Genomic DNA, 57,671 nt, shown 5'->3' on the forward strand with positions numbered 1-57,671 from the left:
CACACTCTCATCGGAATGGCCGTAGAATTTCTTGAGGATTAGAAGCTTAACCATCATTTCAGGTTCTTTCGAAGGCCTTCCATAATAAAGAGAATAAGAATTTTTAAGGAGATTATTGATAAAGGAGAAGTCCAAATGATCTTGTATAATTCGGAGGGTGTTATCTTCCGGGATTCTGGTGTATAATTCTGTGTAGAAGCTTACTTGACTATGTTGAGTGAGCATCATAAAAACCTCCAATTTGGTGTTTGTTTCTAGTCAATTCAATTCTACCAAAGTTGGAGGTTTTTTTATGCTTTTATTTCATTTTCCTTATTTTAGGAGGCGTTTTTCAGTGGCCTCAGTCATTCCCCGCCGCACCTAACCACTCATAAAATGTCTCGAAACTAGGTGTTCAAGAATAGGGAGCTTATACGAAATAATTAATAAAGAGATTTAATGGAGACATTATAAATAAGGAATTTCAACTCGGGATTCTTCTTTCCTTGCGAAAATCGAATTGGTATTATATATTACTATTAGTACCTAGTCATAAACTGAAATTTATGATTAAATGAACGGTGGAATCTGTGTGAAAAAGTCTAAACAAGAACGTCAAGAAGAATTGAAAATGAAAATAGACCAGACCCCCTTCATCACAGACGAACAATTGGCGAAATCTTTTGGGGTCAGCATTCAAACGATCAGGCTTGACCGGATGGAATTAGGAATACCTGAATTGCGTGAACGAATTAAGTCGGTCGCAACACAAGAATGGAATGATACGGTGAAGGCTCTGCCGGTAGAGGAAATTATCGGTGAAGTCGTCGATCTTGAATTGGATGATCGCGCTATTTCCATTTTAGACATTCGGCCTGAACATGTTTTCTCAAGAAACCATATAGCAAGAGGGCATCACTTATTTGCACAAGCCAATTCACTTGCTGTGGCTCTAATTAATGACGATGTAGCATTAACTGCACGCTCAACGATTCATTTTTCCAGACCCGTTAAACTAGGCGAGCGTGTCATCGCGAAAGCAACGGTCAAAGGGGAAGATGAAAAAGGACGAACTCTCGTCAATGTGCATAGTTATGTTGATAATGAAGAAGTTTTTGCCGGTTCATTTGAAATGTATCGCTCGAACCAATAGAAGGAGATGGAATGACAATGAAGTTAGCCATTGATGCAATGGGTGGGGACAACGCTCCTGAAGCGATTGTGAAAGGGGCTGTGGAAGCTGCTGACACAATCAAGGGTTTGGAGATTACTTTAGTGGGGGACGAAGCCCAAATAAAACCTCATTTAAAAAATCAGACGAACGTATCCATCTTACATACTACAGAAACGATAACGGCCGATGACGAACCAGTCCATGCTGTTAGGAGAAAAAAACAGTCCTCCCTGGTGTTGACAGCCAATGAAGTTAAAGAAGGACGGGCCGATGGCTGTATTTCTGCGGGAAATACCGGCGCATTGATGAGTGCCGGATTGTTTGTCGTGGGACGCATGCAAGGAGTAGATCGTCCTGCTCTCAGCCCAACCCTGCCGACCTCTGATGGCAAAGGGTTTCTTATGTTGGATGTCGGTGCCAATGTGGATGCGAAACCCGATCATTTATTGCAATACGCAGTCATCGGAAGTATATATGCTGAAAACGTCCGCAATATCGAAAAACCCAGGGTTGGATTATTGAATGTGGGTACAGAGGACGGTAAAGGGAGTGAACTTACAAAGAAAGCATTTGAATTGATGCAAACGGCTCCTATCAATTTTGTTGGTAACGTAGAAGCACGCGATCTGTTAGAGGGTGTTGCTGATGTGGTCGTAACGGATGGCTTCACAGGAAATGTAGCACTTAAAACGATCGAAGGTACAGCGATGACTATGTTTTCCATGATAAAGCAAACGTTCATGAGTAATTTTAAAACAAAAATAGCTGCAGGTCTTGCGAAGAATGACTTGCGAAAGTTGAAAGACCAACTCGATTACAGTGAATACGGAGGAGCAGGACTTTTTGGATTATCTGCGCCGGTCATCAAAGCACATGGTTCGTCTAATGAACGAGCGGTGCTGAATGCTATCCGTCAAGCTTGTCAGATGATAGAACTTGATGTCACAAACACCATATCATCGACTTTAAATGAGATGAATAAAGAGGAGGAAGAATCATGAAGCGAATCGCTTGGGTGTTTCCTGGGCAAGGTTCTCAGGAAGTAGGAATGGGGCAGGCTATGTATGAAGCCTATCCTTCCGTGAAACAAATGTTTGATGAAGCAGATGAGGCTCTTGGGTATTCGTTGACTACACTAATGTTTGAAGGCCCTTCTGAGGAATTGACAAGAACAGAAAATGCACAACCGGCACTGCTTTTAAACAGTGTAGCTATACAACAAGTGCTTCAACAAGAAGGAATTGCTCCGGCAATGACTGCTGGACATAGTTTAGGGGAATACACCGCCCTTGTAGCTGCTGGTGCTCTCACTCCTATGGAAGCCGTCCAACTCGTCCATGTTCGTGGAAAGTTGATGGAAGAGGCTTACCCTACTGGGAAAGGGACAATGGCTGCAGTCCTAGGTCTATCGGAAGAAGAAATTGAAGAAGTGTTGCGATTCTTTGACGGAGATACTGCTGTGGATCTTGCTAACATCAATTGTCCTGGCCAAATTGTTATTTCAGGTACAAAGGAAGGCGTTGAACAAGCCTCTGAAAAACTTTCAGAAGCAGGAGCGAAACGAGTTCTTCCTTTGAATGTAAGTGGCCCGTTCCATTCACGGTTGATGAAGTCCGCGAGTGATGATTTTGCTAACCACTTAGAAGAGACTCGCATCCATGATGCAGAAATTCCTGTGTTTGCAAATGTAACCGCAGCTCCGGTGACAGAAGCCGAAGAAATCGAAAAACTGCTGGTTGAACAGCTTTATTCTCCTGTTCGCTTTCAACAAATCCTGGAGGCATTTGTCGAAGAGGATGTCGATGCAATTGTAGAAGTCGGCCAGGGTAAAGTTTTAACAGGCCTTGTTAGAAAAGTAAAACGTCGAATGAAAACATTCAATGTCCAGGACCCAGATTCATTACAAGCATTCATTGATTGGTACAAGGAGGAGTCTTAATGCTACAAGATCAAGTCGCTCTAGTAACAGGAGCATCACGCGGAATAGGCCGCGCCATCGCTTTAGAACTTGCGGCACAAGGCGCGAAAGTCGCGGTCAATTACGCTGGCAGCGAAGATAAAGCAGAAGCGGTCGTACAGGAAATTAAAGACCAGGGCGGCATAGCAATTAAAATCCAGGCGAATGTTGCTGTCGAGGCCGATGTAAAACAGATGGTTAAAACCGTTGTGGATGAGTTCGGCCGTCTGGATATCCTTGTGAACAACGCTGGGATTACAAAAGATAACTTATTGATGAGAATGAAAGAAGAAGAATTCGATTCTGTTATCGATACGAACCTGAAAGGCGTTTTCCTATGTACTAAAGGGGTTACACGCCAAATGATGAAACAGAAATACGGGAGAATTATCAATGTTGCTTCCATCGTAGGAGTATCAGGAAACCCTGGTCAGGCAAACTATGTAGCAGCAAAAGCGGGCGTGATTGGAATGACCAAGTCCAATGCCAAAGAATTAGCAGCGAAGAATATTCATGTGAATGCTGTAGCGCCAGGTTATATCGCTACAGATATGACGGATGCCCTCACAGATGAGCAAAGAGAACAGATGATGGCTCTCATTCCGTTAAAACGCCTTGGAGAGGGGCAGGATGTAGCGCGGGTGGCGCGTTTTCTTGCTTCCGAGGATGCAGCTTACATGACAGGCCAGACACTTCATGTTGATGGCGGAATGGTAATGTAAAATCACTATGGTTTTTCTCTAAGAAATTTACTATAATTACTGAAGGGAGGTGAGGTTACAATGGCAGAAACATTTGATCGAGTTAAACAGATCATCGTCGATCGTCTTGACGTTGATGAGTCTAAAGTAACTATGGAAGCTTCCTTCAAAGAAGATCTAGAAGCAGACTCTCTTGATGTAGTAGAGCTTGTAATGGAGCTTGAAGATGAGTTTGATATGGAAATTTCTGATGAAGAAGCTGAAAAAATCAATACAGTAGGCGACGCTGTGAATTACATAAGCAGTCAGTCGTAAAAAAGGAATTGCTGTCCGTATGAATACGGGCAGCGTTTCCTATATTAAAAAAGAAATTCATAGCAAAGGACACGGTGATTTATGGATGATTTTTCCAGTTTCCAGAAGAAAATAAATGTACAATTCAATAATATCTCGTTACTGGAACAGGCTTTCACCCATTCATCTTATGTGAATGAGCATCGGAAAACCGATCGGGAAGATAATGAGCGTCTGGAATTCCTTGGGGACGCTGTGCTTGAACTGGGAGTCTCTCAATATTTATATCGTGAGTTTCCAAATATGGCAGAAGGAGAGCTTACCAAGTTCAGGGCATCGATCGTTTGTGAAGTATCTTTGGTGGAATTTGCCAATGAGCTGAATTTCCAAGACCTGATTTTACTAGGAAAAGGCGAAGAGCTGACAGGAGGGCGTAATCGTCCAGCATTATTAGCGGACGTTTTTGAAGCGTTCATCGGAGCACTTTATCTTGACCAGGGTTACGATGCAGTCATACAGTTTTTAAAAACGTATGTGTATCCAAAAGTGAAAAAAGGTGCTTTTTCTCATGCGATGGATTTTAAGAGCCAGCTGCAAGAGTTCATCCAGCGGGATAAGAACAGTAAAATCGAATATGAAATAGTGGAAGAAAGAGGGCCGGCCCATAGCCGTGAATTCATAGCCCATGTCCATATACAAAATGAACTTGGGGGCATAGGTGTAGGACGGACAAAAAAGGAAGCTGAACAGAAGGCGGCCCAACAAGCCTTGAAAAATCAGGGTGCACCATTATAATACTTAGGTTTTCAATGATTAAAATGCTGTTTGAAGGAAAAGCTCAGAGTTTTCTCTGGGCTTTTTTTGACGGTTTACTTCTACTCCGCGCCGAGGGTATTGAGTTAGGATGGGAAGTAGATGAAGTAGAATAGAGAATTAAAAAACCGTTCCAGCCAGTTTTGATGCCAGAACGGTTTTTTAGGGTAGTAGCTTTGGTTGTTTTATTTTCTGTATTGTCCAAGTTCTTGAACGAAAGCCTGGATTTCGGAAACGCTCAATTGCCCCTTCATCTCGATAATATCATGGAGGGATTTAATTTCTTCATACTTATTAAGATCATAATCATCCGGGTCCATGAGGGAACGGTTGACGACTTGTAGTTTTTCCGCCATATCGTTAATGATGACTTCAAGGTTTTCTTGCTTCGGTTCTTGTAAACTCAAAATAGATCCTCCTCTAGAGATCATGGTATAGGCTATTACATATGATAAAGGACTTTGGCGAATTATGAAACCCTGTGTGGATAGAAAAGAAGCTTGACAAACTACCGTAGCATAGATGTTTATGATAAAATATATAAGTTGAGTGAATGAAAGATTTGTGAAAAAACAGGAGGATGACTATGTTCCTCAAACAGTTAGATACGATAGGTTTTAAATCATTTGCCGAACGGGTGACGGTTGATTTTGTATCGGGTGTTACATCTGTCGTCGGTCCGAACGGTAGCGGAAAAAGTAATATAACAGATGCCATTCGCTGGGTGTTGGGAGAACAGTCGGCACGATCACTGCGTGGCAGTAAAATGGAAGATATAATTTTTGCAGGAAGTGAAAGTCGCGCCCCGTTGAATAGGGCTGAAGTAACGCTGACCCTTGATAATACCGACAGGAAGTTGCCGCTGGACTATCAAGAAGTGAGTGTCACGAGAAGAGTCTACCGTTCTGGTGAGAGTGAGTTTTATATTAACAATCAGACATGCCGTTTGAAAGATATCGTCGATTTGTTTATGGACTCAGGGCTTGGAAGAGAAGCTTTTTCTATCATCAGCCAGGGAAAAGTCGAAGAAATATTAAGTTCAAAAGCAGAAGAACGGCGCTCCATTTTTGAAGAAGCAGCAGGCGTTCTTAAATATAAACAGCGGAAGAAAAAAGCAGAATATAAGTTATCCGAAACCCAGGAAAACTTGAACCGTGTAGAGGATATCATTTATGAAATCGACGGTCAGCTTGAGCCACTGAAAGAGCAGGCGGCTGTTGCGAAAGATTACTTAGAGAAAAAAGAAGAACTGAAAAATATCGAAATTTCTTTGTTGATTACGCAAATAGAACAAGTGCATGGAGATTGGCAAAGGATCCTAAAAGAACTCGATCATATAAAAAAACAAGAAAGTGAATTGGTTTTAAAAATTGATGAGAAAGAATCCTTACTAACGAAACAACGTAAGGAAGTGAAAGCCCTTGACGAATCATTAGAAAACCTCCAGGGGAAATTGCTCGACTTAACGAGAGAACTGGAAAGCCTGGAAGGTAAGAAACAATTGATGCAAGAGAGGCATAAGCACTTTGAAGAAAATAAATCAAAGTTAGAAGAAGCTTATGAAGACCTCTCTGAAAAACTTTTAAGTATAAAATCCATAGCAGGGGAAGAGTCGAAGAAATTACAAGAAACGAAACAACAAAAACAAGAAACTAAGCGTGAACTCAATCAGACGACCAAGGCGTTAAACCAGGATATACATCTGATTGAGGAACAAATTGAGGATTTGAAGAGTGAGTATATCGAGCTTTTGAACAAGCAAGCTGCCAAGCGGAATGAAAGGCAGTTACTTGAAAAACAATTGAGTCAGATTCACTCTAAAAAAGGTGTGCAGGTTGATAAATTTAAAGATTTAAGAAGTGAGCGTGAACAGTTAGAAGAAACACTGCGTGTGACTACCACAGAATTGGATCAAATTACACGTGAACGTAAGGAACTGGAAGAACAAGTAAGAGAACTGAATGCCAAACTGGAAAACAATAAAAAAACATATCAGGAATGGCAGGAAAAGCTTTACAAAGGCTATCAATATTTAGAGAAGATGCGCTCAAAGAAAGAAATGCTGGAAGATATGAAAGAAGATTTTTCTGGATATTTCCACGGTGTCCGTGAAGTACTGAAAGCCGCCCAAAAAGGGGAGGTCAAAGGAATCAACGGTGCTGTGCTCGAGTTGATTGACATACCATCCAATCTAATAACTGCGATTGAAACTGCTCTGGGGGCGCAAGCTCAGCATATCGTTGTGGAAGATGAACGGACCGGGAGACAAGCCATTCATTGGTTGAAGAGCAACAATAAAGGCCGGGCCACTTTCCTCCCCTTGACTTCCATCCAGCCTCGCAGTGTACATGGTGCTTCTTCCTTAGCCCAACAAAATGGGTTTGTCGGTGTTGCTGCAGATTTGATTGGCTATGACCAGGCTTATAAACGGGCGATCGAACATTTACTTGGACATATTGTTATTGCAAAAGATTTGGAAAGCGCGAATAGTCTGGCCAACTTTTTAAATCGGAAATACCGGATTGTTACGCTTGAAGGAGATGTGGTAAATCCAGGAGGATCCATGTCCGGGGGGGCGAAGAAACAATCCAAGCAATCGTTGTTTACTAGAGAAAAGGAACTTCAGGAGTTAAGTGAAAAGATTGTGGAGTTCGATACGAAAGCATTAGATGTTGAAAATAAAGTGAAACAACTCAAAGAGACGCTGGCAGAGCAGGAAAAAGAAAAAGAACAGTGGAGTTTGAAACTTTCCAAGATGAAACAGGATGAGTATGAAAAACAGTCCGATCAGCGGGAATTACAAGTGAAACTTGATCACCTTAATGATCAACTGCAATTGTTCGACCAGGACCAGGAACAATACAATCAAGATACCCATCAAGCAGATAAGCAATTGAAAGAATTGGATGAAACGTTAACCACTGTAGAAAGTGAACTCGAAGTCATTCAACAGAAAATTGAAGAACTGACAGTGACAAAAGAACAGCAAAAAGAAGATGAAGCCAAATTGCTAGACCGCAAACAAAAGCTTCAAATTCAACTGGCAGAACAAGAATCAGCCGTTAACAATCAACAGGAAAAAGTAGATCGTTATCAACAGGAGAAGGATCTCATCGAGCAGGAGCTAAGGGGTAACCGTGCTTCCTACGAACAGTTGATGGAAGTGGCAGACTCGAACCAAACAGAAGAAGAGGTTTCTGTTCAAATTGAAGAAACAAGAGACGAAAAAGAGAAGATCTCCATTAAGATTAAAGAGGTGAGAGAAGAGCGTCATCAAAAAGGAGAAGAAATTCAGCAAGTTGAGCAGTCACTGAAAGAAGTGCAGCGCAGTCACCAAAATTATGTTCAGGACATTCAGCAAAAAGAAGTGAAAGCCAATCGTTTAGATGTGGAACTCGAAAATATGCTCACTTACTTACAGGAGGAGTATGTCATCACATTTGAAAAGGCTAAACGCGACTATGTGGAAGTGGAGGATGTAGAGGCTGCGTCGACAAGAGTCAAACTCATAAAACGCTCCATTGAAGAGCTTGGGACTGTCAATTTAGGAGCCATCGAGGAATTCGACCGCATCAAGGAAAGATATGAATTCCTCAAAGGGCAACAGGAAGACTTATTAGAAGCGAAGCAAACGCTGCATTCTGTGATTGATGAAATGGACGGAGAAATGAAACGGAAGTTCGAGGATACGTTTACAAAAATCCGTTCAGAATTCAGTGAAGTTTTCCGGACGTTATTTGGAGGGGGAAGTGCAGATCTGCAACTAACGGATCCAACCGATATGCTGGAAACCGGTGTGGATATAGTCGCACAGCCACCAGGAAAAAAACTTCAAAACATGAGCTTGTTATCAGGAGGAGAAAGAGCCTTAACGGCTATTGCCTTATTGTTTTCCATCTTGCGCGTCCGTCCTGTACCGTTTTGCGTCTTGGATGAAGTGGAGGCGGCGCTGGATGAAGCGAACGTTGATCGTTTTGCTAAGTTCTTAAAAGAATTCAGTGAAAGAACACAATTTATCGTTATTACCCATAGGAAAGGCACGATGGAAGAGTCCGATGTCTTATACGGAGTCACGATGCAGGAGTCAGGCGTGTCTAAACTTGTGTCTGTTCGATTGGAAGAAACGCCGGAATTACTGGAAGCCTAGAAAGGATGGTAGGATGAGTTTTTTTAAGAAATTAAAAGATAAGTTCGTAAAAGGTCCGGATGCTGAAGAAGAAAAGAATGACCAGCATCAGGAAGAAGCATCAGAAGATGTTGTAGAGGAAGATGTTACAGAGGAAGATGGTTCACTCGACGGAGAAACAGAAGTTGATGAAGAAGAAAAAGTTTCAGAAGTTATAGACGACTTTGATGATGAGGAACAAACTTCAGAAGAAGCTTCCGAGGAAGAAATAGAAGAGGATACGACGGAAGACGAAGAAGAAAGTGTAAAAGCGGAGGAGGAAGAGGATCGTACCTCTATCGCTGCCAAGTTTAAAATGGGCCTCGCTAAAACTCGTAACTCTTTTTCTAGTAAAATTAATGACCTTGTCGCTCGCTACCGCACCGTTGATGAGGACTTTTTTGAAGAACTTGAAGAAGTTCTGATTTCCGCTGATGTGGGTGTCACAACAGTTATGGAAATGATCGAAGAGTTAGAAATGGAAGTCAAACGCAGAAATGTTCAGGACACTCAAAAAGTAAAAGAAATCATTTCAGAAAAGCTCGTTGAAATTTACTATGGTGACGATGAGGCTGAGGAGATTGAAGGGTTGAATGAAAACCCTGATGGCTTGACGATTTATTTGTTTGTCGGAGTGAATGGTGTCGGTAAGACAACAACGATCGGAAAGCTTGCTCATAGGCTGAAATCTGAAGGGAAGAACGTGACCTTAGCAGCGGGTGATACGTTTAGAGCCGGGGCTATTGAACAACTGGAAGAGTGGGGCAACCGAGTCGGGGTCAACGTCACGAAACATAATGAAGGAAGTGATCCTGCTGCTGTCATCTATGATGGAATCCAATCCGCTAAATCTAAAAAAGCGGATGTGCTTATCTGTGACACTGCCGGCCGCTTGCAAAACAAAGTGAACTTGATGAATGAGCTTACAAAAGTCAAGCGTGTCATTGAGCGTGAAGTGCCAGGAGCCCCCCATGAAGTACTCCTTGTATTGGACGCCACTACTGGGCAAAATGCGATGAGTCAGGCGAAGACATTCTCTGAAGCGACCGATGTTTCAGGAATCGTTCTATCTAAACTGGACGGGACAGCAAAAGGTGGTATTGTCCTTGCGATCCGAAATGAGCTGGATATTCCTGTGAAACTTGTCGGACTTGGTGAAAAAGTGACAGATTTAGAAACTTTTGATGCTCATGCCTTTGTTTATGGTTTATTTGCAGACATGATAGATGAGTATGAGGAAGAAGAAACGGTTTAAGTCTTGACATGTTAGGACATGTTCCGTTAGTATTTATGTGTAAAGGTATTTCACTTAACAAGGAGTGCTTCAAGCGTGCTTGAAAAAACGACACGAATCAATTACCTATTCGATTTCTATCAATCGTTGTTGACTCCCAAGCAGAGAAATTACATGGAGTTATATTATCTTGAAGATTATTCTCTTGGTGAAATATCAGAAACCTTTGATGTCTCACGTCAAGCGGTTTACGATAACATTCGCCGAACAGAGACGATGCTTGAAGAATATGAAAAAAAGCTTCATTTATATGAGAAGTTCAAAAAGCGCCAACAGGTGATAAAAGAGATGGAAGCAGAGTATGATAAAGGTCGACTTCCGGAACTGTTCCAAGATTGGCTGCATCAATTACAAGAATTAGAATAGGAGGGTTTCTTCGATGGCATTTGAAGGTTTATCCGACCGTTTGCAGGAAACGATCAAGAAAATCAAGGGCAAAGGGAAGGTAACCGAACAAGACGTAAAAGAGATGACCCGTGAAGTCCGTCTCGCCCTCCTCGAGGCCGATGTAAACTTTAAAGTGGTCAAAGATTTTGTCAAGCGTGTCCGGGAACGCGCCGTCGGACAAGAGGTTATGGAGAGCTTGACTCCAGGACAACAAGTCATTAAAGTCGTCAAAGAAGAATTGACTGATTTGATGGGCGGAGACGAAAGTAAAATAGCTGTCGCAAAACGTCCGCCGACTGTGATCATGATGGTCGGTCTCCAGGGTGCTGGTAAAACGACTACTACTGGTAAACTTGCCAACTTGTTACGCAAAAGCTACAACAGAAAACCTTTGCTGGCTGCAGCTGACATCTACCGGCCTGCTGCCATCCAACAACTTCAGACGCTGGGAAAACAACTGGATATGCCTGTCCATGAAGAAGGTACGGACGTCGATCCTGTTGATATCGCAACGAATGCAGTTGCTAAAGCAAAAGAAGAGCATCATGACTATGTGCTGATTGATACGGCCGGACGTTTACATGTCGATGGAGAGTTGATGGGAGAGCTGCAACGAATTAAAGAAGCCGTAAACCCTGATGAGATTTTCCTCGTCGTTGATGCCATGACTGGTCAGGATGCCGTCACTGTTGCTGAAAGTTTTGACGAGCAGCTCGACGTTTCTGGTGTGTTATTAACGAAGCTGGATGGCGATACTCGTGGAGGTGCCGCTTTATCCATTAAAGCTGTTACAGGGAAGCCGATTAAATTCGCCGGTATGGGTGAAAAACTCGACCAGCTCGAGACCTTCCACCCTGAGCGAATGGCTTCCAGAATTCTCGGCATGGGGGACATGCTTACACTGATTGAGAAAGCACAAACCCAAGTGGATGAAAAGCAAGCCAAAGAGCTTGAATCGAAGATGCGGAATGCTTCGTTCACCTTCGAGGATTTCCTCGAGCAGATGGAACAAGTGAAAAACATGGGACCCCTTGATGAGATCCTTAATATGATCCCTGGCGCCAACAAGATGAAAGGTCTTCAGAATGTTTCTTTTGATGACAAGCAAATTGTCCATGTGGAAGCGATCATCCAGTCGATGACTAAAAACGAACGACAGGACCCTTCCCTCATGAATGCGAGTCGTAAGAAACGTATAGCCAAAGGTTCGGGCACCTCTGTTTCAGAAGTTAACCGACTGTTGAAACAGTTTGAAGAAATGAAGAAAATGATGAAACAAATGAGCAACACGAAGGGGAAAAAAGGAAAAGGAATGAAATTTCCTTTTATGTAATGGAAAAATCCTTTACACACCCTTGAAGTTCTGCTAAAATCTAAATCTGTGTGAAACATTAAAGAAATTTGGAGGTTGTTAAAAATGGCAGTAAAAATTCGCCTAAAACGTATGGGATCTAAACGTAACCCATTTTACCGTGTAGTAGTTGCTGATTCTCGTTCTCCTCGTGATGGACGTATCATCGAGCAAATTGGAACATATAACCCAGTTGCTAACCCTGTTGAGGTTAAGCTTGACGCTGACAAAGCGATCGACTGGATGTCTAACGGCGCTAAGCCAAGCGACACGGTTCGTAACCTTTTCTCAAAAGAAGGCATCATGAAGCAGTTCCACGAAAAGAAAAACCAATAATAAAGTAGTGGTGATTCCATGAAAGCCTTAATCGAAACGATCGTCACTCCGCTTGTCGATCATCCAGATGACATCCAAGTGGACGTGAATGAAGAAGATCACAAAGTGGTTTATCATCTTTCTGTCCACCCGGATGATGTCGGGAAAGTGATTGGAAAGAACGGGCGGATTGCGAAAGCGATTCGAACTGTCGTCTATGCGGCAGGCTCTGATGCAGAGAAGAGAATTTACTTGGATATTATGTAACAGAGCAAATTTTATTGGTGAGAAAGGGAGAGGGGCAACCTTTTCCCTTTTTTTACTATATGCCTCTAATAAACAGGATTAGCAAATAAGGCTGCCCTGTGTACAGGCATCCATTAAACCGATAGCGCGAAACGAACGTATGGTTATAGAGGAGCGGACGAAGATGCAGATCATCAGAAAGGTACCAGTCAAAGAAATTTTGACAGAGTCCAGCCGTGCGCGTTTAAGAGAAAAGTTCGAGCAGCGAAGTCAGCAGCTCGATCAGGAATGTAGACAACTCGCTTTTGAACAAAAGAAACTGGAGCGTAAACCTGGTGTTTCCAAGCAAGAAGTCGAGCGCCGTTTTTCCAAGGAAATCGGACGTCGGAAAGATCAGTTGCGATGGCTGGAATATCAACGCAAACAGTTGGACATCCTGCCTGATGAAAGCGAAATTGAAACAGACGAAGTAGAAGCATTGATTAACGTCGAAGAGGGCGATTATTGGAATGATGTTATTCAGGAACGTCAAATCGTCATTAAAGATGGAAAAGTCATACGAGCGAGGTAATAATATTCATGGATAAACAGTTATATAATGTCGGGAAAATTATCAATACACATGGGATTAAAGGGGAAGTGAAAGTTCACCGGATTACAGACTTTGATGAACGTTTCCAACCTGGACAGCTTTTGTATTGGGTAAATGATAAGGAAGATCCGAAACCTTTGATCATCCGTAGTCACCGGGTTCATAAAGGATTCGATCTCATAAGCTTTGAAGAGCATGATTCGATTAATGATGTGGAGCGATATAAGAATGGAAAACTAATGGTCTCAGAAGAAGCTCAGGAAACGCTGGATGATCATGAATTTTATTTCCATGAAATCATTGGTTGTACGGTATATCTCGAATCTGGGGAAGAGTTAGGCAAAGTAAAGGAAATTCTGACCCCTGGAGCGAATGATGTATGGGTTGTGAAACAAAAAGGTAAGTCAAATCTCCTCATTCCTTATATTGAGCCTGTTGTCAAAAAAGTGGATCCTGCTGAGCAAACGATCATCATCGATCCAATAGAGGGGCTGCTGGACTAATGCATATTGATATTTTGACACTTTTTCCGGAAATGTTTGATGGGGTATTACAAAATTCAATCATGAAACGTGCACAGGAGCAAAATGCATTTTCTTATCAGTACGTGAACTTTCGTGATTATACAATAAACAAACATAATAAAGTCGATGACTATCCATATGGTGGCGGGGCAGGTCTTGTGCTTTCGCCGCAGCCAATATTTGATAGTATTCATGATATTAAAGAAAAAGCGGACAAACCGCCTCGTGTCGTGCTCCTATGTCCGCAGGGGGAACCCTATTCTCAACAAAAAGCAGAAGAATTATCCAAGGAAGATCATCTTGTATTCATTTGCGGCCATTACGAAGGGTATGACGAACGTATTCGTCAGGAGTTGGTGACAGATGAAATTTCTATCGGTGACTATGTGTTGACTGGTGGAGAGCTTGGAGCGATGGTAGTGATAGATTCAGTTGTTCGTTTGCTTCCTGGTGTCCTCGGAAATGCTCAGTCAGCTCCTATGGATTCTTTCTCCAATGGTTTACTGGAGCATCCTCACTATACGAGGCCTGCAGATTTCCGCGGACACCAGGTGCCGGATGTTCTTTTGTCGGGAAACCATGCTAAAATTGAGGAGTGGAGGCATTATCAATCTCTTAAGCGAACCTTTGAAAGAAGGCCGGATCTCTTGAAAGATAGAGAGTTGTCTGCTAAAGAGGAATCTTGGCTGGAAGAGTGGAAAAATAGCTGAGGGTTGTTGATGTTTTTTTGTCATTATGGTATATTTAATCTTGTGCTTAAACGTACGGTTTAAGTGGAAAACGATGTTCCGCTGCCTCTTAGAAGACAAGAGCATTAGTTAAAAAGGAGTGAAAATCATGCAACAATTGATTCATGACATTACAAAAGAACAGCTTCGTTCTGACCATCCAGACTTCCGTCCTGGTGATACTGTCAAGGTACACGTGAAGGTTGTCGAGGGTACACGCGAGCGTATCCAGGTATTCGAAGGTGTTGTCATCAAGCGCCAGAACGGTGGAATCAGCGAAACATTTACTGTTCGTAAGATCTCTTACGGTGTAGGTGTAGAGCGTACATTCCCAGTTCATTCACCACGTATCGCTAAGATCGAACGTTCTCGTCGTGGTAGAGTACGTCGCGCGAAACTTTACTACTTGCGTAACCTACGCGGTAAAGCTGCACGTATTAAAGAAGTTAGGTAATTTCAGTGAAAAGGAGCTTGCTATGTCAAGCTCCTTTTTTCTACTCAATTTAGATAGAGGAATAAAGGATTTTCAGGCAGCAAACCGTTTGTACGAGGGATGGTTAGGCCTTGTACTTGACTCGTCTTGTTCGGTTTTGCCGCTCCAAAACTCCTTTACGCAAGGAAGTGGGGATACGAATGAAACAACAATGGCTCGATTGGATCAAAGCATTTCTCATAGCTGGTGCCTTAGCAGTTATTGTAAGAGTCTTCTTGTTCGCCCCTGTAGTTGTGGAAGGACCTTCGATGTTACCTACGCTTCAGAGTGGCGACCATTTAATCGTGAGTAAACTGAATTATTCTGTTGGTTCGCCTGATCGTTTCGATGTTGTTGTATTTCATGCTACCGAACGGAAAGACTACATAAAAAGAGTGATCGGACTGCCGGGCGATCATATTGCCTATGAAGATGACCAGCTTTATGTGAATGGAGAACCGGTAGACGAACCGTTTCTCGAAGAGCGTAAACAACAGTTGAACAGTGACCAGACACTGACCGACGATTTTAAGATGGAAGAAGATATCCCGGGTGAATTTGAAGAAGTTCCAGAAGGGTATTTATTCGTACTAGGTGACAACCGTAACAACTCTACAGATAGCCGGATGCTAGGCATGATTCCACAAGAACAGATGGTAGGAGAAGCTGTGGTTTCCTATTGGCCATTAGACCGGATACAACTCGTCAACTAGGAGGAAAAGCATGACTATACAATGGTTTCCTGGCCATATGGCCAAAGCGAAAAGAGAGGTCGCAGAGAAGCTTAAACTCGTGGATTTTGTCATCGAGCTAGTCGACGCCCGAGCCCCGCTCTCTTCGCAGAATCCGATGCTCCACGGTATTCTGCAAGAAAAGCCGAAAATGATCGTGTTAATGAAAAAGGATTTGGCAGACCCGGTAATAACAGATCAATGGATTGAACATTTTAAACAACAGGGTATCCTCTCTGTTGCAATCGAGGCGAACCAGAAGCAGGATGTTCAGAAAGTCATTCAAAAAGCGAAGGAATTAGGGAAAGAAAAAATGGAAAAACAAAAAGCGAAGGGCATTCGTCCTCGAGCTTCCAGAGCAATGATTTTAGGAATTCCAAATGTCGGAAAGTCGACACTAATCAACCGTCTCGCTAATAAAAAGATGGCTAAGACAGGGGACAAGCCAGGGGTTACCACCAAGCAGCAATGGATTAAAGTGAAAAAAGAATTTGAACTTCTGGACACACCGGGAATCCTTTGGCCAAAATTCGAAGAAGAAGAAGTAGGCTACCGTCTAGCAGCGATCGGTACAATAAAAGATCAGATTCTACCAAAAGAAGATGTAGCTGCTTATGTACTGAATTATTTATATTCCTACTACCCGTATCTTTTGGATGAAAGATTTGGATTGAGTCGGGTCGATGATATGATGGAGAACTTTGAAGTCATCGGCAGAAAGCGTGGGTGTCTTGAAAGTGGCGGTCAAGTGAATTTTGACAAAGTTGCAGATATCATTTTACAAGATTTGCGATCAGGCAAACTAGGTCTCATCAGCTTTGAACAACCTACCGAATAATTTATTTTTAAGTAGTCTCCCTTATATAAGAACAGACTCTTTAATATGAATATGGCGGCCCTGTTGCTTAACTGTAGATTGTTGCCTCAAAAATGAAAAGAACCAAAAAGGCGCAAAGTGGATTCCTCCTTTGCGCTTTTTTGGTTTTTGGAAAATTTTTACTATGGAAGTGGTCTTTACCTTACCTCGACAAATCAGCTTCCTGTCTCCTTTAACTACATATAGGGAACAGGAAGAGTATTTTACTTTTTACCAGCATGGAAAATAAAAATATTTAAAGGGTTGGCAAACCTTATAACATGGACTATGGGAACCGATAAGAGAAGAAACGGAGTGTAAAGAACTATGGGGCAGTTGACAATTGCTGAAGTGAAAAAAAAATTAAACGATCCTTCCACACTGACGAAGAAAGAACTGCAAGAATATCGGGCTGATAAACGAAAAGGGGTCCAACAACTCATCAGGAGATACGAGGCAGAAATGCAGAAAAAAGCGGAAAGAAAGCAACAATATGAAGAAATGATGAGTTTTGAGCGTGATCAATTTAGAAATGGAAAAACATATATAGCAGGCATAGATGAAGCGGGGCGAGGACCACTGGCAGGTCCGGTCGTAGCTGCAGCTGTTATTTTGCCACAAGATTATTACCTTGAGGGTTTGGATGATTCTAAAAAGCTTTCATTAAATAAACGAGAAAATTATTTTGAGCAAATTAAACGGGATGCTGACTGCGGTGTCGGCATTGTTACAAATGAAGAAATCGACCAGTTAAATATATATCGAGCAACTAGACTTGCAATGAAGAGGGCGGTTGATTCTCTCCATAATAATCCGGAACACCTGTTGATTGATGCAATGGAGCTGGACAAAGTGTCCTGCACACAAACAAGTCTAGTCAAAGGGGATCAAAGAAGTGTATCTATTGCTGCTGCGAGTGTAATCGCTAAAGTGACAAGAGATCGGATGATGGCCAACATTCATGAAAAATACCCTATGTATCACTTCAACAGAAACCAGGGGTATGGAACGAAGGCGCATTTAGATGCACTAGCTTCCTATGGCGTTTCACCTGTTCATCGGTTGACTTTTGCACCAGTAAAAGAGAGAGTGTAGAACAAGAAGGGAGGCAGATAGAATGGACCACCTGATTAATGGGTTAGCTCGTTTAGCTGGGATGAACTCTACGGCGAACAATCTTAAGAAAGGCCATATGTTTCGTGGCAAGGTTATCAGTGTCGATAAAGGCAATGAAGCATTGATTAAATTTGGTCAAGAACAAGTGAAAGTTCATGTAAATCAATCTGTAGCCAAAGGGGCCTCTTATCTTTTTCAGGTGGAGAATATAAAACCGGCCATAGAGCTGAAAGTCGTTCCGCTTCCTGCTTTCCCATTGCAAGGTAAAGATTTATCTGCCATGCTCCAAAAGCTTGGTATAGATTCATCTAGAGAGAATAAGGCTTTTCTTAAGCAGATTCTCGCCCTTGATACACCATTTCAAAAGAAGGAAATGGTGCAGGCTTTCCGTTTTATTGAAAGTTCGGAAAACAAATCGGTTTCACGGGAGATCCTACTATTTATGTTGAAAAGAAGGATGCCTGTAAAACCTTCTATTTATCAGGCTTTGTATACGAAACACTCTACAAGCTTTTCACAAATTTTATCAGAGTTTCAAAGGCAATTGAATCATACTTCCGACCCTGCAAGTTATAGGTTGCTTTCAAAGATACAGCAAATGCAAGGAGAGTCCCCCTCATCTTCCGTCCAGCAGACCACTTTGCGACTCGACCATGAAATAACTACGGGAAATAAGCGGACGTTTGACCTCTTCAAGCAGGCAAACATTATAGATGTAAAAGAAACGTATGCTACCTTTCAAAAAAATTGGAGCACGGGAAATAAAGAAGGAAACCAAACCGCTATGAATAAGGCTTCTTTTCCTGTACCCTTAGAGAAAGTCGCTGCGTTATTGAAAGATTTGTTCCAAAAGCAAATACCTCTTACTGCTACGGACAGGCAATCTGTACAGCAGTGGATCTACACAACTGAAAAAGTGATCAACCATCTCAAATCAAATAATATGGAAGCAGGCATGAGTACTCTTTCTGATCGTTTACGCTCTCAATGGATGGGGCAATTCGACCATCTAGTGTCACGTAAGATTATTGATAAGACCTTTCCTCAGCTGGATGCGGATACAAAAAGAATGATAAGAAATGCTTCGGAAAATCTGCATACCCCTATGAAAAATGATACTATTGCCAATTTATCGAAGGGTGACCTCCAGTCACTGTTACATAATGTTCGAGCGCTTATGCAGCAACAAGTATCGTCAGATCAAATGCGTGCCTTAGTCGAATGGTTAGGCCATACGAGTGATTTGGTGAGCATCCCGGATAAAGACCGCATCCTCCATCAACTCAAAGCGCTGATGGATTTACCAGGATATAGTGATGAGAAGAGGTATTTATCAGCAATTAAAGAGGGGAAACATACGATCGATCAAGAGAATTCCATAAAAACCTTCCTTTTGCAGACACTTTCTGACTCATCGGAAATCCGACCAGAAACAGCAAAACGATTACTTCAATATATCAACGGTATTCAATTAGCTTCTCATTCTGAAGACGCCCAATCGCTACAGCTTTCTATTCAATTGCCAGGGGGAATTATCGGGGCTTTGAGTGATGTGGAAATGAATATGGAAGGTCGTAAGTCCAAGGATGGTGACATTGATCCCGACTTTTGTCATATCTTATTTTATTTGGAACTTTCCCATTTAAAAGAGACAGTGATTGATATGAATATCATAGATCGTCGTGTGTCCGTCCATATTTTCAATGATCATACCCATTTGGAGAAACTTTTCGAACCATACAAGTCCTCATTGGATGAAGGGCTTGATAAAATTGGTTATGAGCTTACTTCCGTCCGGACATCACCTATGAAAAAGAAAAATCAAGAGCATAGTCCGGCAGTAAACGAGAGGGAAGCAACTATTAATGGGGTGGATATCCGTATATGAACGAAAATAGAAGAGAAGCAATCGCATTAAGCTATCAATCTGAAAAATCAGCTCCCGAAGTTGTGGCTAAAGGTAAAGGGTATATTGCTGAAAATATTTTACAAGCAGCAAAGGATCATCGAATCCCTGTCCAAGAAGATGCCTCTTTAGTAGAACTTCTTTCAGAACTGAACATTAATGAACAGATACCGGAGGAACTTTACCACGTGGTAGCAGAAGTTTTTGCTTTTATATATAAAGTAGATCAAACTCAAGAGAAATCCTAATATACCTTCTTTTTAATAAAATCGGATGAATGCCCTTATTGTCGACTTTTCCTGGATCCTATGCTTCCTTACTGGATTATGGCTGAACCAACTGATATCAACCATTCAAAATAAACACTAAACATACCAGGCAGCATCCAGGACGTCCATATTTCGACAACATAGGTGGCCTTCCTGTGTAAGGTGATTACTAACACTCTGTATAGCGCGAAGCAGAGTGTTTTTTCCGTGATGATAAATATCTTAACTTCTATAAGATAAGATATGACTGGAAAACTAGTATAAAAGTCCGTTTACATAATAATATACCTGTGAATCTATTGAATTTTTCGACAGATATCTAGCTTAGTATGGACAATTGATAGCGTTTTTTTATACAATGTACTTGCAGTGAAAATTGATGGGAGGATGAAACATGAACATTCACGAGTATCAAGGAAAAGAAATCATGCGTGATTTTGGCGTATCTGTGCCAAATGGACACGTGGCATATACCGTAGATGAAGCTGTAGAAGCAGCCAAGAAATTAGGTAGCGATGTCACAGTCGTCAAAGCTCAGATCCATGCAGGCGGACGTGGGAAAGCCGGTGGAGTCAAGATCGCTAAAAATCTTGATGAGGTGCGTACATACGCTGACGAAATACTAGGGAAAACACTTGTAACCCATCAGACTGGACCAGAAGGCAAAGAAGTAAAGCGCTTACTTATTGAAGAAGGTTGCGATATTAAGAGCGAATATTATGTTGGTCTTGTTCTGGACCGTGCGACAAGCCGTGTGACTATGATGGCGTCAGAAGAAGGCGGTACAGAAATCGAGGAAGTAGCGGAGAAGACTCCGGAGAAAATTTTCAAAGAAGTCATTGACCCAGTAACGGGTCTAACACCATTCCAGGCACGTCGACTTGCTTTTAACATCAATATTCCTAAAGAATCACTAGGAAAAGCAGTTAAATTCATGCTTGGGTTATACGAAGTATTTGTCCAAAAGGATTGTTCCGTAGCGGAAATCAACCCATTAGTAACGACTGGGGATGGTGGCGTGCTTGCACTTGATTCGAAGCTGAACTTCGATGACAACGCATTGTTCCGTCAAAAGGATATTGCCGAGCTTCGCGACCTTGAAGAAGAAGATCCGAAAGAAGTAGAAGCTTCTAAGTATGACCTAAGCTATATTGCACTGGATGGAAACATTGGATGTATGGTAAACGGTGCTGGACTAGCTATGGCAACAATGGATACGATCAAGCACTATAGCGGGGATCCTGCTAACTTCCTTGATGTTGGTGGCGGTGCTACTACTGAAAAAGTAACAGAAGCATTCAAAATCATCCTTTCTGATGAAAATGTCAAAGGGATTTTCGTGAACATTTTCGGCGGCATCATGAAGTGTGATGTGATCGCAGAAGGTGTCGTAGAAGCGACAAAACAAATCGGTTTGACACTACCGTTAGTGGTCCGTTTAGAAGGTACGAACGTGGATGCTGGTAAGAAAATACTCGATGAATCCGGTTTGAACATTACATCTGCTGATTCGATGGCAGAAGGCGCACAAAAAATCGTTGAACTAGTCAAGTAGGAAAGGCGGGGAAATCAGATGAGTGTATATATTGATAAGAACACAAAAGTCATTGTTCAAGGGATTACAGGATCAACGGCATTATTCCACACGAAGCAAATGGTTGAATACGGTACTCAAATCGTAGGTGGTGTCACTCCAGGTAAAGGCGGTACAGAAGTGGAAGGCATTCCAGTTTTCGACACCGTTTCAGAGGCTGTTGAAAAGACCGGGGAAAATGCCTCTGTCATTTATGTACCTGCTCCATTTGCAGCAGACGCAATCATGGAGGCTACAGATGCTGAAATGGATCTTGCTATTTGTATTACAGAGCATATTCCAGTCTTTGACATGGTCAAGGTAAAACGATACATGGAAGGTAAGAGAACGCGTCTTGTGGGACCAAACTGCCCAGGAGTCATCACTCCGGATGAGTGTAAGATCGGCATTATGCCTGGATACATTCATAAGAAAGGCCATGTAGGAGTCGTTTCTCGTTCTGGTACTTTGACATACGAAGCGGTCCATCAGCTTTCTGAAGCAGGAATTGGTCAATCTACAGCTGTTGGAATCGGGGGAGATCCTGTCAATGGAACCGATTTCATAGATGTGCTGAAAGACTTCAATGATGACCCGGATACGGAAGCGGTCATTATGATTGGTGAGATTGGCGGTACAGCTGAAGAAGAAGCTGCTGAATGGGTGAAAGCGAACATGAATAAACCTGTTGTCGGCTTCATCGGAGGTCGTACAGCGCCGCCAGGAAAACGTATGGGTCACGCTGGTGCTATCATTTCTGGTGGTAAAGGGACAGCGGATGAAAAGATTCGTATCATGAACGAATGTGGGATTCAAGTAGCAGAAACCCCATCTGTTATGGGTGAAACGCTTATTCAGGTTTTGAAAGACGAAAACCTTTTTGAAAAGTGCAAAACACACTAATCAGGAAATGAAACAGAGACCGTATCGCTTAGGTACGGTCTCTGAATTATGGAAAAGAGGTGCATGATGGAAAACCGAAGAAAACGACTTTTACTTCTCTATGATTCCCCTCATATGACGAGACCCCTCCTTAAGAGGATTCTAAAGATTGATCCCTCTTTGCTTTTTCCCTTTTCTATTTCTACCGATGAACTATCCCGACAATTAGCGATTCCTTACCAACGAGCGAAGTCCATTCTTGGTCATATAAAAGACCATAATATAATGAAGAAACTCGACAAGTTTGAAAGTGATTTTTCCATTTTTACATGGTTTGATGAAGATTTTCCTATGAATTTACGGTCCATCCCTGATCCACCGCTTGTACTCTATATCCAGGGAGACAGCACCATTTTACAGTCACCGCTTTCTATTAGCGTAGTGGGGACACGAAACCCTTCTTCCTATGCATTTCCATCTATGAGAAACGTCTTGATTCCTCTCATTAGAAGTGGCTTTACTATTGTTAGTGGGATGGCGATAGGGATTGACCAGTATGCGCATAGATTAGCGACAGAGCAGCAAGGAAAAACCATAGCTGTCCTGGGTTCAGGATTTTATCATATATATCCGAGAAATGATCTGGGATTATACAAACAGATGATAAGGGAACATTTGGTCATCAGTGAATACCCGCCAGACCGTCCTGCAAAAAAATATCATTTTCCTGAACGGAACCGAATTATCTCCGGATTGACCCCCTCAACATTTGTCATTGAAGCACGGTTGAAGAGTGGGACGTTGATAACTGTAGACCAGGCATTAGAACAGGGGAGAGATGTTTATGCTCTCCCAGGACCAGCAGGAAGCATGACAAGTGAAGGATGTCATAAAATGATTAATGAGGGCGCAAAACTTGTCCATACGTACCATGATATTGTGGAAGATTGGATAAAATAATTTGAATAATTCTTCACAATGGTGTTAAAGTCAAGAGTAATATGAAACCTATTTTGAGACTTTTTAGAAAAAAGTATGTTTGACAAACGGTTTCATTATATTTAATAATAGGGAAGATTTATTTTATGAAAATATAGAGAAATGAAAACACCTCTATGGGAGGAACCTATATGGCAGATTATCTTGTAATAGTGGAATCACCTGCAAAAGCTAAAACCATTGAACGATACTTAGGAAAGAAATATAAAGTGAAAGCTTCTTTAGGACATGTCCGGGACTTGCCGAAAAGTCAAATGGGCGTGGACGTAGAGAATGAATTCAATCCAAAATATATTACCATTCGCGGGAAAGGTCCCGTTTTAAAGGATTTAAAAACGGCAGCTAAAAAGGCCAAAAAAGTCTATCTTGCAGCCGACCCCGACCGTGAAGGGGAAGCGATCGCCTGGCATTTAGCTTACAGCCTTGATATTGATGATCAGTCTGAATGTCGGGTTGTTTTCAACGAAATAACAAAAGAAGCAATTAAAGATTCTTTCAAAAATCCTCGTAGTATCAACTCGGACCTTGTCGATGCACAGCAAGCACGCCGAGTATTGGACCGTCTTGTTGGGTATAACATCAGTCCGATTCTTTGGAAAAAGGTTAAAAAAGGACTGAGTGCAGGTCGTGTGCAATCCGTAGCAGTTAAAATAATCATCGACCGAGAGAATGAAATCAAAAATTTCGAACCAGAAGAATACTGGACGATTGAAGCTGATTTCTTAAAAGATAAAGAGAATTTTGAAGGTTCTTTTTATGGAGTGGACGGCAAGAAGCAAGAATTAAAAAAGCAAGAAGATGTAGAAAAGATTCAAAACCAGATGAAAGGGGACGACTTTTCCGTTGAGAAGGTAAACAAAAGAGAACGGAAAAGAAATCCTTCCCTTCCATTTACAACATCTTCCTTACAACAGGAAGCGGCACGTAAATTGAACTTCCGTGCTAAGAAAACAATGATGATTGCACAGCAATTATACGAAGGGATCGACCTTGGTGGAAAGCAGGGAACAACCGGTCTAATTACGTATATGCGTACAGACTCAACGAGGTTGTCTAATTCTGCTAAAGCTGATGCTAAACAGTATGTGGAAGAAAACTTCGGTAAAGAGTATCTGGGATATAGTAAATCACCTAAAAAACAAGAAGGAGCTCAGGACGCTCACGAAGCTATCCGTCCAACAGGTGCGGATCGGGATCCGAAAGCAATGAAAAGTATTTTATCCCGTGACCAATATCGCCTTTATAAATTGATTTGGGACCGTTTTATTGCCAGTCAAATGGCTCCGGCGATTCTCGATACAATGACTGTTCACCTGTATAATGAAGGTGTGGAATTCAGAGCAACTGGATCGGAAGTTAAATTCAAAGGGTTTATGAAGGTTTATGTGGAAGGACGAGATGATAACAAAAAAGAAAAAGACAAACTGCTCCCTCACTTAGAAGAAGGGATGACGGTAAAAGCCCAGGAAATCAAACCAAACCAGCACTTCACACAGCCACCTCCACGCTATACGGAAGCCCGTTTAGTAAAAACTCTGGAAGAACTGGGCATAGGTCGCCCGTCTACTTATGCGCCTACATTGGATACGATTCAACGGCGAGGGTATGTAGCCCTCGACAATAAACGTTTCGTACCGACGGAACTCGGGGAGATTGTTCTGGAGGCACTGAAAGAATATTTTCCTGAAATCATTGATGCAGACTTCACTAAAGGAATGGAAGATGACCTTGACGCCATTGAAGATGGGAAAGAAGATTGGGTAAATATCATCAATCAATTTTATCAGGGATTCCAGCCCCGTTTGGAAAAAGCGGAAAAAGAGATGGAAGAAGTGGAAATCAAAGATGAGCCAGCGGGTATCGATTGTGAAAAATGTGGACACGAATTGGTCTACAAAATGGGCCGTTATGGTAAATTTTTAGCATGTTCCAACTTTCCAGATTGTCGGAATACAAAACCGATCCTCAAAAAAATCGGAGTTACTTGTCCGAAGTGTAAAGATGGAGAAGTGGTAGAACGTAAAAGTAAAAAGAATCGGAAATTTTTCGGATGTGAAAACTATCCTGAGTGTGACTTTATTTCATGGGATAAACCAATCAGTAGACCTTGCCCGAAATGTGAGTCTCTGCTTATTGAAAAGAAATCGAAAAAAGGCACACAAATACAATGTACGAACTGTGACTACAAAGAAGAGCCACAATCATAATCTTGTTATAATTCAAAGAGCCTATGACTATCCTTATAGTTGTAGGCTCTTCTATTTAAAGAAGATTGAGAAAATCCCGAGTATTAAATCAGGATTTTCGCGCAGATTTAGGGGCGGTCGGGAACAAGTCGCTTCCGCGGGAGCGCGGTGAGCCTTCTCGGATTCCTCCTAACCACCATTACCTGATACCAAAGTCTCGAAGTTTAGTGTCTATGGTTAGAGAGGTTATTTATGGGGAATTGGTGTTTTGATTGACACTACTTCTTATGGACGCTATAATTACGCTTTGGTAAGTCTACATACTTGACACCAACTAGTGCTTAAAACCTTTATCTGTGGCTAAAGTAGCAAAAATGGTTTATTATTTGTTTATAGTTGGAAACAATTCAGAATTTTGTTACATTTTTATTAAATCCATTGTTACGCGTTTACATGTTGTGATAAAATTTAGACGCCTTTGTGAGGTGATAGATACGACATGCAATCTTATAAAGAATCATTCATCGAGTATTTGCAGATTGAAAAGAATGCTTCCCCTTTAACTGTGAAGCACTATTCTAGAGATCTTGATGAATTTATTGCTTTTCTCTCCGGAGAAGGAGTGACGATTGAAAGCTGCGAATATTCCGTTGTCCGTGTCTTTTTGTCGAAACAGCATGAGGCCAATTATTCCAGAAGAACGGTATCAAGAAAGATCTCAAGCCTTAGAAGCTTTTTCCGTTTTTTAGAGCGGGAAGATGTTATGAAACATAATCCGTTTGTCAATGTGACATTACCGAAAGAAGATTCTCCCATACCTGACTTTTTTTATGAAGAAGAGATGGAGAAACTTTTTACAGTCAGTGATTTAAATACGACACTTGGTCAAAGAAACCAGGCATTAATTGAACTTCTATATGGTACGGGAGTACGTGTGAGTGAATGTGTGAAGATGGAAGTCGGTGATATAGACTTCGGGTTGAATACAGTTCTAGTCCACGGAAAAGGCCGAAAAGACAGGTATGTCCCAATGGGGCAGTTTGCTTCTAACGCACTAACCGCGTATATTAACCAGGGCAGGATGGAGCTTGCCTCTAAAAAAACAGAAACGAGTCAACAGTTGTTCTTAAATGCTAAGGGAGGGCCATTGACTGCGGATGGAATCCGTCTCATTTTAAAGAAGTTGGTGGAAAAAGCATCGTTGACCATTGATATCCACCCTCATAAATTAAGGCATTCTTTTGCCACACACCTTTTAAATGAAGGGGCCGATTTACGAGCGGTGCAGGAATTATTGGGTCATGAACACCTTTCTTCCACGCAAATATACACACACGTAACGAAGGATCGACTGAGGAATGTTTATATGAATAGCCATCCGAGAGCGAATAAGAGGTGAAAGTAATGGATCAACAATTTCATGCGACAACAATTTTTGCTGTGCAGCATAACGGTGAATGTGCGATGAGTGGAGACGGACAAGTGACATTAGGAAATCAGGTGGTCATGAAGCACAAAGCAAGAAAGGTGCGGAGACTTTTTAATGACGAGGTGCTGGCCGGTTTTGCAGGATCTGTGGCAGATGCCTTCACCCTTTTTGAGAAGTTCGAAGGGAAGTTGGAAAGTTACGATGGAAATCTAGCCAGAGCGTCCGTTGAACTTGCGAAAGAATGGCGAAGTGATCGTGTTTTAAGAAAACTTGAAGCTATGCTGATTGTGATGGATAAAGAAAACATGTTTCTAGTGTCCGGTACTGGGGAAGTAATAGAACCGGACGATGGCATACTTGCTATCGGATCAGGAGGCAATTTTGCTTTGAGTGCTGGAAGGGCTCTCAAAAGATATTCTCCAGAACAATCGGCATCTCAAATAGCAAAAGCTGCTCTTGAAATAGCCGGGGAAATTTGTGTGTTTACTAACGACCAAATCATATTGGAAGTTCTCGATTAAGGGGGACCATTGATGTCATTGAATTTAACACCTAAACAAATTGTAGAAAAACTTGATCAGTATATTATAGGCCAGGACAGTGCCAAACGGTCCGTTGCTATCGCTCTCCGTAATCGTTATCGAAGGATGCAGCTGACAGATCATTTGAAAGATGAAATTGTACCGAAAAATATTTTAATGATGGGGCCCACTGGGGTTGGAAAAACAGAAATCGCTCGCAGGTTAGCTAAGCTGGTGGGAGCTCCTTTTGTTAAAGTAGAGGCTACAAAGTTCACAGAAGTCGGATATGTCGGCCGTGACGTAGAGTCAATGGTCCGTGACCTTGTGGAAATGTCTGTGCGGATGGTGAAAGAAGAAAAAATGGAAGCCGTTAAAGACCGCGCAGAAGAACAAGCGAATAAACGCCTCGTTAAATTGTTGGTACCTTCTAAGAAAAAGCAATCCAATAACTTTAAGAACCCTTTTGAAATGATATTCAATCAAAGTAATCAGCAAGAAAATGATACGGATGAGCAGGCGGAAGAAACGGAAATCGAAACTAAAAGAAGCCGAATCCGGCATCAATTGGATCTCGGTGAATTGGAAGATCGTATGGTGACCATCGATGTCGAAGAATCACAGTCTTCCATGTTTGATATGCTACAAGGTTCAGGTATGGAACAAATGGGAATGAACATGCAGGACGCGTTCAGTCAATTTATGCCAAAAAAGAAGAAGAAAAGAAAGCTCCCAGTTTCTGAAGCAAGAAAGGTTTTAACACAAGAAGAAGCAGGGAAACTTGTTGATATGGATGAAGTTGGGCAAGAGGCGGTCGCCAAAGTAGAGCAAGCGGGGATGATCTTTATCGATGAAATTGATAAAGTAGCCGCTAAAGGGGATAATCAGGCGAACGTATCCCGTGAAGGTGTCCAACGAGATATCCTTCCGATCGTTGAAGGTTCAACGGTAGTCACTAAATACGGTCCCGTTGCTACGGATCATATTTTGTTTTTGGCTGCTGGCGCTTTCCATATGGCAAAACCATCGGATTTAATCCCTGAATTGCAAGGGAGATTCCCGATTCGTGTCGAGTTGAATAAATTGAGTGTAGCGGACTTCAAGAGCATTTTGACGGAACCTTCGAATGCCCTTTTGAAACAATATAAGGCTTTACTTGAAATTGAAGGTATAAAGGTTGAATTTTCTGACGATGCTATTACTAGACTCGCAGAAATAGCCCATGAAGTGAACCAGGAAACAGATAACATCGGTGCGCGTAGATTGCATACAATTTTAGAAAAGTTATTGGAGGATTTGTCCTTCGAAGCACCTGACGTGATGATGGAAACCATTGAAATCACTCCACAATATGTAGACAGCAAACTATCATCTATTGTAAAGAACAAAGATTTGAGCCGATTCATCTTATAGGATGATCATCAAGGAGGAAATGAACATGAAATTATTAGACCGTGCACGCAAAATCAATGCGATGCTGCAAAAGACAACAGGAAAATCTGTGGATTTCAACGACATGTCCGCAACACTTAGAGACGTAATCGAGGCGAACACTTTCGTATTGAGTCGTCGTGGAAAGCTGCTGGGCTTTGCTATCAATCAAGAAATCGAGAACGAACGAATGAAGGCGATGTTATCAGAACGACAGTTTCCACAAGAATATACGGAGAACTTGTTCAAAATCGAAGAAACAACTGCAGATATCGATATCGACAGTGAATATACTGCTTTTCCAGTCGAGAACCGTGAACTCTTTGAAAATGGTTTAACGACAATCGTCCCGATCATCGGTGGCGGCCAGCGTCTCGGAACACTTATTCTCAGTCGCTTGAATAGCAACTTCAATGAGGATGACCTGCTTTTAGCTGAGTATGGAGCGACAGTTGTCGGAATGGAAATCCTTCATGAAAAGACAGAAGAAATTGAACAAGAGGCTAGAAGTAAAGCTGTCGTGCAGATGGCAATCAGCTCTCTGTCCTACAGTGAATTGGAAGCCATTGAACATATTTTCGAAGAGCTGGAAGGTAATGAAGGGTTACTAGTTGCAAGTAAAATTGCAGATCGTGTAGGTATCACTAGGTCTGTAATCGTAAATGCTCTAAGGAAATTGGAGAGTGCAGGGGTCATCGAATCTCGTTCTCTAGGTATGAAAGGTACGTATATTAAAGTGTTGAACAATAATTTCCTTCTGGAATTGCAAAAGCTTCGCGCAAATTAATAGCAGCAATTGCTAAAGGATAAGCAAAACGTATAGGGGAGAGGGCATCCCGCTCCCTTCTTTTAACCAATGGATAATAGGAGTATCTGGACGTCAGATCCGGAGGACGTTGGGCAATCGACAAATCAACTATAATAATGAAGAATCCATTATTATCTGGGTCAAACAAATTAAAAACACACCACTCGTTTGAGTGGTGTGTTTTTGTATGGAAATTCTTTAAGCTTGCCCTATGGTTTGTTTCCTTTTGTTCTATGAATTTATGATGATTCCATTGTAGTCGATTTTACCTATCTTTAATAGTGTTTTCAAATTCGTCAATATTCTTACACTATTCGACAAAAAGTTATGTAATAATGTTCATTATGATAAATGTTTCGACAAGTGGGAACAAAATCCAATAAATAAGGATGATTTACCTAATCCTTTTGGAGTGTTTGTAATACCTTTGTAAAAAAACACCCACTTTGTATAGACATTAGGGCATAAATTTTTTTACAATTGTTTTTGTGAGTTTAGAAATTTGTCGAATAGAGGTGAGAGTGATGACTCTTTTTAGTAACACATTTACCACATTAGAGAATGCTTTAAACTATTCTTCTGCAAAAAATCGAGCGATCTCCAATAATATCGCCAATGTAGATACACCTGGTTATAAGGCGAAAAAAGTTGCCTTCAAAGACGTATTAGATCAAGAGAACTCTTTTCTTAAAGCGAAAAAAACAAACGCTCGTCATATGCCTTTTGAAGGTCATTCAACGAATCCTTATGAGACCTTCACGAGAACGAATACTACATATAACCATAACGGAAACAATGTGGATATCGATAAAGAAATGAATGAACTAGCTCAAAACCAAATTCAGTATCAAGCGTTAGTTGATCGTATGAGCGGTAAATTTCGGAGTTTGGAATCAGTGATCAGAGGAGGGAATTAATGAATGAGTATATTCCACTCAATGAATACAAGTGCAAGTGCACTTACAGCTCAGCGTTTACGAATGGACGTAGCTTCCTCGAATATGGCTAATGCGAACACTACCAGAGCCACTTTGAACGAAAACGGTGAATGGGATCCTTATCGGCGTAAAATGGTGGTGTTTCAAGAAGCGAGTAACGATTTTGGGAGTTTTTTACATAAAGCCGCAAATAAGTCTCCACAAACAGGTGGAGTTAGAGCTTCTGAGATCGTTGAGGATGAAGAACCATTTAAGCTTGTGTACAATCCTAACCATCCTGACTCAAATCAAGAAGGGTTTGTAGAAGTTCCGAACGTCGATCCACTTAAGGAGATGGTTGATATGATGAGTGCTACTCGTTCTTATGAAGCGAATGTTACCTCTGTCAACGCATCTAAGAGTATGTTGATGAAAGCTTTAGAAATTGGTAGATAAATAAAGGTAGGGTGAATAAGTGTGACCAATCTAAATACAATTGAAACAATCCCCGTATCCCGCCCCTCTGCATCTCAGTGGAAGCAAAAGGTATCACCTGGTGAAGCACATGCTAGTTTTGCTAATCAATTAAAGAACGCTATCGATGGGGTCAATCGATCACAAATAGAGTCTGACCAAAAGACGAAAGCTCTAGCCCGTGGCGAAATCAATGATTTGCATGATGTCATGATTACTTCCCAAAAAGCTAGCATTACGATGAAAACGGCGGTGGAAATGCAAAGTAAAGTCGTGGAAGCTTATAAAGAAGTCATGCGCATGCAAGTTTGATATATCTAAAGTTAATTCGCACTAAACCATTCGCATAGGTCGTGCTTTTTTTGGGGGCAACTATGAAAGAAAAAATGAAAATTTATAAAGAAAGAATGCTTTCCTTTTGGAGAAATAGGAAAAAATCACAAAAAGTCTTGATTATAGGTTCGGTGATCGCGGTCTTGCTTGTCGTTGTTATCACAAGTGTTATGGCTTCGGCTTCAAAAATGGTTCCGTTATACAGAGATATGACCTTACAAGAAATCGGTCAGGTGAAAACAGAACTGGAAGCAAGAGGAGTTGCTTATGAACTTGACCAAGGCGGTTCCACTATCCTTGTTCCTGATACAGAAGCGGAAGGTCTTCTCGTAGATCTTGCAGCTGCAGGGCTTCCCAGCAGCGGTTCTATTGATTATGGGTTCTTCAGTGGTAACACGTCGTGGGGGATGACGGATAATGAATTTGATGTGATCAAGCTTGATGCAATGCAGACAGAACTCGCTAATTTAATGAAAGGAATTGGTGGTGTACAGGATGCGCAAGTAATGATCAATATGCCGGAAGAGCAGGTCTTCGTTAGTGAGTCTGTACAAAATGCCTCAGCATCGATCGTGTTAAATCTCCAGCCAGGCTACCAAATCGAAAATACACAGGTGGAGTCTCTTTATAACTTAGTGTCAAAATCAGTTCCAAATCTTTCTAAAGATAATATCGTCATCATGGATCAAAATTTCAACTATTTTGACATCGAAAGTTCCCAAACTGCTGGGTCCAGTAATGCTTATACATATCAACAGGATGTGAAAAAAGACATCGAGAGGGATATAAAGCAACGATTGCAACGGATGCTCGGAATGATGATCGGTCAACAAAAAGTTATCGCAACCGTAACCGCAGATATCGACTTCACAAAAGAAAACCGTGTAGAAGAACTAGTAGAACCGGTAGATCCGGAGACGATGGAAGGGCTTCCTGTAAGTGTAGAGAGAATAGAAGAAGCATATGAAGGCGGTATCCCTGAAGGCGGCGTCCCTGGTGAAGGTGGAGAGGATATTCCGGGTTATCAAGCTGGTGCAGAAGGTTCTGGCGGGGATTATGAAATGAACCGGGAAACAATCAATAATGAGTTCAATAGAATCAAGAGAAATATCGAAGAAAGTCCTTACAAGGTGAGGGATTTAGGTATTCAGGTCGCCATTGATAATACGAAGGGTACTGGAGCAGACGGCGAAATGGAATACCTTAGTGCTGCAGAAGAGCAAACCGTCCAAGAAAGTGTTCAGTCGATTGTCGATTCTATGATTTCGACAACAATCAATGGAGATTATGGAGAAATTGATACGAACGAAAAAACCTCGATTGTCTTCCAGGAATTCAATGGAGAGGCAGAAGTCCCTGATCCGAACCAAGGAATCCCTTTATGGGTGTATATTTTAGGAGGAGTCCTTGGGTTTATAATCCTCGTGCTTATCTGGCTATTGAGCCGTAAGAAAGATACGGATGAAAAAGAATACTTGATATATGAAGAGGAACGGAACGAACCGCAACCGCAAGCGAAAGAAGTGCCTGGAATTGAAGAAAGAGATGATGAGTCTACTCAAAAGCGGAAGCAACTAGAAAAGATGGCTAAAGAAAAGCCGGAAGATTTTGCGAAATTATTGCGATCATGGATTGCAGAAGATTAAGGAGGTCCTTGTATGGCCTTGAAGAAATCGGAATTATCAGGAAAACAGAAAGCGGCTGTCCTGCTGATCTCCCTTGGACCGGATGTTGCTGCTCAAGTCTATAAGCACCTTGATGAAGAAGAGATTGAACAACTCACATTGGAAATATCCTCCGTCCAAAAAGTGGGTAGTAAAGAAAAAGAGGATATATTAGAACAATTTCATCAAATCGCATTAGCGCAAGATTATATCTCACAAGGTGGAATCGGTTATGCAAAAACGATTCTGGAAAAAGCTTTAGGAACGGATGAAGCGTCCAACATTATTGGTCGTTTAACTTCATCTCTTCAAGTAAAGCCGTTCGACTTTGCCAAAAAAGCGGATCCCCATCAAATTCTCAACTTTATACAGAATGAACATCCTCAAACCATTGCTCTTGTTTTATCCTATTTGGATGCTGAGCAATCTGGACAAATTTTGTCAGAACTACCGCAAGAATTACAAGCGGATGTTGCCAGAAGAATCGCTACGATGGAATCCACCTCCCCAGAAGTAATCAGTCAAGTGGAACAAATCCTTGAAAAGAAACTCTCCACTACAGTGACACAGGACTATACCGAAACTGGAGGTATACAAGCAGTAGTAGAGGTGTTGAACGGAGTGGACCGAAGTACAGAAAGAACCATTCTTGATTCATTGGAAATCCAGGATCCAGAACTTGCAGAAGAAATCAAGAAGCGGATGTTCGTGTTTGAAGATATTGTTGCACTGGACAACCGGGCAATCCAACGAATCATCCGTGATGTTGAAAATGATGACCTGCGCTTAGCATTGAAAGTGTCCAGCGAAGAAGTGAAAGAAATCGTCTTTAACAATATGTCAGAACGGATGGCTGAAACTTTTAAAGAAGAAATGGAATATATGGGACCAGTTCGACTCAGGGATGTAGAAGAAGCTCAAACAAGAGTCGTATCTATTATTCGTCGTTTAGAAGATGTCGGTGAGATTGTAATAGCAAGGGGTGGGGGAGATGACATCATTGTCTAAGAAACCCTATGCAAATACAGGCAGAGTCATTGCTATCAAACCGATTGAAAAAAACGAAGTTACAGATGAGAAAAAAAATCAAGCGGATGAACACCTGGTAAAGCAAAAGCAATTAGAAGATTTAGAAAAAGCTATTGAAGCAGCTAAAAAAAAGCAGGCAGAAATAGTCGAAGCAACAAAAGAAGAGATATCCTCGTTGAGAGCCACGTGGGAAGAAGAAAAACAAGTGATAGAAAACGAAGCCTATCAAAAAGGATATACAAATGGTTTTACAAAAGGCGAGGAAGATGGATATCGTTCCTACCATGAAAAGCTGGTGAAGGCTAACGAAATAATGGAAACAGCAAGGAAAACCCATGATCGATTGGTAATGGCAAGTGAAGAAACAATCGTAGAACTTGGGATGAAAAGTGCAGAAAAAATTTTAAACAAAAAATTGCAAGAGGAACCTTCGACTTTTTTATCCCTCGTTCAGAGGGTAATGGGAGAAGTCAAAGAACTTCCGGAAATTTCTCTTTACATACACCCGGATCAATTCGAACTTGTTCATTCCCAAGCAGAAGAACTGGAGAGGTTATTAGCTAAACCAGCAAAGCTCGCTATCTATATCAACGAAGATTTAGCACCTTTTTCTTGTACGATTGAATCTCCGTTTGGAAAACTGGATGGAGGGTTGGATAGTCAGTTGACGGAGTTAAGGGAAAAACTGCTCGCTATCACCCACGAGGAGATGGGAAATGAATAACCAAAAATATTTTGATGCCATTGACCAGGTGGATACAATGAAACGATTCGGAAAGATTCACAGAATTGTTGGGCTGATGATTGAATCAAAAGGACCGGAAGCTTCTATTGGGGATTTGTGCTATATCCATGCTTCCCACAGATTGGCCCCTATAGCGGCAGAAGTGGTCGGATTCCACGACGAAAAGATTTTGTTAATGCCTTATCAGGAAGTTAGGGAAGTTCGTCCAGGAAGTCTTGTGGAAGCTACAGGGGAGCCATTACAAGTCAAAGTTGGAGTAGGGATGGTCGGTGGGGTCCTTGATGCGTTAGGTCGACCTCTGGGCGGTGGAGACCTCCCTAAAGGGTTAAGAGATTATCCGACAGATCAAGAACCGCCAAACCCTTTATCCAGACCACCAATCAGTGAACCTATTCAAGTAGGAGTAAGGGCTGTTGATTCTTTATTAAGCGTCGGAAAAGGACAACGGGTTGGTATTTTTGCCGGAAGTGGTGTAGGGAAGAGCACACTGATGGGGATGATTGCCCGTAATAGTTCCGCTGATCTTAACGTCATTGCGCTCATAGGTGAAAGAGGAAGAGAAGTCCGTGAATTTATTGAAAACGATCTCGGTGAAGAAGGGTTAAAACATTCTATCCTTGTCGTTGCAACATCTGATCAGCCTGCTTTAATGAGAGTGAAAGGCGCATATACAGCCACTTCAATCAGTGAGTATTTCCGCGACTTAGGGTATAACGTCAACTTGATGATGGACTCTGTTACTCGCTTTGCTATGGCACAGAGAGAGATAGGCTTAGCTACTGGCGAGCCTCCGACAACCAAAGGATACACACCTTCTGTGTTTGCGAAATTACCGAAGTTATTAGAACGGACAGGCTCCAGTAAAGAAGGGTCGATCACCGCGTTTTATACGGTGTTAGTCGATGGTGATGATTTGAATGAGCCTATATCCGACACAGTTAGAGGAATTCTGGATGGACACTTTGTACTGGATCGGAGACTGGCTGAACAAGGGCAATTTCCTGCGATCAATATCTTGAAATCGATCAGCCGTGTAATGAAACAAATTGCAACCGATGAACATAAACAAGCGGCTGAAAAGCTGAGGTCGTTGTTGGCTACATATGAAGAAAATAGTGAGCTGATACAAATCGGTGCCTACAAAAAAGGATCAAGTCGGGAAATTGATCAATCGATACAATTTCATTCTTCTATTATCCGATTTCTTAAGCAAGGGGTTCATGAACCCTCTAGCTTTGAGCGCTCTATAGAAGATTTGAAAAACCTTTTTGATTAGGAGGTTGATGATGTTTGTCTAATATCCAAACATTTCAAAGAATCAGGGAAATTCGTGATAGGGAAAAGCAGAAAAGCCAGAAAGCTCATAAAGAAGCGGTAGATGCTTTTGAAAAGCAAGCAGCACTTCTTTATGAAGCGTTGAGAAAAAAAGAAGAAGCAGTCGACAGATTTAATCAGACTCTATCAGAAAGAACCGTAGAAGCGAATGCTTTTGTTCAGCACCAGCATTATATTAATAGATTGGAAGAAAGAATTGAAGATTTGCAACCCGTAGTACAGAAAACGCGTTTAGAAATGCAGCATTCGCAAGCGAAGTTATCAGAAGCCCATATCGAAGTGAAAAAATTCGATACCTTAATTGAAAACAAAGAGACGAAGCAATTGAACTGGATCAAAAGGGAAGAGAACAGGAACATGGATGAGCTATCTATGCAACAGTATTTAAACTTTCAGAATAGGTGATGGAATGGCAAAAAATAAACAGGCACAGAAAAATAAAAGCAACAAATTTCCAAAAATCTTTTTTGCCATTTTCCTTCCTTTTATATTTCTCTTTACCTTGGCATTAATCGTTTTGACTTTATTAGGTTTCAATGTTTTTGAAGAAGCAGAAAAATATGCAAGTAAAATACCTGGGATTTCTCAAGTAACCTCATCAAACGAACAGGAATCTACTAAGGATGAAGAAGCCCGCCTTCAAGCAATTATTGCAAACAAAGATGCTGAACTTGAGGATTTACAAGGTGAAGTGGACCAGAAGCAGTCCGAGGTCAAGGAACTGGAACAGGAAGTCATTCAGTTGGAAACAGAACTCCAAGACTTTGTAAATGGAAACGAAAATGAAAGTATGGACGAGAAATCGAAAGAACTTGCACAATCGTTCGAAGGGATGGATGCAGAAGAAGCTGCGTCGATTGTGGAGAACATGGATCAGTCGATTGCCATGCAAATTATGGCACAAGTAGCTAGTGAAGAAAGAGGAGAAATTCTAGGAAAAATGGATCCCGAACTCGCTGCAGATTTAAGCGTCCTTTTAATGGAAGAATAATGGGAAAGATTCTGAAAGGAGGTGAAAAGTTGAATACAGCCTTAACCGCTTTGCTAGGAAAACCTATTACTACTGCTGGTGGAAATCATGGCAGGAAGGACTCAAATCAAATTCCAGAAAAAGATTCATTTCAATCGCTATTTTCACAAATCTCGCAAGCTGATCATTCGAAAGCCCCGGCAGCTCTTATGGATAAAGAGGATAGGAATAAGCTTAAGAGTCTTCTTGAAAACATGAAAGCTATGATAGAGAGCCTGAAAAATGCAGAGAGCATTTCTGAAGATAAGCTGGAAGAGCTGAATCAAATGACCGATGAAATAATGAGCAGGGTTTCGAGTGCCCCTTTTTCTATAAATATTGCAGCAATTGAAAAAAAGCTGGAGGATATCTTTGATCAGAGTGCGGAAGAAGAGGCTTTGATTAATAGAGGAGAAAGCCAAGAATTAGAGACAAAGCTTCAAGGTGTGCTTGGGGAAATAGAAGGAATTCTTGAAAATGGTAAGAGTTTCGAATCTATCCGCATGTATTCTGGAATTTCGGTTTCTTCTCTGAATAACGAAGAAACTGCTATTAAGGCCCGGCGTCCTGAAAATATAGAGCTGGAAATACATACTATATGGCAGCAATTTCAGGGGATGGTACAAAAGCTTTCCAAAAACAATCAATGGCAGCAGATGGATGTGAAAACAGGGCAAGACATGAAAGATTTACTGCAGAAGTTAAACAGCATTTCGCAAACACTGTCTACACAAGAAAAAGGAGAATGGAAGGCACTGGTCGCAAAAGTAATACAAGATGGAACGGGACAGGAAAAGCAGTTGTTTCAGAAATTGATGACAGCACTCCAGAACCGGGCGGAGATGCCAAAAACATATAACCAGCAAACACATGTCACAGGTAAAGAGATGGTGAAATGGGTGAAGCAATCGTTCGGGGGAGAATGGGATCGCGAAGCAAAGATTATGACTTCCAAACAAAGCGATTTGCCTCAGGCTACTACACTGCCATCCGTTAAGGTGGAGCAGCATATCATCCAGATGAATCAATCGCAGGATTCTCCTTCTTTGCAAAAACAGTTACATCAAAAGCTCGAACAGTTGATCCAATCTAGTCGGATGTTTACAAATGCAAAAGGAAATACGGAAATGCAAATTAAGCTCCGACCGGGGAACTTAGGAGAGCTTACCGTCAAATTCGCTCAAGTTAATGGGGAAATGGCTGTGAAGATTCTGGCCACAAGTCAGGCAGCTAAAGATATGTTAGAAGGAAATATGAAACAGCTCAGACACATGTTTTCCCCTCAACAAGTAGTCATTGAGAAAGTGGAAGTTTCTTCGATGCAGCAACAGCTTCAACAAGGGTTTTCAAGTGAGGAAGACACAGGACACGGACAGGGTGGAAGAAAACAAGAGCACCATCAAGAACGTGAGGAAACGGATGAAGAAGAGCTCTCTTTCCATGAATTATTAATGAATGAGAAAGTATAGGTGATGATATGACAAGCATTGATCCTTCGCTTTATTTGAAAAACCAACAGACCCGGGGGCAAGGGAGCAACTCATTAGGGAAAGATGACTTTCTGAAAATTTTAATGGCTCAAATCCAAAACCAGAACCCGCTTGACCCGATGAAGGATAAAGAATTCATTTCCCAGATGACCGAATTTTCCAGTCTGGAACAAATGACGAACATGTCCCAATCATTTCAAAGGTTCATGGATAGCCAGAGTCTTCCGCCGCTTATCCAATATAGTGGATTGATTGGAAAAGAAGTCTCTTATCCAATTTATGACCAGGAAACTAGTAAGGTAGATCGAATGAAAGAAGAGGTCGTTCAATCTGTTAATCAAAAAGACGGAAAAACATACTTGGAACTCACATCAGGTTCCACTGTAGCCGTAGAAGACATATCAAAAGTCAGTGAAGCTATCGGGGGAACGGACGAAGAGAAAGCAGGCGAATAATATGGACTCTCGTATACATTCGTTACATCATCCCCTGCCTATGCCGCCACAAAGGAAAGCCCCGGTCAACACTAAGGCATCTTTCCAGGAAGTGTTTAAAGAGGCGCAAGGTCTTAAAGTAAGCAAACATGCGAAAAGTCGTCTGCAAGAAAGAAATATAGAGATCAGTGCAGACAAGTGGTCAAAGATTGCTGAGAAAATGTCGGAAGCAAGGCAAAAAGGTGTGGAAGACTCTCTGGTCGTTCTTGATGATGCGACTTTGATTGTCAGTACAAAGAATCAGACAGTGGTGACAGCCCTGGACCGGGCCGAATCACAGTCGCAAATTTTCACAAATATTAATGGAACGATTTTCATTAATGATTAGACTGGACCCTGCAAAGGGAGGTCTATCCCCATCTGCTGACCGATAGATGCAGATGGAACTACCTAATCGAAAGGGATGTTAGATTTATGCTACGTTCAATGTATTCAGGAATCTCTGGAATGAAAGGTTTTCAAACCAAGTTAGACAATATCGGCAACAATATTGCTAATGTAAATACGTACGGGTTCAAGAAAGGCCGCGTCACTTTTCAGGATATGATGAGTCAGACAATGTCCAATGCTCAAGGGCCCATCCAAAATGATGCTGGTGATGAAAATATACGCGGGGGATTGAACCCATCTCAAGTAGGGCTTGGTTCCCAGGTAGGCTCGATCGACACGATCCACACACAAGGGAATCGTCAAACAACCAACCGCCCTTTAGATCTTTCGCTTGAAGGAGATGGAATGTTCGTCTTAGCAGAAGGTGGAGCAGACGGAATAAATCCAGGTGATCCTCTTACTTTAGGTAGTGTGAACACGAGCTTTACGCGCGCAGGTAATTTCTATCTCGATTCAGACGGGGCAATCGTGAACAATGAAGGTAAATATTTAATTGGAGAAGTGGATGGCAGTCCTGGTGCCATTACTATTCCTGATGAGGCGCAGAGTTTCAGTATTCAAACAGATGGAACGGTTAACTATGTAGATGAAAATGGAGAGCCTGAAGTGGCAGGACAAGTGAGACTGGCTAATTTTTCCAACCCGAGCGGCCTGGAAAAACTTGGAGGGAACTCATTCCAATACACAGAAAATGCCGGGGAACCTATTGATGCCCTTGAGGACCTTCTAGTCGCTGGTCAAGATGGTACAGGTCAAATGGTTTCTGGTGCTCTGGAGATGTCTAATGTCGACCTTGCAGAGTCCTTCACAGAGATGATCACATCGCAACGTGGCTTTCAGGCAAACACCAAAATCATCACAACTTCCGATGAAATCCTTCAAGAACTTGTCAACTTGAAACGATAGATGGGAGCAGGAGGGGTGAGTCATTGTCCCTCCCTAGTAAAAACTATGATAAAGCTGACAAAATTCAACGGCGACTCATTTAGTTTTAATGCGATCTACATAGAACAGATCCAATCGAATCCTGATACCACTATCACGACCACCTCAGGGCGTACTTTTCTCGTAAAAGAGAGCGAAGAAGAAATAAACAACAAAATTATACACTTTTACAGAAAAGTCGGTTTGTTCAAAGTTGTTGATAAGGCAGGTGAAGATACTATATGAATCTATTTAAGGTGATGATTATCTCCCTAAGTTCCATGACTATTCTAGGTGTTGTTGCACTGATTCTAGTTTTAAACATGGACGGGGAGACAGAGGCAAGCGGCGAAAGGTCTATTGATGAAATTCGTGAAGCTTCCCTCATGACGGATGAAATAACTACAGACTTGCAAAGTGGGGACTATGTAAGGATAAGCTTTCGAATAGTAACGGACAGTAAGGATTCTCTGGAAGAACTCAAGAAAAGGGACTTCCAATTACAAAATGTTTTACTAAAGGAATTATCCACTATGGAATCGGAAACATTCCAATCCGGACTTGAAGACCTTGAAAAAGAGTTACAGCTAAAACTGAATCAATTTATGTCCGAAGGAGAGGTCACGGACGTGTACACCGTAAATAAAGTCCTTCAATAGTGATTTAGGAAGAAAGGGGGGTGAGGTTTTGGCAGAAGAGGTTTTATCGCAGAATGAAATCGATTCATTATTATCCGCATTATCTACTGGGGAAATGGATGCAGAAGAATTGAAGAATGAAGTCAATGAAAAGAAAGTGAGAGTTTATGATTTTAAAAGAGCTCTCCGTTTTTCAAAAGATCAGATTAGAAGTTTATCAAGAATACACGAAAATTTTTCCAGGTTATTGACCACGTACTTTTCGGCTCAGTTGAGGACATATGTCAATATTGAAGTTGCATCTGTCGACCAGCTGCCGTATGAAGAATTTATCCGGTCGATTCCAACGATGACGATCCTGAATATATTCAGCGTACCTCCCCTTGAAGGACGTATTTTGCTAGAAGCTAACCCGAATGTTTCCTATGCCATGATGGATCGTGTCCTCGGTGGTAAAGGGAGCAGTGTGAACAAGGTAGAAAATTTAACGGAAATTGAAACCACTATCATGTCTCACTTATTTGAACGTTCATTGGAAAATTACCAGGAGGCATGGGGCTCAATTGTGGATATCGAACCTCTATTAGAAGAGTTTGAAGTCAATCCTCAATTTTTACAGATGGTGTCACCGAATGAAACGGTCGTTGTCGTTTCTTTGAATACCACAATTGGAGAAACGAGTGGGATGATCAACATATGCATTCCACATGTCGTTTTAGAACCGATCATTCCAAAATTATCTGTCCACTATTGGATGCAAAGGGAACAACCAAAAGACCGCAACCCAGAAGAAATGGAAGCAATCAGTAAGACCATTAAAGGCGCAGAATTGGATGTACGGGCTATCCTGGGAGAAACGGATATGAGTATCCAACAGTTCTTAGGTCTGAGTGAAAATGATGTCATTCGACTCGATCAGCCAATTGATCAACCTTTGCGTATGAAAGTCGATGATGAAGTCAAATTTTACATCCAGCCAGGTAAGTCGAAGAACAAACTGGCTGTGCAAGTTTTAGAAGAGTACCAGGGGGGTGCCAGCGAAAATGAGTGATGATATGTTATCCCAGGATGAAATTGATGCCCTTTTGAACGGTGGGGGTGACGATGGCAACCAGGAAGAATCTTCGGTGGTTATGGAAGACCATATCACTGTATTGGAGAAAGATGCCTTAGGGGAAATAGGTAATATTTCATTTGGAAGTTCAGCCACTGCTTTGTCCTCTTTGCTGAATCAGAAAGTAGATATTACTACACCCGAAATATCAGTAGTAGCGAGAGCAGAACTACAGGAGGAGTTTCCTAAACCTCATGTAGCCATCGGTGTTACTTACACGGATGGTTTCTCTGGAGAAAATGTCCTTGTCATAAATACAAAAGATGCAGCGATCATTGCCGACTTGATGTTAGGGGGAGACGGTAGTGATCCAGATGAGCATTTGAATGAAATTGCATTGAGTGCTGTTCAGGAAGCGATGAATCAAATGATGGGCTCTGCGGCTACAAGTATGTCGACAGTCTTTAATAAGAAGGTGGACATTTCGCCACCTATAATTGATGTGCTCAATCTCGAGAATGACTCCGATAAAAGGAAGATTCCAGGAGATGAAGTATTAGTAAAAGTATCATTCCAGCTGCAAGTTGGTAACTTGATCGACTCTAATATTATGCAGCTGATTCCTGTTAGTTTTGCAAGAGACCTTGTGGATCAATTATTGAACCCCGAGGATGAAATGAACACTCAGGAAGAACAACAGCCGGAAGGAATGGATGAACCATCACAAAAGGAAGATAAGGTACCTTATTCAGAACCGACTCAGCGCGAAGTGGAGTCTACCTATCAACCAAAATCTTCCGAACTTTCCAAGCCGCAGTATGTTGGCGGCCCGAATGGGCATGGAGTAGAGGATGCGAACATCCAGGCTGCTGAATTTCAAGACTTCAATCCCGTGCAATTGAACGGATCGGAACAAAAAAACTTAGATATGTTAATGGATATTCCATTAAAAGTAACAGTGGAGCTTGGCCGTACGAAACGGACGGTCAAAGAGATTTTAGAGTTGTCTTCGGGTTCTGTCGTGGAGCTTGATAAACTAGCAGGCGAACCAGTAGATATACACGTGAATGACAAATTGATGGCAAAAGGGGAAGTCGTGGTCATTGATGAGAACTTCGGCGTCCGTGTGACTGATATTTTAAGTCCAAAAGAACGTCTGACTAAATTACGGTAACTACAGAGTATATGAGGAGGAAAAGAAAATGGCAGAAAGAATTTTAATTGTTGATGATGCAGCGTTCATGCGCATGATGGTGAAGGATATTTTAACGAAAAATGGATATGAAATTGCAGGGGAAGCGGAAGACGGTCAGAAAGCCGTTGAATTATACAAAGAAGAACAACCAGACCTTGTGACAATGGATATTACCATGCCGGAAATGGACGGAATTACAGCACTGAAAGAAATCAAAGCAGAGTATCCTGATGCTAAAGTAATTATGTGTTCTGCTATGGGACAGCAAGCAATGGTTGTAGATGCAATTCAGGCAGGAGCGAAAGATTTTATCGTCAAACCCTTCCAGGCGGATCGAGTCATCGAGGCCATCCAAAAAGCATTGAGTTAAAGAAGGGATGCACATGTTCTCAACAACCAGATCAACAGTGGCAATTGTTATTCTCGTGATGATGGTCAGTTTCATGCCATCCCATGTAATGGCACAGCCGACAGCATATGAATGTTTAGAAAATCCTGTCCTTGAAGGTTGCCCATCTTCTGAGTCTACAGGGGATTCCCAAGAATCCCCTGTAGGGGAGGAAGAGAGTGGAACGGATGAAGGAACCTCTTTAGTGTGGAATATTATCAAGTTAATATTTGCATTAATTTTCGTCATTGCGCTCATCTATGGTCTCTTGAAATTTTTTAATCAAAAAAATAAACTGTTCAGCCAGAATAAGACGATGGAGAATTTAGGGGGGATGAACCTAGGGCCGAACCGGTCTATTCAAGCTGTCAGGATTGGCCGCCAAGTTTTCATACTTGGTGTAGGTGAATCGGTGGAGATGATATCAGAAATAACAGATGAAACGACTAAAGAAACCCTATTGAACAGAGATGAACAGGCTCCGGGTCATGCTGCAGACCTTTTGAAATGGACAGCAAAGATGAAAAAAGATAAAGGACCAACAGAAAATTCATCCATTCAATTCCAACAATTATTTGAGAAGCAACTGAACGATATGAAGGACAAGAGGAAGCGAATGATGGATAAACAGAGGAGGGGCTCTGGTCATGAATGAATTTATTGATATATTCTCAAGCTCAGACCCTGAAAGTGTTGCAACTTCCGTGAAATTACTTTTACTTTTAACGGTCCTTTCTTTAGCGCCAGGTATACTCATTTTGATGACCAGCTTCACACGGATCTTGATAGTACTGTCATTTGTAAGGACTTCATTGGCCACTCAATCGATGCCTCCGAACCAAGTCCTCATCGGGATTGCCCTTTTTCTTACTTTTTTTATTATGGCACCGACGTTCCAAGAAGTGAATGAACAAGCATTGACCCCGCTCTTCAATGAAGAAATTACTTTAGACGAGGCTTACGAGGAAGCAAGTGTACCTATGAAGGAGTTCATGGGTAAGCACACAAGGCAGAAGGATTTAGCATTATTCATGAACTATACGGATATGGAAGCACCTGAGACGATTCAAGATGTACCATTGACAACACTCGTCCCCGCTTTTGCAATCAGTGAGCTGAAAACAGCTTTCCAAATGGGGTTCATGATTTTTGTTCCTTTTCTAGTCATCGATATGGCGGTTGCAAGTGTGCTTATGTCTATGGGGATGATGATGCTGCCACCAGTCATGATTTCCCTTCCGTTTAAAATTCTTTTATTCGTACTGGTAGATGTCTGGTTCTTAATAACAAAATCTTTACTTGAAGGCTTTTAGATAGGAGGTCAACGACATGGATAGCAATATGGTCATATCATTCGCAAAAGAAGGAATTTATACAGTCCTCCTCATCTCTGGCCCTTTATTGATTTTAGCACTTGCTATTGGGCTGATTGTGAGTATTTTTCAGGCCACCACACAAATCCAGGAACAAACATTAGCTTTCATCCCTAAAATCGTGGCTGTCATGATTGGATTAATTGTATTCGGACCCTGGATGCTCACGAACATGGTTGAATTTACAGCAAATATCTTCAATAACTTGAATGTGTTGGTGGGTTAACAGATGCTAGACTCCATCAACTTGGCTAATGTGCCAGCATTTTTGCTCATACTTGTCCGAGTTACGTCTTTTTTTGTAACATTGCCTCTCTTTTCTTATCGGACAGTGCCGACCAGACATAAAGTGGCGTTCAGTTTTTTTCTTGCTGCTATCATGTACTTTACCGTTCCGACACCGGAACTTGTTATCGACAGTGAGTACTTTTTATTGATATTTAAGGAAATGGCTGTCGGCATCGGGGTAGGATTGCTTGCCTACATTATGCTTGCAGCCATTCAAATCGCTGGCGGCTTCATTGATTTTCAAATGGGATTTGCAATCGCTAACGTCATTGATCCGCAGACAGGGGCGCAGAGCCCTTTGATCGGTCAATACTTATATATCATTACACTTTTATTCATCTTAGCGGTCGATGGACACCATTTAATGATCGATGGGGTATTTTACAGTTACGAATTGATTGCTATTGATCAGTTTCTTCCTTTAAGGGATGACGATTGGATCGAATATGTCCTTCAATCATTCAACCAAATGTTTATTATCGCTTTTTTAATGGCGACACCTATTGTCGGTTGTTTGTTTCTCGTAGACGTCGCTTTAGGGATCATTGCTCGAACGGTGCCCCAGTTGAATGTCTTCGTCGTAGGTTTACCTTTAAAAATCTTTGTCGCTTTGGCTGTACTCGTGATTGCGATGACTTTTTATATTATGTTGATTCAAAACTTATTTGAAACGATGCTGTCTACCATGCGTGGACTGATGCAACTATTCGGAGGTTGAGAAAATGGCGGGCATGAGGCTTGATCTCCAGTTTTTTGCTGCAGATGAAAAAACGGAAAAAGCGACACCGAAAAAACGCCAGGATACACGTAAAAAGGGACAAGTTCCTAAAAGTCAAGATGTTAATACAGGTTTTTTATTGATCATGGTTTTCGGAACGTTATTTCTCCTCGGAGGATATATGGGAGGCACGATGGAAGGTATGTATCGAGTTGCTTTCAGTGAATATATCCATAGAGATTTGACAGAAGAACTAACCCATTCCATGTTTGTTGAAATGACTGTCGAGATATCAAAGATCATTGCACCAATTATGGGAGTCGCCCTCATCGCAGGTATCGCCTCCAACCTTTTGCAGGTCGGAATCATGTTTACAGGGGAACCATTGAAAATGGATCTGAAAAAACTAGATCCAATCAAAGGTGCTAAACGGATCTTTTCTGCCCGCGCTTTGGTTGAATTGTTCAAATCACTATTGAAGATCAGTTTTGTGGGTGTCATTACTTTTTCAATTATTTGGGTTAACAAAGATCAAATGATGATGATGTCCCAAAAGTCTGTTCAAGTTGCTCTTTCATTTTTCGGGACTATTACAATCGTTATGGGTTTGGCGTCGGCACTTGCCTTACTTTTGTTGTCCGTATTGGATTATACATATCAAAAATACGACCATGAGAAAAACATACGAATGTCAAAAAAAGATATTAAAGATGAGCATAAGAACATTGAAGGAGATCCCCAGATCAAAGCGAAAATCAAGGAAAAGCAACGGCAAATGTCAGCTTCACGGATGATGAGTGAAGTTCCGGATGCTGATGTAGTTATTACCAATCCTACTCACTATGCCATCGCCATCAAATATGATGAAACAAAATCCTCTGCTCCTTATGTTGTTGCTATGGGGGTTGATTTCCTGGCATTGAAAATAAAAGAAGTAGCGAAGTCGAATGAGGTCGTTACTGTCGAAAACAGACCATTAGCAAGAGCTTTATATCAACACTCCGAGATCGATCAGCCGATTGATGAACAATTTTACAAAGCTGTAGCAGAAGTATTGGCATACGTGTATCAATTAGAGAAGAAAATGTAAGAGAAAGGAGGGGCCCTCATGTCAGCGAGAGATTTATCAGTACTAATAGGAGTAATTCTAATCATCGTTATGCTCGTCATACCATTGCCCGGGTGGCTCCTGAGTTTCTTTATTTTAGTCAACATTACATTAGCACTGATCGTCATCTTAGTGTCCATGAATATGGATGAGGCGCTGAAGTTTGCTGTATTCCCCACTTTGCTGCTTCTATTGACATTATTCCGCTTAGGACTGAACGTATCGACTACACGTTCCATTCTTTCCGAAGCGGAGGCAGGTGGCGTGATTGCAACTTTTGGAACCTTTGTTATTGGTGGAAATCCACTAGTCGGTTTTGTTGTATTCGTTATTTTAGTTATTATTCAATTTTTAGTCATCACGAAGGGTGCAGAGAGGGTTTCGGAAGTCGCTGCCCGATTCACCCTTGACGCGATGCCAGGGAAACAAATGAGTATCGACGCAGACTTGAATGCTGGAATGATCAACGAGCATCAAGCGAAAGAGCGACGGGAAAAAATAGAAAATGAAGCAGACTTTTATGGTGCCATGGATGGGGCGAGTAAATTCGTGAAAGGGGATGCCATTGCAGGGATTATCATTGTACTCATCAATATCATTTTCGGATTGATCATTGGAATGGTACAGATGGGGATGTCATTCCCTGAGGCTATCGATACATATATGCGTTTGACAGTCGGTGACGGTCTTGTAAGTCAAATTCCAGCTTTACTTATTTCGACAGCAACTGGGATTGTCGTCACAAGAGTAGCTTCCCAAGGAAACTTGAGTACAGATGTCACAGATCAATTGTTAAGGTACCCAAAGCTTCTATATATCGCTGCTGCAACTATTTTCCTCCTCGGCTTAACACCTATACCGTTTTTCCTTACAACATTAATTGCATCTGTCCTGGCCTTTGGTGGCTATTGGTTATCCCAAAAGGCTGATGAACCGGAATTCGAGGAACCGGAAGAAATGGACGAAGCGGAAAGTGATCAAATGAAATCACCTGAGAATGTTGTTAACTTGATCAGTATGGACCCGATTGAATTCGAATTCGGATATGCTTTGATCCCTATTGCGGATACAAACCAGGGTGGAGACTTATTGGATCGTATTGTTATGATCAGGCGTCAATTGGCAATCGAATTAGGAATTGTTATCCCTGTCGTACGTATCAGAGATAACATTCAGCTGAATCCGAACGAATACCGATTGAAAATAAAAGGGAATCAGGTCGCCCAGGGAGAACTTTTGCTCGACCACTTCCTGGCTATGAGTCCAGGAGATGATGAGGAAGGTATAGAAGGCATCGATACTCAGGAACCCGCTTTTGGTCTTCCGGCTAAATGGATTACAGAAGAACAAAAAGATGAGGCAGAGTTGTCTGGCTATACGGTGGTGGATCCACCCTCTGTCGTTTCGACCCATATTACAGAAGTGATTAAGCAACAAGCTCATTCCCTTTTAGGAAGGCAGGAAACTCAACAATTGATTGATCACTTGAAAGAGTCCTATCCGATCCTCGTTGAAGAGGTAACACCAGAACCTTTGAGTGTCGGCGATGTCCAGAAGGTATTAGCTAAATTGCTGAGAGAAAACATATCGGTGAAAAATCTGCCCGTCATATTTGAAACCCTTGCAGATTTCGCGAAAATGACCAATGATACCGAACTGTTAGCTGAATACGCTCGTCAATCTTTATCTGCTCAAATTACCAACCAATATAAGAAGGACCACCGGGTAAAAGTGATCACAGTATCAGGTAAAGTGGAGAAAATCCTTGCAGACAACATCCAGCAGACAGAACATGGAAGCTTTTTGGCCCTTGACCCGGAAAATCAACAGACAATCATCTCCGCTGTGGCTGAACAGGTAGAACAAATGTCGCTTCAGGAGGAAACAGCGATTCTTCTCTGCTCTCCTGCTGTAAGGATGTATATGAAACAATTGCTGGATCGCTTTTTGCCACAAGTGGTTGTGTTATCTTATAACGAACTTGAACCGAATGTGGAAGTCCAGAGTATAGGGGTGGTGAATGTAGCATGAAGGTGAAAAAAATCCAGGCGGATTCGATGCCTGAAGCAATGAAAAAAGTAAGAAGTGAATTGGGACCAGATGCTGTGATTTTGAACTCCAAGGTTACGAAAACGGGTGGATTCCTAGGGATGTTCAAAAGGGACCAGACAGAAGTAATTGCGGCTATCGACCCTGCGGATACGAAAGAGCCGGTCAAAGAAACTAAGACAACCAAAAAATCGATCGAAACATCCTACCACGCCCCACATGAAAATAAAGAGGTCATGAATGAACTGAGAAAAATGCGGGCTATATTAGAACACAAAGATCCCGCTTTCACCCCATTATATCAACAAGCGTATGATTATCTCGTTAACCAGGAAATAACCGAAGAACTCGCGCGCCTGGTTGTAGAAAATGTCCAGGGGAGACATTCGGATCTTGTTGATGTGGAAGAAGTAGAGAGGCTGGTCACCCTGGAATTGTATGAACAAATGAAGGAATGCCCTTTTGGAAAACCTTCTTTTGATAAAAAGTACATCCACCTTGTAGGGCCTACGGGGGTCGGAAAGACAACTACGCTTGCAAAACTAGGAGCAGATGCTGCATTGAACCACCAATTACGGGTGGGGTTCATAACAACAGACACGTACAGAATAGCTGCCATTGATCAATTGAAGACTTATGCGAAAATTCTCGATGTTCCTCTGGAGGTCGCTTATAGTTTGGAAGATTACAAGAAAGCGAAAAACCGCTTTAAAGACTATGATCTTGTATTGGTAGACACGGCTGGTAGGAATTTCCGTGAGGCATCTTATGTGAAAGAATTGCAAAAGACGATAGATTTTGACGAAGAATCCGATAATTTCCTTGTATTAGGGCTGACGAGTAAATTAACAGATATGAAAGACATTTTTCAACAGTTCAAGGAAATCCCGATTCATCAAATGATTTTCACAAAAGTAGATGAAACTTCCAAAAGTGGAAATGCCCTTAACATGGTTATGGAAAAGCGCACAGGGATCGCTTATCTGACAGACGGGCAAAATGTACCGGATGATATCAAGGAAACCACAGCAATGGGACTTGCACGAAAAGTGATGGAGGGGTTTAGGGATGAAAGATCAAGCTGAGCTCCTTCGGCATCGAATGAAAGAAAGGGAGCCTGCCAAACAAGCCAGGACTATTGCGATTGCTAGTGGTAAAGGAGGCGTGGGAAAATCGAATTTCTGCCTGAACTTCGCCCTCCAACTGACAGCGCAACAGAAGCGAGTGCTGATCTTTGATTTGGACATTGGTATGGGGAACATCGACATATTGATGGGTAAGACACCCGCCCACACCTTTGTGGACTTATTTCGAGGGAATAAATCGATTCATGACATTATTGAATTAGGACCTGAATCCTTGTCCTACATAGCAGGCGGATCGGGATTGTCTCAAATTTTTCATTTGGATCACGAAAAGTTTCTCCATTTTCAAAAGGAATTCGAAAAGCTTATGAAATCTTATGATTACATATTGTTTGATATGGGGGCAGGGGCCACGGATGATAGCTTGAATTTCATTGCATCTGCCCAGGAAGCGATTGTCGTCACAACACCTGAACCCACATCCATCACAGATGGTTATGCGATGATCAAACATCTTGTTAAAAAAGAAGAACAACTGCCAATCAGCGTACTTGTTAATCGATCATTACATGATAAAAGTGGGAGGCAAACATTTGAAAGGTTGCAAATGGTTGTCCGCAAGTTCCTTGGGACGGAGATCACTTTCTTAGGAACAATCCCGGACGATCGTGCCGTCCTCCAGGCTGTAAACAGACAAAAGCCGTTCGTCCTTGACCACCCCACAAGTAAAGCGAGTCGTTCGCTCAAGAATATAGCTGCTGAATATATTAAAGGGGATGTGGCACCAGATATTCCCGCATCATTTATGGAAAAATTAAAGAGATTTGTATTTGAGAGGTAAATAGATGAAGAAGGTTAGCGTACTTATTGTTGATGACTCTGCATTCATGAGGCGGATTTTGTCAGATATTTTAAAAAAGGATCACCGTATAGAAGTTGTCGGAACAGCGCGCAATGGCAAAGATTGTTTAGAAAAAATCCATACATTGAACCCTGATGTCATCACCTTAGATATTGAAATGCCAGTGATGGATGGTTTAGAAGCATTGAGCATCATAATGGAAAACCATCCAAGGCCCGTTGTCATGGTGTCCAGCCTCACGAAAGAGGGCGCGGAAAGTACAGTGAAAGCTGTGAGTCTTGGTGCCGTAGATTTCATCCAAAAACCATCAGGGTCCATTTCACTTGATATGAAAACGGTGGAACAGGATGTAGTCCGTAAAGTACTCGTCGCAGGGGAAGCAAATGTAAACGTGCATAAAGGGAAGCCGGTGGGTGAAAAAGTGTCGGTCCCTGATGGTGTGAGAAATCAAGGGAACCTTGTTGCGATAGGAACATCCACCGGAGGCCCTAGAGCCTTACAACAAGTTTTGACTACCTTGCCTGGAAATCTCCCAGCCCCTATTGTGATCGTGCAGCATATGCCCGAAGGTTTTACCAAGTCCTTATCGGAACGGCTGAATCGTCTCTCTGAAATTACAATCAAAGAAGGGGAGCACATGGAGGAGCTTCAGAACGGGATTGCCTATATTGCCCCAGGTGGTTCGCATATGCAGGTGATCCAAGGAGAAGGGGGGTTGTTCATTCATTTGGATAAAACAGCACCCATCAATGGACACCGTCCTTCTGTGAATCGTTTACTTCAATCTTTATCCCATTTGAATAATGTTTCCATCACTTCCGTCATTATGACAGGAATGGGAGCGGATGGACTTGAGGGATTGATAGAGTTGAAACATAGGATGGTACAAACATACAGTATCGCAGAATCGAAGGAGTCTTGTGTTGTGTATGGAATGCCTAAAGCCGTTGTTAAGTCCGGTCTTGCTGATAAAGTGCTGGAATTAGAACAAATAAGTCAAAGTATCGTTCAATCGCTTCACATTAGAAGGAGGTAGAAATGTGGAAACTAATCAATATTTAGAAGTTTTCATCGACGAAAGTAAAGAACACTTGCAAACAATTAATGATCATCTTTTAGTGCTTGAAAAAAACCCCCAGGATTTGACGATTGTGAATGAGATTTTCCGATCAGCCCATACCCTTAAAGGGATGTCTGCGACAATGGGGTACCAGGACTTATCCAATTTAACTCATAAGATGGAAAACGTATTGGATGCTGTCAGAAACGAACAAGTGAAAGTAGACGGAGAGATGCTGGATGTCGTGTTTGATTCTGTTGACGACTTAGAAGCGATGGTCATTGATATATCGGAAGGAGGATCAGGAGAAAGGAATGTAGAAAGGGTCGTCCAGCTGCTTCAGACCATTGAAAATGGAGAAGCACTTTCATCTATTGCCCCTCCTGACGATGGTAAAACTTCAGAAGGAACACCTGTTCAAATCCAGTTGGATGAATTCACATCTTCTATCCTTGCACAATCTAGTGAACTCGGCAAAAACAATCTACATATTAAAGTTACATTGAGAGAAGATTGTCTCTTGAGAGCAGCTCGTGTTTATATGGTATTTGAAATTTTGGAACAAGCCGGTGAGGTGGTTCAAGCGCAGCCGCCGGTAGACCAATTAGAGAATGAGGAGTTCGAAAGCACCTTTCATGTTCTGTTAGTGACAGATGAGTCTAGCGAGGAGCTGGAAAATAAAATCAACAAAGTTTCAGAGATAGAGAGCGTCGTCGCCGCTCCATATGAAATGGGAGAACCCCAAAAGCAGGAAAAAAACCAAGTGAATGATGAACCCGTCGCCCCTCAAAACGGAGAAACCAGGACGAAGAATCCGAACGAGGAAAAAGAAACCAAACAGGTGGGCAATAAAACCATCCGGATTAATATTGATCGGTTAGATGCTTTAATGAACCTTTTTGAAGAGTTGGTCATTGATCGAGGACGTTTGGAGCAGATATCGGAGGATTTGCAGCATACCGAATTGAGAGAAACGGTGGAGAGGATGTCGAGAATTTCCGGAGATTTACAGAGCATCATTTTAAACATGCGCATGGTCCCTGTAGAGCAGGTCTTTAACAGATTTCCAAGAATGGTTCGTCAACTTTCGCGGGATTTGAATAAAAAAATCGACCTCCATGTCGTAGGGGCGGAGACGGAACTTGACCGGACAGTGATCGATGAGATTGGAGACCCTCTGGTTCACCTGATTCGTAATGCGCTGGATCATGGAATTGAAAGTCCCGAAGAACGAGAGGCGAAAGGAAAGCCAGCCACAGGTAAGTTGGAGCTGAAAGCATACCACAGCGGGAATCATGTATTTATAGAGATTTCCGATGACGGTGGAGGAATTAATCGCGATAAAGTGGTCCAAAAGGCGGTAGCAAATCAAGTCGTTACAGAAGAACAAGCAGCAACGATGACGGATTCTCAAGTCTATGACCTTATTATGGAAAGCGGTTTTTCTACAGCAGACTCTATTTCCGATGTATCTGGACGAGGTGTGGGGCTTGATGTCGTAAAAAATACGATTGAATCGCTCGGCGGGAACATAACTGTGGACTCCCAGCCAGGGCATGGAAGTATTTTTTCCATTCAATTGCCTCTGACATTGTCTATTATATCTGTGATGCTCGTAGAGGTGCAGAAGGAAAAATACGCGATTCCTTTATCTTCAATCATCGAAACAGCAATCGTCAAGAAAGAAGATATCATGCATGCACATAACAAGAAAGTGATTGATTTCAGAGGGAAAGTCGTCCCGCTAGTATCCTTGATGGATGTCCTCGATGTACCGGAAGAATTGGAAGAAGAGGAATACTATTCTGTGGTCATCGTAAGAAAAGGGGATAAGATGGCAGCTCTAATTGTCAATTCCTTTATTGGACAACAAGAAGTCGTATTGAAATCCCTGGGCGATTATCTCTCTGGGGCGTTTGCCATCTCCGGAGCGACAATTCTTGGTGATGGGCAAGTTGCTTTAATACTAGACAGTAATGCACTGATCAAATAATGGGAGGGGTAAAGTTGGGAGAAGAAATGAAGCAATTGAAAGTCATTGTTTTCCAAATTAAAGATGAAGAATATACAGTACCGGTAGAACTGGTAGGTTCCATTGAACGGATGATGCCGATCACCCGTGTTCCAGGCACGAAAACCTATGTGAAAGGTGTAATGAATTTGAGAGGTGTGGTAACGCCAGTCATTGATCTTCGCGAAAGATTTGGTATCGATGAAACTGAAACCACAGACCAAACAAGAATTATTACCGTTACGATTAATGAAATGAATGTGGGACTCATCGTTGATGCAGCAAACGATGTTTTGGATCTTGAAGAAGATAGTATTGAACCACCTCCGGAAGTAGTAGGAACAATGGAAGCGGAATATATCCAGGGGGTTGCTAAATTAGAGCAACGGTTATTCATCTTACTCAACCTGGAAAAAGTCCTTTCAAAAGAGGACGTCCATGAGTTGAAAAAAGTCTATGTGTGAGGAGAACAGTTTTCATGGAAACTTCGGCCCCGTACAGTTTGATGTATTAAAAGAGATCGGTAACATCGGGGCTGGGCATGCGGCGACATCATTATCGACGCTTTTGAATGAAAAAATTGAAATGCATGTCCCGGGTGTGGAGATTGTTGATTTTGACGAAGTGATGGAACTAGCGGGAGGTGCGGACAAAGAAGTCGTTAGTATTTATCAAAGAATTGGCGGGGATGCTCCAGGAAGTATGTTCTTTGTCCTTACCCCTCCACACGCGGATCGGTTTGTCCAACGGTTGACGGGTACGCCACAAGGAGAGACAGGAGCAGAGATTGACCCTGAAATGTCTATATCCGCTCTTCAGGAACTTGGGAATATATTGTCGGGTGCCTATTTAACGGCACTCAGTGATTTTACCAAACTGGATCTTTCACCAACCGTCCCTTTTTTAGCTCAGGATCTAGTTGGGGCTATATTGAGTGTGGGGTTGATCGAACTTTCGCAGGTCAGCGATCAAGCGATCGTTATTAAAACTTCTCTAATGGAAGGAGAAGGGGATCAGAAAGAGTTCATAGAAGGGCAGTTTTTCCTTTTCCCCGATCCTCTCTCCTATAAAAAGATATTTACTGCGATGGGAGTCCTTCATGGTGATTAAAACGAAGCAAGTCATCAGGGTAGGGATTGGAGATATGAATATCGCGAGTAGTCCCGATACGATCCGCACTTCAGGGCTTGGGTCATGTGTAGGTATCATTTTGTATGATGACGTGAAAAAAACGGCAGGGTTAGCACACATTATGCTACCGGATTCTACTCTGGCCAAAAAGCAAGGGATGAAAAGAGCGAAATATGCTGACACAGCTATTTATGATTTGGTCCATGCTTTAAAAGATATTGGAATTTCTACTTATCGCTTGAAAGCCAAAATAGCTGGTGGGGCACAAATGTTCCAATTGAGTTCGAGCAATGACATGATGCGTATTGGTCCGCGGAACATAGAGGCTGTAAAATCAATATTGTTATCCTTTCGTATACCAATTATGGCGGAGGATGTGGGGGGGACGACCGGCAGGACGATCGAATTCGATCCAGCCTCATGTGAACTGCATATTAGAAGCGTAAACAAAAGAGAAAAGGTGATTTAATGAAGGGGACAACCTTATGGAACCTTCTAGCAGCTGTGAGTGGTTTTGCTTTGGTTTTTTTATGAGTTTTCAGGTGACTACTTTTGAGACGACGATTATACGAAGTGCTATGGGATTCTTTGCATTTTTCTTTCTTACATTCTTTTTTCGATGGATATGGAGTTTTATTTATAAAGAACCAGGTGAAAAGGGTGGCGTCTTAGCAGAAGGAAAAGTCTCTTGTCCACATGCATCTGAAAATTCTGCTGATCCTGATATAGAAAAGACAACGGAAATGGTGCGCCATTTGCTAAAAGATGATGATTAATGGTTGATACGGGGAAATTTTGATGAAAAAGAAAAAGGACGGGGAGGATTGGAATGGCCGGCTGTTTATCTCCTGAAGAACAACATTGGTGGAACTTATGGACAAATGAACAAGATGGAGAAGCTGCGAATCAATTAGTACAGCAATATGACTATTTGGTAAGTTATCATGTGCAGAGGATTTCCGCACATCTCCCGAAAAGTGTAAGTAAAGATGATGTCAGGAGCTTAGGTATGCTTGGGCTCTATGATGCCTTGAAAAAATTCGACAGGACCAGGGATCTGAAGTTTGATACATATGCTTCCTTCCGAATCAGAGGTTCGATCATGGATGGTTTGCGGAAAGAGGATTGGCTTCCGAGATCGGTAAGGGATCGTGCGAAGAAGATTGAACAGATGACCGAAAAATTGGAGCAAAAACTTCAGCGACCTGTAACCTCTAAGGAAATTGCACTGGAACTCGGAATTTCTCCTGAAGAGGTAGAGGAAACAGTAAAAGATTCCCTTTTTTCTAACGTATTATCCATGGAAGAAAAGCCGAAGGACGGCAATGAGGAGCATAAAGAAGGAATCGGTTACTCTATTCCGGATGATCAAACTTACACACCCTCTGAGTCTATGATAAAAAAAGAGAATTATGCAGAATTAGCAAAAGAAATAGATCGTTTGAATGAAAAGGAGAAACTAGTCATCAGCCTCTTTTACCACGAAGAATTGACCCTTACAGAGATTGGGCAAGTTTTAGAATTGACCACCTCAAGGATTTCTCAAATTCATGCAAAAGCTATTTATAAACTTAAGACTTCCTTACACGAACTCATCACTGGGTAGGTGGAATTCTAGAGCCTTTAAAAAATATTTCTATTTCTCAAGATTGTATGGAAGCAGTAATGCAAATTCTATCAAGTGCGGAGATACTTTTGCTTCAAACTTGAAGATCCCTACATACAAAGCCGCTAATCGCATCCATGGCATTTACATGTAAAGGTTGCGGGAAGTATAACTCTCGAATCGACAAAGATTATTCTGGTGTTCTTGTGGTTCTGGAAGCCGGGGAAAAAATGGTGCGGCCAAACGAACCTCCGATCGTCAGAATGAATAATGGGGGAGAACCATGACTGTATTTTTATTAGTCGTCAGCTTTATCATCGATGGTGTCCTTATCTTAGCGTTATTCACCATGATGAATAAAGTTCGTCAAGCAGAAGAGTTAGAATTAAGACAGAAACAAGTGGCCTCTGAAATCGAAGATCTTTTCACCTCTTATCTTCTTGAGATTAAAGAAGAAAACAAACGTATGGAGGAATGGATCAGGAATCATAAAGAACTAATAGTGGAGAGGACAGAGACTGAAGAGCATGCCCAGTCAGGGGTGGAAGAGGAAAAAGTGGATGGGAAAAAACCGCTCCACGTTTCTTCCTCTTATTCGCCACCGC

66 protein-coding genes (1 of these 66 running past the window's edge) are annotated in these 57,671 nt (G+C 41.8%); 64 read left to right on the forward strand and 2 right to left on the reverse strand.

Annotated elements, in window-relative coordinates; genetic code table 11:
- Window positions 1-225 (reverse strand): transposase (locus BMZ58_RS15660; RefSeq protein WP_167360094.1); only part of this gene is annotated, 225 nt, incomplete at its 3' end.
- 346 nt (window positions 226-571) lie between these two features.
- Between BMZ58_RS15660 and fapR the strand changes: the two genes are divergently transcribed.
- From fapR to rnc, 6 genes are all read left to right on the forward strand, one after another.
- Complete coding sequence (gene fapR, locus BMZ58_RS15665) at window positions 572-1,132, forward strand: transcription factor FapR (RefSeq protein WP_075037506.1); 561 nt, start codon at window positions 572-574, stop codon at window positions 1,130-1,132.
- A gap of 17 nt (window positions 1,133-1,149) precedes the next feature.
- A complete protein-coding gene (gene plsX, locus BMZ58_RS15670; protein ID WP_075037507.1) occupies window positions 1,150-2,154 on the forward strand; it encodes a phosphate acyltransferase PlsX in 1,005 nt (334 codons plus the stop codon).
- Window positions 2,151-3,092 (forward strand): ACP S-malonyltransferase, encoded by a 942-nt coding sequence (gene fabD, locus BMZ58_RS15675; protein ID WP_075037508.1) that lies wholly within the window; start codon window positions 2,151-2,153, stop codon window positions 3,090-3,092. The genes plsX and fabD overlap by 4 nt, the downstream gene beginning before the upstream one ends.
- Window positions 3,092-3,832: a 3-oxoacyl-[acyl-carrier-protein] reductase gene (fabG, locus tag BMZ58_RS15680; RefSeq protein ID WP_075037509.1), complete on the forward strand. Its 741-nt coding sequence runs from the start codon at window positions 3,092-3,094 to the stop codon at window positions 3,830-3,832. Before fabD ends, fabG begins: the two co-directional genes overlap by 1 nt.
- A gap of 60 nt (window positions 3,833-3,892) precedes the next feature.
- Window positions 3,893-4,126, forward strand: a complete 234-nt coding sequence (gene acpP / locus BMZ58_RS15685) for an acyl carrier protein (RefSeq protein WP_035505393.1) — start codon at window positions 3,893-3,895, stop codon at window positions 4,124-4,126.
- Between the two features lie 81 nt (window positions 4,127-4,207).
- On the forward strand, window positions 4,208-4,900 hold the full coding sequence (gene rnc, locus BMZ58_RS15690) for a ribonuclease III (protein WP_075037510.1): 693 nt from the start codon (window positions 4,208-4,210) through the stop codon (window positions 4,898-4,900).
- Window positions 4,901-5,103: 203 nt separating this feature from the next.
- Here the strand turns inward: rnc and BMZ58_RS15695 are convergent, their stop codons facing one another.
- The gene (locus BMZ58_RS15695; RefSeq protein WP_075037511.1) at window positions 5,104-5,325 is read right to left on the reverse strand and encodes a DUF1128 domain-containing protein; all 222 of its coding nucleotides are present in this window, start codon (window positions 5,323-5,325) and stop codon (window positions 5,104-5,106) included.
- Between the two features lie 179 nt (window positions 5,326-5,504).
- On the opposite strand from BMZ58_RS15695, the gene smc reads away from it, so the two are divergent.
- The 58 genes from smc to BMZ58_RS15980 all read left to right on the forward strand — a co-directional run.
- Window positions 5,505-9,065 carry a chromosome segregation protein SMC gene (gene smc, locus BMZ58_RS15700; RefSeq protein ID WP_075037512.1) on the forward strand — a complete coding sequence of 1,187 codons (3,561 nt, stop codon included), beginning with the start codon at window positions 5,505-5,507 and terminating at the stop codon, window positions 9,063-9,065.
- 13 nt (window positions 9,066-9,078) lie between these two features.
- Window positions 9,079-10,338, forward strand: coding sequence for a signal recognition particle-docking protein FtsY (ftsY, locus tag BMZ58_RS15705; RefSeq protein WP_075037513.1), 1,260 nt, complete (start codon window positions 9,079-9,081; stop codon window positions 10,336-10,338).
- A 75-nt stretch (window positions 10,339-10,413) separates the two neighbouring features.
- Window positions 10,414-10,743: a putative DNA-binding protein gene (locus tag BMZ58_RS15710; RefSeq protein WP_075037514.1), complete on the forward strand. Its 330-nt coding sequence runs from the start codon at window positions 10,414-10,416 to the stop codon at window positions 10,741-10,743.
- A gap of 13 nt (window positions 10,744-10,756) precedes the next feature.
- Window positions 10,757-12,097, forward strand: coding sequence for a signal recognition particle protein (gene ffh, locus BMZ58_RS15715; RefSeq protein ID WP_075037515.1), 1,341 nt, complete (start codon window positions 10,757-10,759; stop codon window positions 12,095-12,097).
- Window positions 12,098-12,181: 84 nt separating this feature from the next.
- Entirely contained in the window at window positions 12,182-12,451 is a 270-nt protein-coding gene (gene rpsP / locus BMZ58_RS15720) for a 30S ribosomal protein S16 (RefSeq protein WP_075037516.1), read from the forward strand.
- A gap of 18 nt (window positions 12,452-12,469) precedes the next feature.
- A complete protein-coding gene (locus tag BMZ58_RS15725) occupies window positions 12,470-12,697 on the forward strand; it encodes a KH domain-containing protein (RefSeq protein WP_075037517.1) in 228 nt (75 codons plus the stop codon).
- Window positions 12,698-12,860: 163 nt separating this feature from the next.
- Window positions 12,861-13,247: a YlqD family protein gene (locus tag BMZ58_RS15730; RefSeq protein ID WP_075037518.1), complete on the forward strand. Its 387-nt coding sequence runs from the start codon at window positions 12,861-12,863 to the stop codon at window positions 13,245-13,247.
- 8 nt (window positions 13,248-13,255) lie between these two features.
- The gene (gene rimM, locus BMZ58_RS15735; RefSeq protein ID WP_075037519.1) at window positions 13,256-13,771 is read left to right on the forward strand and encodes a ribosome maturation factor RimM; all 516 of its coding nucleotides are present in this window, start codon (window positions 13,256-13,258) and stop codon (window positions 13,769-13,771) included.
- Entirely contained in the window at window positions 13,771-14,502 is a 732-nt protein-coding gene (gene trmD / locus BMZ58_RS15740) for a tRNA (guanosine(37)-N1)-methyltransferase TrmD (protein ID WP_075037520.1), read from the forward strand. The genes rimM and trmD overlap by 1 nt, the downstream gene beginning before the upstream one ends.
- A 127-nt stretch (window positions 14,503-14,629) precedes the next feature.
- Window positions 14,630-14,974, forward strand: a complete 345-nt coding sequence (rplS, locus tag BMZ58_RS15745; RefSeq protein WP_075037521.1) for a 50S ribosomal protein L19 — start codon at window positions 14,630-14,632, stop codon at window positions 14,972-14,974.
- 179 nt (window positions 14,975-15,153) lie between these two features.
- Window positions 15,154-15,705 (forward strand): signal peptidase I, encoded by a 552-nt coding sequence (lepB, locus tag BMZ58_RS15750; RefSeq protein ID WP_075037522.1) that lies wholly within the window; start codon window positions 15,154-15,156, stop codon window positions 15,703-15,705.
- Window positions 15,706-15,715: 10 nt separating this feature from the next.
- Entirely contained in the window at window positions 15,716-16,561 is an 846-nt protein-coding gene (ylqF, locus tag BMZ58_RS15755; protein ID WP_075037523.1) for a ribosome biogenesis GTPase YlqF, read from the forward strand.
- Window positions 16,562-16,906: 345 nt separating this feature from the next.
- Window positions 16,907-17,674, forward strand: a complete 768-nt coding sequence (locus tag BMZ58_RS15760; protein WP_075037524.1) for a ribonuclease HII — start codon at window positions 16,907-16,909, stop codon at window positions 17,672-17,674.
- A 22-nt stretch (window positions 17,675-17,696) separates the two neighbouring features.
- Complete coding sequence (locus BMZ58_RS15765; RefSeq protein WP_075037525.1) at window positions 17,697-19,583, forward strand: hypothetical protein; 1,887 nt, start codon at window positions 17,697-17,699, stop codon at window positions 19,581-19,583.
- Entirely contained in the window at window positions 19,580-19,849 is a 270-nt protein-coding gene (locus tag BMZ58_RS15770; protein ID WP_075037526.1) for an EscU/YscU/HrcU family type III secretion system export apparatus switch protein, read from the forward strand. The genes BMZ58_RS15765 and BMZ58_RS15770 overlap by 4 nt, the downstream gene beginning before the upstream one ends.
- Window positions 19,850-20,264: 415 nt before the next feature.
- Entirely contained in the window at window positions 20,265-21,425 is a 1,161-nt protein-coding gene (sucC, locus tag BMZ58_RS15775; protein WP_075037527.1) for an ADP-forming succinate--CoA ligase subunit beta, read from the forward strand.
- Window positions 21,426-21,443: 18 nt separating this feature from the next.
- A complete protein-coding gene (sucD, locus tag BMZ58_RS15780; RefSeq protein WP_075037528.1) occupies window positions 21,444-22,346 on the forward strand; it encodes a succinate--CoA ligase subunit alpha in 903 nt (300 codons plus the stop codon).
- Between the two features lie 66 nt (window positions 22,347-22,412).
- Window positions 22,413-23,285 (forward strand): DNA-processing protein DprA, encoded by an 873-nt coding sequence (gene dprA, locus BMZ58_RS15785; RefSeq protein ID WP_075037529.1) that lies wholly within the window; start codon window positions 22,413-22,415, stop codon window positions 23,283-23,285.
- A gap of 170 nt (window positions 23,286-23,455) precedes the next feature.
- Window positions 23,456-25,531 (forward strand): type I DNA topoisomerase, encoded by a 2,076-nt coding sequence (topA, locus tag BMZ58_RS15790; protein WP_075037530.1) that lies wholly within the window; start codon window positions 23,456-23,458, stop codon window positions 25,529-25,531.
- Window positions 25,532-26,009: 478 nt separating this feature from the next.
- On the forward strand, window positions 26,010-26,909 hold the full coding sequence (gene xerC, locus BMZ58_RS15795; RefSeq protein ID WP_075037531.1) for a tyrosine recombinase XerC: 900 nt from the start codon (window positions 26,010-26,012) through the stop codon (window positions 26,907-26,909).
- Between the two features lie 5 nt (window positions 26,910-26,914).
- Complete coding sequence (gene hslV, locus BMZ58_RS15800; protein ID WP_075037532.1) at window positions 26,915-27,460, forward strand: ATP-dependent protease subunit HslV; 546 nt, start codon at window positions 26,915-26,917, stop codon at window positions 27,458-27,460.
- Window positions 27,461-27,472: 12 nt separating this feature from the next.
- Window positions 27,473-28,870, forward strand: coding sequence for an HslU--HslV peptidase ATPase subunit (gene hslU / locus BMZ58_RS15805; protein WP_075037533.1), 1,398 nt, complete (start codon window positions 27,473-27,475; stop codon window positions 28,868-28,870).
- 25 nt (window positions 28,871-28,895) lie between these two features.
- On the forward strand, window positions 28,896-29,675 hold the full coding sequence (gene codY / locus BMZ58_RS15810; protein ID WP_075037534.1) for a GTP-sensing pleiotropic transcriptional regulator CodY: 780 nt from the start codon (window positions 28,896-28,898) through the stop codon (window positions 29,673-29,675).
- A 545-nt stretch (window positions 29,676-30,220) separates the two neighbouring features.
- Window positions 30,221-30,613, forward strand: coding sequence for a flagellar basal body rod protein FlgB (gene flgB, locus BMZ58_RS15815; protein ID WP_075037535.1), 393 nt, complete (start codon window positions 30,221-30,223; stop codon window positions 30,611-30,613).
- Window positions 30,614-30,616: 3 nt separating this feature from the next.
- Window positions 30,617-31,069: a flagellar basal body rod protein FlgC gene (flgC, locus tag BMZ58_RS15820; RefSeq protein WP_075037536.1), complete on the forward strand. Its 453-nt coding sequence runs from the start codon at window positions 30,617-30,619 to the stop codon at window positions 31,067-31,069.
- A 21-nt stretch (window positions 31,070-31,090) separates the two neighbouring features.
- A complete protein-coding gene (gene fliE / locus BMZ58_RS15825; RefSeq protein WP_139207359.1) occupies window positions 31,091-31,399 on the forward strand; it encodes a flagellar hook-basal body complex protein FliE in 309 nt (102 codons plus the stop codon).
- 62 nt (window positions 31,400-31,461) lie between these two features.
- The gene (gene fliF / locus BMZ58_RS15830; RefSeq protein WP_075037538.1) at window positions 31,462-33,066 is read left to right on the forward strand and encodes a flagellar basal-body MS-ring/collar protein FliF; all 1,605 of its coding nucleotides are present in this window, start codon (window positions 31,462-31,464) and stop codon (window positions 33,064-33,066) included.
- 12 nt (window positions 33,067-33,078) lie between these two features.
- A complete protein-coding gene (fliG, locus tag BMZ58_RS15835; RefSeq protein ID WP_075037539.1) occupies window positions 33,079-34,092 on the forward strand; it encodes a flagellar motor switch protein FliG in 1,014 nt (337 codons plus the stop codon).
- Window positions 34,076-34,837 carry a flagellar assembly protein FliH gene (gene fliH, locus BMZ58_RS15840; RefSeq protein ID WP_075037540.1) on the forward strand — a complete coding sequence of 254 codons (762 nt, stop codon included), beginning with the start codon at window positions 34,076-34,078 and terminating at the stop codon, window positions 34,835-34,837. The genes fliG and fliH overlap by 17 nt, the downstream gene beginning before the upstream one ends.
- Window positions 34,830-36,134 carry a flagellar protein export ATPase FliI gene (gene fliI, locus BMZ58_RS15845; RefSeq protein ID WP_075037541.1) on the forward strand — a complete coding sequence of 435 codons (1,305 nt, stop codon included), beginning with the start codon at window positions 34,830-34,832 and terminating at the stop codon, window positions 36,132-36,134. Before fliH ends, fliI begins: the two co-directional genes overlap by 8 nt.
- Before the next feature lie 14 nt (window positions 36,135-36,148).
- A complete protein-coding gene (gene fliJ / locus BMZ58_RS15850; protein WP_075037542.1) occupies window positions 36,149-36,598 on the forward strand; it encodes a flagellar export protein FliJ in 450 nt (149 codons plus the stop codon).
- A 4-nt stretch (window positions 36,599-36,602) separates the two neighbouring features.
- The gene (locus tag BMZ58_RS15855) at window positions 36,603-37,184 is read left to right on the forward strand and encodes a MotE family protein (RefSeq protein WP_075037543.1); all 582 of its coding nucleotides are present in this window, start codon (window positions 36,603-36,605) and stop codon (window positions 37,182-37,184) included.
- 29 nt (window positions 37,185-37,213) lie between these two features.
- On the forward strand, window positions 37,214-38,671 hold the full coding sequence (locus tag BMZ58_RS15860; protein WP_167360097.1) for a flagellar hook-length control protein FliK: 1,458 nt from the start codon (window positions 37,214-37,216) through the stop codon (window positions 38,669-38,671).
- Between the two features lie 8 nt (window positions 38,672-38,679).
- Window positions 38,680-39,147: a flagellar hook assembly protein FlgD gene (flgD, locus tag BMZ58_RS15865; RefSeq protein ID WP_075037545.1), complete on the forward strand. Its 468-nt coding sequence runs from the start codon at window positions 38,680-38,682 to the stop codon at window positions 39,145-39,147.
- 1 nt (window position 39,148) lies between these two features.
- Window positions 39,149-39,514 (forward strand): TIGR02530 family flagellar biosynthesis protein, encoded by a 366-nt coding sequence (locus BMZ58_RS15870; RefSeq protein ID WP_075037546.1) that lies wholly within the window; start codon window positions 39,149-39,151, stop codon window positions 39,512-39,514.
- 86 nt (window positions 39,515-39,600) lie between these two features.
- The gene (gene flgG / locus BMZ58_RS15875; protein ID WP_075037547.1) at window positions 39,601-40,482 is read left to right on the forward strand and encodes a flagellar basal body rod protein FlgG; all 882 of its coding nucleotides are present in this window, start codon (window positions 39,601-39,603) and stop codon (window positions 40,480-40,482) included.
- A gap of 45 nt (window positions 40,483-40,527) precedes the next feature.
- Complete coding sequence (locus BMZ58_RS15880) at window positions 40,528-40,746, forward strand: flagellar FlbD family protein (RefSeq protein WP_075037548.1); 219 nt, start codon at window positions 40,528-40,530, stop codon at window positions 40,744-40,746.
- Complete coding sequence (gene fliL / locus BMZ58_RS15885; protein WP_075037549.1) at window positions 40,743-41,159, forward strand: flagellar basal body-associated protein FliL; 417 nt, start codon at window positions 40,743-40,745, stop codon at window positions 41,157-41,159. The genes BMZ58_RS15880 and fliL overlap by 4 nt, the downstream gene beginning before the upstream one ends.
- 28 nt (window positions 41,160-41,187) lie before the next feature.
- Window positions 41,188-42,189, forward strand: coding sequence for a flagellar motor switch protein FliM (gene fliM / locus BMZ58_RS15890; protein WP_075037550.1), 1,002 nt, complete (start codon window positions 41,188-41,190; stop codon window positions 42,187-42,189).
- Window positions 42,182-43,366 carry a flagellar motor switch phosphatase FliY gene (fliY, locus tag BMZ58_RS15895; RefSeq protein WP_075037551.1) on the forward strand — a complete coding sequence of 395 codons (1,185 nt, stop codon included), beginning with the start codon at window positions 42,182-42,184 and terminating at the stop codon, window positions 43,364-43,366. Before fliM ends, fliY begins: the two co-directional genes overlap by 8 nt.
- Before the next feature lie 28 nt (window positions 43,367-43,394).
- Window positions 43,395-43,757, forward strand: a complete 363-nt coding sequence (locus BMZ58_RS15900) for a response regulator (protein WP_075037552.1) — start codon at window positions 43,395-43,397, stop codon at window positions 43,755-43,757.
- A 37-nt stretch (window positions 43,758-43,794) separates the two neighbouring features.
- Window positions 43,795-44,430 (forward strand): flagellar biosynthetic protein FliO, encoded by a 636-nt coding sequence (locus tag BMZ58_RS15905; protein WP_167360098.1) that lies wholly within the window; start codon window positions 43,795-43,797, stop codon window positions 44,428-44,430.
- Window positions 44,423-45,088 (forward strand): flagellar type III secretion system pore protein FliP, encoded by a 666-nt coding sequence (gene fliP, locus BMZ58_RS15910; RefSeq protein WP_075037553.1) that lies wholly within the window; start codon window positions 44,423-44,425, stop codon window positions 45,086-45,088. The genes BMZ58_RS15905 and fliP overlap by 8 nt, the downstream gene beginning before the upstream one ends.
- Before the next feature lie 16 nt (window positions 45,089-45,104).
- Window positions 45,105-45,374 carry a flagellar biosynthesis protein FliQ gene (gene fliQ, locus BMZ58_RS15915; RefSeq protein WP_075037554.1) on the forward strand — a complete coding sequence of 90 codons (270 nt, stop codon included), beginning with the start codon at window positions 45,105-45,107 and terminating at the stop codon, window positions 45,372-45,374.
- 3 nt (window positions 45,375-45,377) lie between these two features.
- A complete protein-coding gene (fliR, locus tag BMZ58_RS15920) occupies window positions 45,378-46,154 on the forward strand; it encodes a flagellar biosynthetic protein FliR (RefSeq protein WP_075037555.1) in 777 nt (258 codons plus the stop codon).
- Between the two features lie 4 nt (window positions 46,155-46,158).
- The gene (gene flhB, locus BMZ58_RS15925; RefSeq protein WP_075037556.1) at window positions 46,159-47,244 is read left to right on the forward strand and encodes a flagellar biosynthesis protein FlhB; all 1,086 of its coding nucleotides are present in this window, start codon (window positions 46,159-46,161) and stop codon (window positions 47,242-47,244) included.
- Between the two features lie 18 nt (window positions 47,245-47,262).
- Window positions 47,263-49,293 carry a flagellar biosynthesis protein FlhA gene (gene flhA, locus BMZ58_RS15930; RefSeq protein WP_075037557.1) on the forward strand — a complete coding sequence of 677 codons (2,031 nt, stop codon included), beginning with the start codon at window positions 47,263-47,265 and terminating at the stop codon, window positions 49,291-49,293.
- A complete protein-coding gene (gene flhF, locus BMZ58_RS15935; protein ID WP_075037558.1) occupies window positions 49,290-50,396 on the forward strand; it encodes a flagellar biosynthesis GTPase FlhF in 1,107 nt (368 codons plus the stop codon). Before flhA ends, flhF begins: the two co-directional genes overlap by 4 nt.
- A complete protein-coding gene (locus BMZ58_RS15940; RefSeq protein WP_075037559.1) occupies window positions 50,380-51,237 on the forward strand; it encodes a MinD/ParA family protein in 858 nt (285 codons plus the stop codon). The genes flhF and BMZ58_RS15940 overlap by 17 nt, the downstream gene beginning before the upstream one ends.
- 4 nt (window positions 51,238-51,241) lie before the next feature.
- Window positions 51,242-52,294, forward strand: a complete 1,053-nt coding sequence (locus BMZ58_RS15945) for a protein-glutamate methylesterase/protein-glutamine glutaminase (protein WP_075037560.1) — start codon at window positions 51,242-51,244, stop codon at window positions 52,292-52,294.
- A gap of 4 nt (window positions 52,295-52,298) precedes the next feature.
- Entirely contained in the window at window positions 52,299-54,311 is a 2,013-nt protein-coding gene (locus BMZ58_RS15950) for a chemotaxis protein CheA (RefSeq protein ID WP_075037561.1), read from the forward strand.
- Window positions 54,312-54,337: 26 nt separating this feature from the next.
- Entirely contained in the window at window positions 54,338-54,793 is a 456-nt protein-coding gene (locus BMZ58_RS15955) for a chemotaxis protein CheW (RefSeq protein ID WP_075037646.1), read from the forward strand.
- Window positions 54,786-55,439, forward strand: a complete 654-nt coding sequence (locus BMZ58_RS15960) for a chemotaxis protein CheC (protein WP_075037562.1) — start codon at window positions 54,786-54,788, stop codon at window positions 55,437-55,439. The genes BMZ58_RS15955 and BMZ58_RS15960 overlap by 8 nt, the downstream gene beginning before the upstream one ends.
- Window positions 55,432-55,929, forward strand: a complete 498-nt coding sequence (locus BMZ58_RS15965) for a chemotaxis protein CheD (protein WP_425268666.1) — start codon at window positions 55,432-55,434, stop codon at window positions 55,927-55,929. Before BMZ58_RS15960 ends, BMZ58_RS15965 begins: the two co-directional genes overlap by 8 nt.
- A 16-nt stretch (window positions 55,930-55,945) precedes the next feature.
- Window positions 55,946-56,236 carry a hypothetical protein gene (locus BMZ58_RS15970; protein ID WP_075037564.1) on the forward strand — a complete coding sequence of 97 codons (291 nt, stop codon included), beginning with the start codon at window positions 55,946-55,948 and terminating at the stop codon, window positions 56,234-56,236.
- Between the two features lie 53 nt (window positions 56,237-56,289).
- Entirely contained in the window at window positions 56,290-57,066 is a 777-nt protein-coding gene (locus tag BMZ58_RS15975) for a FliA/WhiG family RNA polymerase sigma factor (protein WP_075037565.1), read from the forward strand.
- A gap of 137 nt (window positions 57,067-57,203) precedes the next feature.
- Window positions 57,204-57,353: a hypothetical protein gene (locus tag BMZ58_RS21210; protein ID WP_167360099.1), complete on the forward strand. Its 150-nt coding sequence runs from the start codon at window positions 57,204-57,206 to the stop codon at window positions 57,351-57,353.
- Window positions 57,350-57,671: the 5' portion of a DUF6115 domain-containing protein gene (locus tag BMZ58_RS15980; RefSeq protein WP_075037566.1), read on the forward strand. Its footprint extends 167 nt past the window's final position; 322 of the gene's 489 nt are visible here — the first part of the coding sequence; it begins with the start codon at window positions 57,350-57,352; the stop codon falls past the right edge of the window. Before BMZ58_RS21210 ends, BMZ58_RS15980 begins: the two co-directional genes overlap by 4 nt.

Origin of the sequence: Halobacillus dabanensis (genome assembly GCF_900114165.1) — a bacterium.
GTDB lineage: Bacteria > Bacillota > Bacilli > Bacillales > Halobacillaceae > Halobacillus > Halobacillus dabanensis.

Coding starts and splice junctions, on each gene's coding strand:
- fliQ (WP_075037554.1), top strand. CDS start 45,105: ATGGATAGCAATATGGTCATATCATTCGCAAAAGAAGGAATTTATACA.
- BMZ58_RS15975 (WP_075037565.1), top strand. CDS start 56,290: ATGGCCGGCTGTTTATCTCCTGAAGAACAACATTGGTGGAACTTATGG.
- fliL (WP_075037549.1), top strand. CDS start 40,743: ATGAATCTATTTAAGGTGATGATTATCTCCCTAAGTTCCATGACTATT.
- flgG (WP_075037547.1), top strand. CDS start 39,601: ATGCTACGTTCAATGTATTCAGGAATCTCTGGAATGAAAGGTTTTCAA.
- flgB (WP_075037535.1), top strand. CDS start 30,221: ATGACTCTTTTTAGTAACACATTTACCACATTAGAGAATGCTTTAAAC.
- flhF (WP_075037558.1), top strand. CDS start 49,290: ATGAAGGTGAAAAAAATCCAGGCGGATTCGATGCCTGAAGCAATGAAA.
- BMZ58_RS15760 (WP_075037524.1), top strand. CDS start 16,907: ATGGGGCAGTTGACAATTGCTGAAGTGAAAAAAAAATTAAACGATCCT.
- BMZ58_RS21210 (WP_167360099.1), top strand. CDS start 57,204: ATGGCATTTACATGTAAAGGTTGCGGGAAGTATAACTCTCGAATCGAC.
- rpsP (WP_075037516.1), top strand. CDS start 12,182: ATGGCAGTAAAAATTCGCCTAAAACGTATGGGATCTAAACGTAACCCA.
- acpP (WP_035505393.1), top strand. CDS start 3,893: ATGGCAGAAACATTTGATCGAGTTAAACAGATCATCGTCGATCGTCTT.
- hslU (WP_075037533.1), top strand. CDS start 27,473: ATGTCATTGAATTTAACACCTAAACAAATTGTAGAAAAACTTGATCAG.
- sucD (WP_075037528.1), top strand. CDS start 21,444: ATGAGTGTATATATTGATAAGAACACAAAAGTCATTGTTCAAGGGATT.
- smc (WP_075037512.1), top strand. CDS start 5,505: ATGTTCCTCAAACAGTTAGATACGATAGGTTTTAAATCATTTGCCGAA.
- rnc (WP_075037510.1), top strand. CDS start 4,208: ATGGATGATTTTTCCAGTTTCCAGAAGAAAATAAATGTACAATTCAAT.
- lepB (WP_075037522.1), top strand. CDS start 15,154: ATGAAACAACAATGGCTCGATTGGATCAAAGCATTTCTCATAGCTGGT.
- rimM (WP_075037519.1), top strand. CDS start 13,256: ATGGATAAACAGTTATATAATGTCGGGAAAATTATCAATACACATGGG.
- sucC (WP_075037527.1), top strand. CDS start 20,265: ATGAACATTCACGAGTATCAAGGAAAAGAAATCATGCGTGATTTTGGC.
- plsX (WP_075037507.1), top strand. CDS start 1,150: ATGAAGTTAGCCATTGATGCAATGGGTGGGGACAACGCTCCTGAAGCG.
- BMZ58_RS15730 (WP_075037518.1), top strand. CDS start 12,861: ATGCAGATCATCAGAAAGGTACCAGTCAAAGAAATTTTGACAGAGTCC.
- flhA (WP_075037557.1), top strand. CDS start 47,263: ATGTCAGCGAGAGATTTATCAGTACTAATAGGAGTAATTCTAATCATC.
- BMZ58_RS15960 (WP_075037562.1), top strand. CDS start 54,786: ATGTGTGAGGAGAACAGTTTTCATGGAAACTTCGGCCCCGTACAGTTT.
- BMZ58_RS15880 (WP_075037548.1), top strand. CDS start 40,528: ATGATAAAGCTGACAAAATTCAACGGCGACTCATTTAGTTTTAATGCG.
- BMZ58_RS15945 (WP_075037560.1), top strand. CDS start 51,242: ATGAAGAAGGTTAGCGTACTTATTGTTGATGACTCTGCATTCATGAGG.
- BMZ58_RS15870 (WP_075037546.1), top strand. CDS start 39,149: ATGGACTCTCGTATACATTCGTTACATCATCCCCTGCCTATGCCGCCA.
- BMZ58_RS15940 (WP_075037559.1), top strand. CDS start 50,380: ATGAAAGATCAAGCTGAGCTCCTTCGGCATCGAATGAAAGAAAGGGAG.
- trmD (WP_075037520.1), top strand. CDS start 13,771: ATGCATATTGATATTTTGACACTTTTTCCGGAAATGTTTGATGGGGTA.
- BMZ58_RS15855 (WP_075037543.1), top strand. CDS start 36,603: ATGGCAAAAAATAAACAGGCACAGAAAAATAAAAGCAACAAATTTCCA.
- BMZ58_RS15770 (WP_075037526.1), top strand. CDS start 19,580: ATGAACGAAAATAGAAGAGAAGCAATCGCATTAAGCTATCAATCTGAA.
- codY (WP_075037534.1), top strand. CDS start 28,896: ATGAAATTATTAGACCGTGCACGCAAAATCAATGCGATGCTGCAAAAG.
- fabG (WP_075037509.1), top strand. CDS start 3,092: ATGCTACAAGATCAAGTCGCTCTAGTAACAGGAGCATCACGCGGAATA.
- hslV (WP_075037532.1), top strand. CDS start 26,915: ATGGATCAACAATTTCATGCGACAACAATTTTTGCTGTGCAGCATAAC.
- ylqF (WP_075037523.1), top strand. CDS start 15,716: ATGACTATACAATGGTTTCCTGGCCATATGGCCAAAGCGAAAAGAGAG.
- fliR (WP_075037555.1), top strand. CDS start 45,378: ATGCTAGACTCCATCAACTTGGCTAATGTGCCAGCATTTTTGCTCATA.
- BMZ58_RS15970 (WP_075037564.1), top strand. CDS start 55,946: ATGGAACCTTCTAGCAGCTGTGAGTGGTTTTGCTTTGGTTTTTTTATG.
- BMZ58_RS15900 (WP_075037552.1), top strand. CDS start 43,395: ATGGCAGAAAGAATTTTAATTGTTGATGATGCAGCGTTCATGCGCATG.
- fliP (WP_075037553.1), top strand. CDS start 44,423: ATGAATGAATTTATTGATATATTCTCAAGCTCAGACCCTGAAAGTGTT.
- fliI (WP_075037541.1), top strand. CDS start 34,830: ATGAATAACCAAAAATATTTTGATGCCATTGACCAGGTGGATACAATG.
- BMZ58_RS15765 (WP_075037525.1), top strand. CDS start 17,697: ATGGACCACCTGATTAATGGGTTAGCTCGTTTAGCTGGGATGAACTCT.
- fliG (WP_075037539.1), top strand. CDS start 33,079: ATGGCCTTGAAGAAATCGGAATTATCAGGAAAACAGAAAGCGGCTGTC.
- fliY (WP_075037551.1), top strand. CDS start 42,182: ATGAGTGATGATATGTTATCCCAGGATGAAATTGATGCCCTTTTGAAC.
- topA (WP_075037530.1), top strand. CDS start 23,456: ATGGCAGATTATCTTGTAATAGTGGAATCACCTGCAAAAGCTAAAACC.
- BMZ58_RS15955 (WP_075037646.1), top strand. CDS start 54,338: ATGAAGCAATTGAAAGTCATTGTTTTCCAAATTAAAGATGAAGAATAT.
- xerC (WP_075037531.1), top strand. CDS start 26,010: ATGCAATCTTATAAAGAATCATTCATCGAGTATTTGCAGATTGAAAAG.
- flgC (WP_075037536.1), top strand. CDS start 30,617: ATGAGTATATTCCACTCAATGAATACAAGTGCAAGTGCACTTACAGCT.
- fliH (WP_075037540.1), top strand. CDS start 34,076: ATGACATCATTGTCTAAGAAACCCTATGCAAATACAGGCAGAGTCATT.
- ftsY (WP_075037513.1), top strand. CDS start 9,079: ATGAGTTTTTTTAAGAAATTAAAAGATAAGTTCGTAAAAGGTCCGGAT.
- ffh (WP_075037515.1), top strand. CDS start 10,757: ATGGCATTTGAAGGTTTATCCGACCGTTTGCAGGAAACGATCAAGAAA.
- fliF (WP_075037538.1), top strand. CDS start 31,462: ATGAAAGAAAAAATGAAAATTTATAAAGAAAGAATGCTTTCCTTTTGG.
- fabD (WP_075037508.1), top strand. CDS start 2,151: ATGAAGCGAATCGCTTGGGTGTTTCCTGGGCAAGGTTCTCAGGAAGTA.
- flgD (WP_075037545.1), top strand. CDS start 38,680: ATGACAAGCATTGATCCTTCGCTTTATTTGAAAAACCAACAGACCCGG.
- dprA (WP_075037529.1), top strand. CDS start 22,413: ATGGAAAACCGAAGAAAACGACTTTTACTTCTCTATGATTCCCCTCAT.
- flhB (WP_075037556.1), top strand. CDS start 46,159: ATGGCGGGCATGAGGCTTGATCTCCAGTTTTTTGCTGCAGATGAAAAA.
- rplS (WP_075037521.1), top strand. CDS start 14,630: ATGCAACAATTGATTCATGACATTACAAAAGAACAGCTTCGTTCTGAC.
- BMZ58_RS15725 (WP_075037517.1), top strand. CDS start 12,470: ATGAAAGCCTTAATCGAAACGATCGTCACTCCGCTTGTCGATCATCCA.